The organism is Bacillus cereus group sp. BceL062, assembly GCF_051780025.1.
GTDB lineage: Bacteria > Bacillota > Bacilli > Bacillales > Bacillaceae_G > Bacillus_A > Bacillus_A toyonensis.
On sequence record NZ_JBPWGY010000011.1, the window covers coordinates 1 to 57,671 of the forward strand.

Genomic DNA, 57,671 nt, shown 5'->3' on the forward strand with positions numbered 1-57,671 from the left:
AGTTTGTCTAGCATCTAAAAATAAAAATTGACGTTTCACGTTGTTTGTTTCGTTCAGTTTTCAAAGAACTACTTGGTCGCTCATTTGCGACTTCCTTATGTTAACATCTTCGTTTTTCGATGTCAACTAAGTTTTTCAATTTCTTTTTTGTCATTTTCTGCGTTTCCGCATCAGCGACGTTTATTAATATATCACGCAGTATATATAGGGTCAATACTTTTTACAAAAAAATTTCACATCCCGTTAAGGAGTAAAAAAACCTTTGATAACCCTTATTATTTCCGTTCGTTCTTCATTCCTCCTTATTTCATATCTTATCGCTTTAACATAATCTCTAGCGAATGAAAATTCTAAATTTTGTGTTATATTATTATTATAGGAGTGTGGTGAGAATGAGCATTAAATATTCAAACAAAATCAATAAAATTCGGACCTTTGCATTAAGTTTAGTATTTATCGGCCTCTTCATTGCATACTTAGGTGTCTTTTTCCGCGACAACATTATTATTATGACAACATTTATGATGGTTGGTTTTTTAGCTGTTATCGCTAGTACTGTCGTTTACTTTTGGATTGGTATGTTATCTACAAAGACTATACAAATCATTTGTCCAAGCTGCGATAAACCAACAAAAATGCTCGGTCGTGTCGACGCATGTATGCATTGCAATCAACCTTTAACACTTGATCGAAATCTAGAAGGAAAAGAATTTGATGAGAAATATAATAAGAAGAGCTATAAATTATAGGGATATAGGGTACAGTTCTATTTACAAAGCTAAAGAAGTTTCAACTCATTAAAAAGTCGATTTCTTAACCAAGAAATCGACTTTTTAATTTTTCCTTATTAAACTGAAGTTCCCGTTAGTTTAATAAGGAAAAAGGCTATTAGAAAAACGATGCCTTTCATATCGCTTACTGTCTTCTTCTAAAATTTATTATGTCTATTTTCTCGATATTACAGTAAACATCCCCGTCATGTTGGGTGAGTAATCTTTAAAATTATATTTTTCATAGAATGACGTTTTACCTTCTGATGCAAACAAACCAACAAACGCTTTATCCGGTGCAGTCTGATTTAAGTATCCAACTAAAGCACTCATTATTTTCTTTCCAATACCACTCTTTTGATAATCTGGATGAACCACTATATCTTGAATATAGAAATAGATAGCCCCATCACCAACAATTCTCCCCATACCCACAATTCGATTATTATCATTGACTGTGACGCAGTAAATAGAATTTTGAAGTGATGTTTCCACCACTTCAAAATTCATATAATTAGTCCACCCGACAGAGTCACATAAATACTTGTATTCTTCCAATGTTGGAATGTTATTTTTAATCTCATATGTTTTCAAAGCGCATCCCCCAAGATGTTATTTTCACTACATAAAATCTATTCGACGCAGTTTTATCTAACCCTCTTACTAACTTAACTTGCTCTCATGGGCCTTTCCACTTAACGCTGAAATTCCAAATAAACATAAGATACCTTTATATAATAAAAAAAGAGGCTGACGTAACCGTCAGCCTCTTTTTTTATTATATATTACGCCTTATGACACTCTGGACAAACGCCATAAATTTCTAAGCGATGACTATTAATAACGAAGCCTGTCGTTTTCGCAGCTTCCTCTTCAAGCTGTTCCAATCCTCCATAAGGAAAATCAACAATCTTACCACATTTTTCACAAATCACATGATAATGTTGACTTGTAACATAATCAAATCTACTTGAAGCGTCTCCATAAGTTAATTCCTTTACAAGTCCAACTTCTTTAAATACACGTAAGTTATTATAAACAGTTGCAACACTCATATTTGGAAACTTACCTTCTAATGCTTTATAAATGTCATCCGCTGTTGGGTGCGTCATAGATTCCACAAGGTACTCTAAAATAGCATGACGCTGTGGAGTAATGCGTACACCCGTATTTTTCAGCATTTCTAGCGCTTCTTTTAATTCTTCTTTGACCACCGTCATGCACCCCGATTCTATACGGATTATTATTTTATAATTCTTATAAAGAGTGTACTCCTTTTCTTATAAATCGTCAATATTTCTACTATAAGTATGTGGTTTATTTTTGTATATAGCCTTATTCTTATGTATCTTTCCCCAGTTTCTATACATTTACATAGAAAAAAGTGCGACATAATCGCACTTGGAATACTATCATCTGAGGAGGTATGCCCTACACTTCCACTTTATGTAAGACGATAAAATATGTATAGACACTTGCCTTACTTCTATATATTTTATCTCCACTATAGGTTTACTTTATATAAGAAAGAACGTCCTCGGTATGCCCTTTTACTTTTACCTTACGCCACTCTTTTACAAGTTCACCGTCTTTATTAATAAGAAATGTCGAGCGTTCGATTCCCATATACTCTTTCCCGAAGTTCTTTTTCAATTTCCAAACATCGTACAATTCTGCCACTTTATGATCTTCATCTACTAAAAGTGTAAATGGAAGTTCATGCTTCTCAATGAATTTCAAATGTCTATTCGCTGAGTCAGGGCTTACACCAAGGATAACCGTATCCTTCTCTTGAAAGACTCCATACGCATCGCGAAAATCACACGCTTCAGTTGTACACCCTGGAGTCATATCTTTCGGATAAAAGTAAAGAACTACATTTTTCCCACGAAAATCAGCTAAACGAACTTGTTCTCCGTTACTTCCCTCTAGTGTAAATTCCGGTGCCATTTCTCCTACTGTAATCATTATTATCACTCCTTATTGTTTCTTTTACTATATCAAATGCGATCTTATTTTTCATTGTCTATTACAGACCTCATCACAAAAGCAAACGGTAATGTATATCCAATCAGTGCTTCTCCGATTGCAATCCATCTCCCTATTCCAATCGGAGCTATATCACCATATCCAACGGACAATAAAGTGACTGCACTAAAATATAAACAAATTTCAACAAGCTGAAAAGAATGAGCGGTCAACCTTTCACCATCTTCTTTCAAAACTGTAAAACCCATTTCCTCTAATACAACATAACTTAATCCAAATGCAATCAGTACTGTGGTATAAATTAAAAATAACGAGGCTAAATTATATAACGAAAAGAAACGTTTTGAATCTGAATACGAACTCCATAATAATTGGACACTTCTTAAAATAGCTACTGCTGCAATTAATAGAATAAATCCCCATAACATGTCCTCCACCTCATTTTATATGTATGAGATGGGCGGCTGATTTATCCCTTTGAAACGAACAAGCTTCTATAATTAATTCCCCGCACCACGATATCGTTTTACCCCTTGATTCCAGAGAGTAATTGCAATAGTAAAGCAAATGACACCAACAATTGGCGTTGCAAATGCATAGCTATTCCACTCTGTTTTTCTTAAGAAGTACGCCGCTGGGTATACTCCAACAAATGCAAATGGTAAAACAAACGTTAAAATGAAACGAATTACACGGTTATAAATATTAACAGGATAGCGGCCGTAATTACCTATGTTATACATAAGCGGCATAATGGAACTTTTCGCATCCGACCAAAAACCAAGGCTCGCAAGCGTAACAAATATCCCGCCGTACACAAGCGCTCCTCCTCCTACCATCAGTAAGAATAGGAAGAAATCATACCAGTAAAAGGATAAATTTAGTTCCACTGCTGCGTATCCCATTACAATAATTCCTGTAACCGCTCCAATTAAAGATTCAAGTTCCATTCTTTCTAATATAATTTGAAATAAGCTATGAATTGGTCTCGTCAATACACGATCCATTTCACCTTTAATAATGTAACGATCATTAAAGTCCCATATGTTAAAGAATGCTGAAAAAATGGCAAACGGTACTAAAAAGAAACCATAAATAAAGATGACTTCTTCTCGGCTCCATCCTTTTAATGCTTGTGTATGCCCAAATACTACGAGAATAAAGATTAAATTAACCGCTTGTAGTGATAAATCCGAAAGTAATCCGACGATAAAATCGCCTCGATACTCTAATTTAGTTTTTATATATTGGCTTGCGTATTGCAAAAATAATTTTATATATAGCATCCTATCATCCCCCTTGTACAATTAGACGTTTTCTCGCCGTTTTCCACATGAGTACAATTGGAATAATAAGTATAATTGCCCAAATTACTTGAAATAACAAAGCTTCATATAACTTACTTCCCTGTATACCTTCAGAGAAAATCATACTCGGAATATAACTAATTGCTTGAAATGGTAAAAACACCATTGCTTTTTGGGCCCATAATGGATAAAAACTAATCGGTAATAATAAACCAGAAAATAAATCAATCACGACACGTTTTGCATACATAATTCCACTATTATTAAATAAGAAGAATGTAAGCATTCCCGTCATTAAGTTTATTTGTGTATTAATGATAAAGCTAAATATTAACGATAAGAAGAAATATAACCACGTTTGAAAATTCGTTGTAATTTGTAATGAAAATAACAAAGTAACGATGACCATACCTGGGATTGAAAAAAATGCAAAACGAAATATCCCTTCGCCAAGACCTTGCATAACTTTCATTCCTAAATAGTTATATGGACGAATTAGTTCTACCGCCACACGCCCTTCTTGAATCTCCATCGCAATTTCTCTATCTATATTATTGAAATAAAAAGCACGTGCCATCCATGCGATCGCAATATACGTAGTCATTTGCGAAATAGATAAACTTTCAATATTCTCTTTCCCGCTATAAATCGCTTGCCATAAAAAATAATACGCACCGATATTAATCGTATAAATTAAAATCCCGCTGTAATAATTTGTACGATAAGCAAGCATCATTAAAAAGCGAATGCGAATCATTTCAATATACTTACCCATGCTTAATACCTTCTTCATAAATGTTACGAATTATTTCCTCTGTAGACACTTCGTTAATTTTTAAATCTTTAATTTGAAAAGCTTGTACTACTTTAGAAATAAGCATTGAAATAATAATTTCTTCATTCGGTATTTTTGCAACCCACGCATTTTCCTCTTTCGCTTTTGACCAAACGACTTGACTATCTGGCATAACCATCGATAACATCTGATAAGAAACTGGAGCGACAAATTGAAAATGGATTTCCTTCTCTGCTCCCCACTGTGTGCGAAGGTTATTTAAAGAACCGTCATACATAATATTTCCTTCATCCAGCATGATAACGCGCTCACATAAAGCTTCAATGTCAGTAATATCATGTGTCGTTAATAAAATTGTTGTTTTATAACGTTCATTCATCTCTTTTAAGAATTCACGTATTTTCAATTTCACAAGAACATCTAGCCCTATTGTTGGCTCATCTAAAAATAGTAACGGTGGATTATGAATTAATGCTGCTGCTAATTCACAGCGCATCCTTTGGCCAAGAGATAACTTTCGGACAGGCTTATCTAATAAAGGACCAATATCTAACGTTTCGATTACGTGCTCCATATGTTCCTTATACTGAGTGTCTGAAACACCGTACACTTTCTTCAATAAACGAAACGATTCTTGTACCGCAATATCCCACCAAAGCTGAGAGCGCTGACCAAAAACAACACCAATTGTTCTTACAAATTCTTCTCTTTGTTTATGTGGATTCATTCCGTTCACCGTGATTTGCCCTGAAGTCGGAGTCAAAATCCCTGTAAGCATTTTAATCGTCGTTGATTTACCAGCACCATTCTCACCAATATAACCAACCATTTCACCTTGCTTCACAGTAAAAGACACATCATTTACTGCCGGTACTATTTTATAATTACGATTTAATAAATCGCGAAATGCACCCTTTAATCCCGGACGACTTGAATAGGCTGTAAACTCTTTACGTAACCCTTGTACCTCAATTACCGATTTCATAATCGGACCCCCTTCCTAAATGTCACAACGAATAGTTTACCCAACTGCTCCTTCTATCACAAACAATACGTCTTTTCTAAAAACATGTTAGAATAATACATAGATTTTTGTAAGGAGATGAATTGTATTGAATTTCACGAAATCAGAAGCATTACATAAAGAAGCTTTAGAACATATCGTTGGTGGTGTTAATAGTCCTTCTCGTTCTTTCAAAGCAGTTGGAGGCGGTTCTCCCATTGCAATGGAACGTGGAAAAGGTGCTTATTTCTGGGATGTAGATGGAAATAAATATATCGATTATTTAGCAGCATACGGTCCTATTATTACTGGACATGCTCACCCCCATATAACAAAAGCAATTACAACAGCTGCTGAAAATGGTGTACTATACGGAACGCCAACAGCACTAGAAGTAAAATTTGCAAAAATGTTAAAAGAAGCAATGCCTGCATTAGATAAAGTCCGCTTCGTAAACTCTGGTACAGAATCCGTTATGACAACCATTCGTGTTGCCCGCGCTTACACTGGTCGCACAAAAATTATGAAATTTGCTGGTTGTTACCACGGTCATTCCGATTTAGTACTTGTAGCAGCTGGTTCTGGCCCTTCTACTCTTGGAACTCCTGATTCAGCTGGTGTGCCACAAAGTATTGCACAAGAGGTTATTACCGTTCCCTTTAATAATGTAGAAACTTTAAAAGAAGCGTTAGATAAATGGGGACATGAAGTAGCAGCTATCCTTGTAGAGCCAATCGTTGGAAACTTCGGTATTGTAGAGCCTAAACCTGGATTCCTTGAGAAAGTAAATGAGCTTGTCCATGAAGCTGGTGCATTAGTAATTTATGATGAAGTTATTACTGCTTTCCGCTTTATGTACGGTGGTGCTCAAGACTTACTTGGCGTAACACCAGACTTAACTGCACTTGGTAAAGTTATCGGCGGCGGACTTCCAATTGGCGCTTACGGTGGTAAGAAAGAAATTATGGAACAAGTTGCCCCGCTTGGACCTGCATATCAAGCTGGTACAATGGCAGGAAATCCTGCTTCTATGGCATCTGGTATCGCTTGTCTAGAAGTTCTTCAACAAGAAGGCGTATACGAGAAATTAGATGAACTTGGCGCAATGCTTGAAAAAGGAATTTTAGAGCAAGCTACAAAACATAATATCGATATTACAGTAAACCGCCTAAAGGGTGCATTAACTGTATACTTCACGACAAATACAATTGAAGATTACGATGCAGCCAAAAATACAGATGGTGAAATGTTCGGTAGATTCTTCAAACTTATGCTTCAAGAAGGTATTAATTTAGCACCATCTAAATATGAAGCATGGTTCTTAACGACAGAACATACACAAGAAGATATCGAATATACAATTGAAGCTGTTGGAAGAGCATTTGCTGCTTTAGCAGACAATAAATAATACTGTCATTACAAGGAAAAAAGAAAGGTTACCTTTCTTTTTTCCTTTTTTCTATTTCATAAATCCCACATTAATAGTATAATTATTCATAATTATCTGTTTTAAATTCTTTTAGATCGTTATTATCTCTGTGTACAAGGTGATTTACACCTTAAATAGTAAGATTATTCAATCTTTTACAAAAGGGGGGATTGACGGATGCTCAATAAAAAAAATACATGGACACCGTCTTTATTTCGAGATTATAAAAATGCAGAACATGATGCGTGTGGAATCGTTTCCGTTATGGAAAAAAGAAAAATTCCTACAAAAGAAAATATCGACCTTTGTATACAATCACTAATCAAAATGAACCATAGAGCTGGTTTCATCAATGGCGAAGGCGATGGTATTGGAATCCATATTGATGTACCAAAAGCACTTTGGAACGAAAAATTGAAAAGTAGCGGATATAATCCAACGATTGTGGATCATCCCCACTTTATCGTTGGACATTTTTTTCTAAACAAAAAAGAAAATATTGTTGACTTAAAAAATTACATTCGTACGCAATTAAACAATGAAAACTTTACTATTATTTTCGAAAGTGATGATGTAATAAATTCCGATGCACTTGGTCCACTTGGTAAACAGGAAGAACCTTTATTTTGGCAAGTTGCCCTTATCTCTGAAAATGAAGTTAAAAGTATTGAGCAAACATTATTTGCTGTAACGATAAAAATAGAGGAAAACGAAGCAATTCACGTTGCTTCATTAAGTCGTGATCATGTTGTATATAAAGTTCTAGGTGCTGGAGATACACTTGTTGCCTATTACAACGATTTACAACACCCACTTATCGCTTCAACTATGACACTAGGACATAATCGCTATTCTACTAATACATTATCTAATTTTTTTCGTGTACAACCATTTAGCATTCTCGGACATAATGGTGAAATTAATACAATTGCCAAATTACGTGATCAAGCCGAAATGATTCATGTACCACTAACTGCAGGGGGAAGTGACTCCCAAGATTTAAACCGCACCTTAGAGACTCTTCTTGTTCAATATAACTACAGCTTATTTGAAGCGATGGATATACTATTCCCACCAATTATTAATGAAATAAAACTATACGAAACAAACTTACAAAACTTATACACTTATATAAGAGAAGCTTGGGGACATTTCGCACAAGGACCAGCTGGCATTATTTCACGCTATAAAGATGAAGCTGTATTCAGCGTCGATTCCCTTGGCCTACGACCAGTATGGAAAGTAGAAACAGAAAGCTCTTATATTTTCTCTTCTGAACCTGGAGTTGTATCACCAACCGAATATGTAGAAGAACCGAAACCACTCGCTCCTGGAGAAAAGGTCGGATTAAAATGGAATGAACAAGATGAACTTGTTCTTTATGAATACGACAAATACCAAATTGAAGTATATAATCGTTTCCAAAAACGAATCGATGTTAACAATTATCATTTAAACTTATCTATCCCTGAAACGAAAGAAATCCAAGGATTATGTGATTCTGTTCAAGTTGAAACGAAACAGTACGTTTCTTTCGGGTGGGATCGAGAGCATATTCAGCTCCTTGAACAGATGGCAACAAAAGGAGTTGAGCCAATTCGCTCACTTGGTCATGACTCGCCACTTGCTGCACTCGATACGGATAGACGAAATATTGCTGACTTTATTAAAGAAAGTGTAGCTGTTGTTACAAACCCAGCAATTGACCGTGATCGTGAAATTGAACACTTCTCTACACGTACTGTAATTGGAGAGCGTCCAAGTTTATTAAGTAAGATGAAACAGCCATTTGTAGTTGAGATGCTTTCACCAATTATTTTAGAAGGAAGTGTTGCACAATCTATCGCAGAGGAATTGCACACAATTACGTACGAACAACTTATACAATTGTTCGTTACACATAGCTCTATCGCTACAATTTCTGCCACCTTCAGCCCGTTAGAAACTTTACAATACGCATTAAATCGAATTAGTTCCGAAGCGATAGCTGCCGTTAACAATGGTGCTTCCCTACTATTATTAGATGACGCAAAAGCTCATCAAAATGAACAGTTATGGATGGATCCACATTTAGTTACCGCTAAAGTACATCAAGTATTAAGTGAAAATAAATTACGCCGAAACTGTTCTCTCGTTATACGTTCTGGTGCTCTTCGCTCCTTACACGATATCGTCACACTATATGGATTAGGAGCAGACAGTATTAATCCATATTTATTGTTCGCGACCGTAAATGATGGATCAAAAACACCGATTATGAATCTGTATAATGCACTTAATAAAGGACTAGAGAAAGTCATTTCAACAATTGGAATTCATGAGTTACGTGGTTACGGCCGCCTCTATTCCTCTATCGGATTACATGAGGAAATCGCAAATATATTACAAATTACGAATTTCTTCGGTTCAAATGATTTAGCTTTTTCACTTGAATCACTTGCTGAAGATGCAAAAATGCGGGCAGATGATTATAACAACCCTAAAATTAGAATGCGAAAATCATTTCATATATTCCCGCGGATTTGGAAAGCAATTGGTGATGTTGCAAAAGGAAATTCTTATGATGATTACCGCGAAAAGTTAAGTGAATTAGAAGACAATAATCCGATTGCAATCAGACACCTTGTTCAAACGAAACAAACAAAGCATGTCGTTCCGGCTGAAGAAGTGTCTATTAGCATTCAAAATCATGATTTACCGTTTATTATTAGTTCCATGTCATTCGGTTCTCAAAATGAAATTGCCTTTCGTGCATATGCAGAAGCTGCCGATCAGTTAAATATGATTAGTTTGAACGGTGAAGGCGGCGAAATTAAAGATATGATTGGCAAATACCCAAGTACACGTGGACAACAAGTTGCATCTGGCCGATTTGGAGTAAACGCTGAACTACTAAATTCATCAAATTTAATTGAAATAAAAATCGGTCAAGGCGCAAAACCTGGCGAAGGCGGACATTTACCAGGTTCTAAAGTAACCGCAAAAATTGCTGAGGCACGTAACGCTACAATTGGATCAGATTTAATTTCGCCTTCTAACAACCATGATATTTATTCGATTGAAGATTTAGCTCAAATGATTACAGAAATTAAAACGGCTAATCAACTTGCAAAAGTAGCCGTAAAAGTCCCTGTCGTTCCTAACATTGGAACAATTGCTGTCGGTATCGCTAAAGCTGGCGCTGATTTTATTAACATTAGCGGATTTGACGGCGGAACAGGGGCTGCACGTATTCATGCATTACAACATGTAGGTCTTCCAGTAGAAATCGGTGTTAAAGCTGCTCACAACGCTCTACTAGAAGCTGGTATGAGACATAAAGTAGAAATTTGGGCAGATGGTGGTATTCGAAGTGTAAATGACGCCTTAAAAATCATGCTTCTTGGAGCAAACCGTATTGGGTTTGGTACATTATCAATGATTGCCATCGGCTGTACAACTTGCCGTGGTTGTCATCTAGATACTTGCCACGTTGGAATTGCAACACAAATTGAATCTGAAGCACAAGCGAAAGAACATGGATTACGCCGCTTCGTCCCGCGCGAATTAGAAAGCGCAGTTGCTGGCCTATTAAATTTATTCACCACTTTCGGTTTAGAATTAAAACGGTTAACAGGGCAACTTGGTTATACAAATTTACAAGAAATTGTCGGGCGTTCCGATTTATTAGAACAAGTTCGAGGTCAAGATTTGTTAGAGTTATGTAATTTACTACAAACGATAGAAAATTCAACTGTTACAACAAGAGTATCTGTGGAAGAAAAACAATTTGAAACAGTGCATTCTCCTCACTCAAAAGAATTAGTAGGAGTTGGCGTAGAACAACGAGTTATGGGCGGTTTAGAATCTTGTTATCGCGTTCGTAGTAAATTATATGAAGATACAAAGCTTGAACCACTTACATTAAAGTATACAAATGGCTCTGTTCCTGGAAATGGATTAGGTGCTTACAATAGTGAAAACTTATTTATACACGTAAATGGCGGCGCACAAGATGGCATTGGCAAAACTTCATTTGGCGGTGGCATTTATATAACGAAAGCAAAAGGTAAAAATGGAACATATTATAATGGGTCTGTCGGAAAAGGATTTGGATATGGTGCACAAAAAGGTGCATTATACGTGCAAGGTAACGCCGACGCTCGTGCTGGTATTCGCCTTTCTGGAGCAGACATGATAATTGGAGGGAGAATGACAAAACCACTCCGTGAAAAAGAGCAAGGAAATATAGGATCATACTCGAATATTAAAGGTTTCGCTTTTGAATATATGACAAATGGGCGGGCTCTTGTTTTAGGAGATCCTGGTCCATGGATCTGTGCTGGTATGACTGGTGGTGTTGTTTATTTACGTCATGATTCAAACTTAGGTTTAACAGAAAAAGCCTTAAAGAGAAGAATCGCAAAAGGTGCAAATGTTACATTACAATCAATTAGTAAAAATGGTGTGCAAGATGTAACTGAACTATTGCTAGATTATATTCGTGTATTAAATGAGCATGAGCAATATGAGGAAGTTGCTTTGTTAACCCCGTTACTAGATGATATGCAGCAGCAATTTTTTGAAATTATCCCGAAAAAGGAGCAGGCTGATCCATCTATCTCAACTGAGTGATATATACCCTTTTTATTTTCAATAAAAAATTGACGAAGTATACTTCTCATAGTAATCTATAGTAACAATTTGAAACCTGCTGAAATTCAGCAGGTTTTTTTACTAAAAATTAATGTTTAAAAAGAATTAGGAAAAAATTATAAAGTGAAACTTTAATCAGTGGGGGTTTTGCTCATCCCCCACTGATTATTAGCCCACACCAATCGGGCATTTACGGGCAGCCCGACTCCCACCTAACTTCTTTGCTCTAGCCGAACTTTGAGGTAGGAGTTCTACTGCCCGCAAATAGCGGGGTAAATGAATCTTAATTTCTTTTTTTATATCACTAAAATATCACTTGCTAACATATTGTAATGAATGTATAGTATCATGTTGTACATTCATTATGACAAGAGAAAGGATCTTATTAAGGGTATGAAACTTGGTGCTCGCATTTTAAAAACGGGTATTGCCATCACATTAGCTTTATTTGCTTGTATTTTACTTCACTTACCGAGTCCGGTATTTGCGGGAATCTCAGCTATATTCGCTGTTCAACCGTCTGTATATCGTTCGTATTTAACTGCACTTGAACAAATTCAAGCAAACGTAATTGGTGCTGTATTCGCTATCGTATTTGCTACTGCTTTTGGACATAATCCTTTTATTATTGGATTAACATGTATATTAGTAATTGCTCTTACATTACAATTACGATTAGAAAACACAATATCAATTGCTTTAGTAACAGTTATCGCCATTATGGAGTATCAAGGCGAAGATTTCTTTAGTTTTGCCTTGCTTCGCTTTGCGACGATTATGATCGGAATTATTGCGGCTTCAGTTGTAAATTTAGTGTTTATGCCGCCAAAATACGAAACAAAGCTTTATCATCGTATCGTTGATAATACAGAGGAAATTGTGAAATGGATTCGAATGAATAGCAGGCAAGCTTCTGACTTTACAACGTTAAAAACTGATATTGATCGTATGAAAGAAAAAATGATCAAACTAAACCATTACTATTTGCTGTATAAAGAAGAAAGAAGCTACACGAAAAAAGTACAGTTCGCAAAAATTCGTAAGCTCGTTTTATTCAGACAAATGTTAGCGACGACAAGCCGTGCTTTAAGTACGTTAAAATCATTACATCGCACTGAAAATGAACTGCGCTATATGCCAGAAGAATTTCAGGAATCTATTCAAAACGAACTTGACTCATTAACGCATTATCATGAACAAGTTTTATTAAAATTTATTGGTAAAGCAAAGAAACAACAATCCGTTGAGATGCTTGATGAAGTTGAAACAGGTAAACAAGAATTAATTGATATCTTTATGGAGTATCAAAACAAAGATGATGAGGAAGCATATAAAACATGGTTACATCTATTCCCTCTTATTTCTTCAATTATTAATTATAGTGAAGAAGTAGAGCATTTAGATTTACTTGTGGATAGCTTCTACACATACCATAAACCAGAAACAGAACTCCAAATCGACGATAAAAAAGAAGACGAATAAAAAACAGCTCCTTTTACGTTAAAGGAGCTGTTTCTGTTATATTTTGAAGTTGATATAAATTGTAATAGAATCCCCTTTTTTTCATTAACTCTTCATGAGAACCTGTTTCTTTAATTTCACCATCTTCAATGTAAATAATTGTATCAACATGCGTAATCGTTGCTAATCGATGTGCAATTATAATCGTCGTCCGATCAGCAGCTAACGTTTGAAGTGCCTCTTGAATATACCGTTCGTTTTCTAAATCTAAAGCAGAAGTTGCTTCATCTAATATAAGTAACGATGGATTCTTTAGAAATACTCGCGCAATTGCTACACGTTGCCTTTGCCCACCAGATAACTTCACACCACGTTCTCCAACAACAGTATTGTAACCATCTGGTAACTCTATAATAAAATCATGAATTTGCGCGGCTTTGGCTGCTGCAATCACTTCTGTCTCTTTAGCTTTCGGATTTCCATATAAAATATTAGCTCCGATTGTATCGCTAAATAATAAATTATCTTGCAGTACAATTCCAATATGGCTACGTAAATTTCTCATATCATACTTTCTTACATCTATCCCATCTACATAAACTGACCCTTCCGAAACATCATAGAAACGCGGAATTAAACTAGCAAGAGATGACTTTCCTCCCCCACTCGCTCCTACAAGTGCTACCTTCTCTCCTGGCCGCATAGTTAATGACAAGTTATGTAATATCTCTTTTTCATCTGCATTATAACGAAAAGACACATTATCAAATACAATTTCTCCATTTAATTTTTTCGCTTGTACCGCATTTGGCACATTAACAATATCGTACTTTTCATCTAACAGTTCAAACACTCGATCCATTGAGGCGAAAGATTGCGTTAATGTTGTAGATGAATTAACAAGGCGGCGAAGCGGACTATATAAACTATCCATATAACCAACAAAAGCAACCATAGTCCCTAGCGTTAACTGACCTTGAATTACTTCATATGCTGCAAAACCAATGACAAGTAACGGGCCTAAATCAGTTAAAGTATTTACTGCCGAAAATGTTCTCGCCGTCCAACTTGTATGCGTTAATGCTTTCGTTAAAAATTCATTATTTCTTTTTTCAAACTGCTCACCCTCATACTCTTCTAATGCAAAGCTACGCGTCACTTGCATTCCTTGAATGCGTTCATGTAAATAACCTTGCATAGTTGCTAACGCTTGTGAACGTTCTTTCGTCAATTTTCGAAGACGTCCGAAAAAATATTTCACCGCAACAACATAAATAGGTAAAATCAATAAAGCAACAAACGTTAACTTTATGTTCATAGAAAACATAACAATAATAGCAATCGCAATTGTCGCAGTATCTAACCAAACATTCATTAAACCGGTAATTACAAAATCCTTCGTTTGCTCTACATCATGGATTACACGTGAAATAAGCTCTCCTGTTTTTGTATTCGAATAATAACGCAAGCTCAATTTTTGCAAGTGACCAAAAATATGTTTCCGCAAATCATATAGTATTGTATTCGCGATACGTTGCGCGAAATATTGACGATAATATTCAATCGGTGGCCTTAATACTGCAAAAATAAAAAAGGCTATCCCAATCGCCGTTATTAATTGGGACGTTTTATCTTGAAGTGAACCCCCACCTTGGATTACATCGTCGATAATATACTTTAATAACCATGGCATAATAAGCGGGATACCGAACTTAACTAGACCGATAACAATTGTAATAGCAATAAGCCATCTATATGGTTTAACAAATTGTAAATATCTTTTTATACCTTGCACATAATCCCCCCTCTAATAGGACAAACCTGCCGGGAAATCCCCTGCAGGTTTGTTTTAATTTCTGTACATTAAATATCTCTCATACCACATATCTACGAAATCTGGTGCAAATGGACCTTTTCTTTGATGAATCCACTGCGTTAAATGTGCTACATTTCGCTTTAAAATTGTATCAATAACAGGTGGATATTGCATGATTTGACTATGCTTTTCATACTCATCTTCATCTAACAGTGTATATGTCATATCTGGATACACTTTAATATCTAAATCATAATCAATATACTTTAATGCTTCTGAATCATATGCAAAAGGAGAACTTAAATTACAATAATAATATACGCCCTCTTCTCTTAGCATCCCAATCACATTAAACCAATAGTTTGCATGAAAATAACAAATTGCAGGTTCCCGAGTAACCCATGTTCGGCCATCTGATTCTGTAACTATTGTTCGATCATTCGCTCCAATTACAAGACTCTGTGTCCCTTTTAAAATCGTTGTCTCTTCCCACATTCTATGAATGGAGCCATTATGTTTATAACTATGTATTTGTACTTTTTCTCCTTCTTTGGGAAATGCCATATATGCTCCCTTCTTTCAACTGCAAATGCCCTTCTTAAATTAACTCAACTATCCTTTGAACTGCATTCACTTTTTTTCTATTATAACTTTTTTGTCGAAATTTTAAAACTAAAGCGACAAGACTCTATTTTTTACACTGCATGTTTATTATTGAATACCATATCCCTACTGAGGCTTTTCCTGACTCATTTATAAATGAGGAAATAATAATAGAAAAAGCCCTTCCTTATTTTCATGTTAAGAAGGACTTTTCATCTGAAGGTAAGAACATATCTTATCCTAAATTTGAAATCATTTTTTCAGTTTCAAAAGATTTAATCACACTATTCGTTTGCTTTTCGAATTTTTCATGTAATAGTTTCAATGCTATTTCTGTTCTATATATTTCTTGGCGAATAAAATGTAAGTCTTTTTTATCGCACGTATCCTTTTCACTCACTTCAATTTGCTGATACTTCTCTAAGTGTGATTGCAATTTTAACAGCTCATCCATCGTTTCCAATTGCTCTCCTACCAACTTATCAAAATCCTTCATTACTTACCCCCTTTTAGATTTATTCATTAGTTATTATTCCTAATTACATACTTCTAATCTTTAACTTCCTTCTCCTTTGACTACATTTGTTGACTTATTAGAAGTTATGTCGTTCACTTTCTTTTCATTACAATGACCCGCACACAAAGAAAACACTTCTCTCGAATTGGAGAAGTGTTTTTCTTTCATTACTCGTTTGAACTAGAAGATTGTGATTGTTTTGCAGCTGATTTTGCATTTTGTTTTTTCACAGCATGCACGTCTGTTTCAGTTGCAAATTCTGTACCATAACTAGCGTTTGCACTTTGTGCACCAGAAGCTTGTGCTTTCTTTGCTTCTGATTGTGCGTTTGCTTGTTTTACTGCTTGTACATTTGTTTCAGTCGCAAACTCTGTACCATAACTAGCATTTGTACTTTGAATGCTAGCACCAGAAGTTGCCTTGTTATAACCTTGTTGTTTTTTACTCATCTTTCTCACCTCCACAACCAATAATGTAACCAATTCACTCGGAAACTATCCGTAATTTTCTGTTAAAAAATTTCCGCATATATCTCTTAATACTCATTCAAACTATAGGGTACGGAGGTGGAAATATGTATATAGGACGCGATATGACTGAACTAACGATGATTTCAAAAAATGAATGGAAAGAAGATGAATTAGCTTATTTTCATCATTCATTACAACAGATTTTGCCCTATTTAAACGCAGAAGGTCAAAGTATTTATAAAGAAATTGTAATAGAAATTGAATCAAGAGGTGGCTTACAAGAAGGTGATGCCAGTTGGACTCATGGGACAAAAATTTCTTACGATTAAAAAAGTGTTCCCAATCTAGGGAACACTTTTTTTGTTTATCCCGCTTTAATGGGCAGTAAGACCCCCACCTCAAAATGCAGCGAAAGCAAAGAATTTAGGTGGGGGATCAACTGCCCATAAAAGTCCGATTAGTTCAACTAATAATCAGTGGGGGATGAAGAAAACCCCCACTGATTAAAGTTTCACTTTATTGCATTGTAATTTTCTCAACACAACTCTCATAAATCGTACGATGCGATTTAGAGAAAGGTAACTGCTCAAATGCTTCTTTCGATACAAACTTTAATGTATCTGTTTCAACAATATCACCAGTTACTTTTCCGTAAAATACGAATATATCCCAGGTGCGATGCGTAAACGTATGTTGCACATTCATTGCGTACTCATCAATAGAAATCGAAAGCTCAAACTTTTCCTTCATATAATCTATAAGCTGTTCTTTCTGACTTCGAATCCCTTCACCAAGTTCAATATTCGGAAACTCCCACATATTAGCTAATAATCCGCTACTTGGACGTTTATTAATAACGTAACGACCATCTTCAGTTTGAAGTACTCCTGCAACAAGCGGTACCATTGTAGGAGCTTTCGCTTTACTTTTTACTGGTAGTTCTTTTTGAACACCTTCAGCATATCCCCTACAATGCTCACGTACAGGACAAAGTAAGCATGCTGGATTTTTAGGAATACAAATTAGTGCACCTAATTCCATCAAACCTTGATTAAAATAAGATGGATTTTCAGCTGAAATAATTTCGCGCACAATCTCTTCAAAAACTTTTCGAGTCTTTGGTTTTGCAATATCATCCCATACTGATAAAATACGGGATAACACGCGCATAACATTTCCGTCAACTGCTGGCTCTGGTATACCATATGCGATACTTAAAATTGCACCTTTTGTATATGGTCCCACTCCTTTTAATTTTTCAATTTTCTTTACATCACTCGGTACTATCCCGCCATATACTTCTTTTACCTCTTTTACAGCCGTGTGTAAATTTCGTGCTCTAGAATAATACCCTAAACCTTCCCATGCTTTTAATACTTCTTCATCATCAGCATTTGCTAAAGCTTCCAACGTAGGGAACTTCCCCATAAAATTTGCGTAATATGGTTTTACAGCTTCTACCCTTGTTTGCTGTAACATAATTTCCGAAACCCAAACACGGTATGGATCTTTATTTTTTCGCCACGGTAAGTCGCGTTGCTCTTTTTCAAACCAACCAATTAAATCATTTTGAAACTGCTCTATGTTAAATTTTTCTAATATTTCAAGTGTCAAACTTGATCCCCCTCATTTTTTTGCATATACGTACTATTATAAAGATTTTTAGGAAAAAATTTAAGTAAGATGACATAGGAAATAGAAGGCAAAGGACTTGAGGTATCGAATAAAAAGAGTTACATTAATAAAAAACGGAGGTGGATTTCTATGGACACAGCCACTCACCTTGTTATGGGTGTCACTTTAGGTAGTTTGGCAACATTAGACCCAGCTATAGCGCAAAGTGATATTGGACCACAAGCAGTTATGCTCGCTACAATTGCTGGTTCCAATATTCCTGACATCGATACAGTTTTAAAATTGCGTAATAACGCTAAATATATAAGAAATCATCGCGGGGTTACTCATTCCATTCCTGCAGTAATTCTTTGGTCATTCCTTATAAGCGGCATCTCTTTCGCCTTCTTTTCAGACGCTCCATATCTTCATCTACTACTTTGGTCATTTATAGCTGTCTTTCTTCACGTCTTTGTAGATATTTTCAATGCCTACGGTACACAAGCGTTACGGCCTTTCACAAAAAAATGGGTCGCACTCGGCATAATTAATACGTTTGATACTGTCATTTTCTTTATCCATATACTTGCGATTGCTTGCATGCTCGTAGGTTCCCATAAAGGATATACAGCCTTAGCTGCATATATATTAATGATTGTTTACTATATCGGACGGATTATGATGCATAGAAATATAAGAAGCGTTGTACACAAACGTTTCAAACATGTTGAGAAGATCATCATTTCTCCTTCTTATCGATTTTATCATTATCACTTAGCAGTCGTTACGACTGATTATTACTACGTTGCGAGATGGCATCGTGGTAACATTATGATATACGATAAGTTCGATCGGGTACCGTTCCCAGATAACGCTATTATGAGAGCTGCTAAACAAGATGAAAACATCTCGGCCTTCTTATCTTTCTCTCCTGTATATCGTTGGGATATTTTTGATTATGATAACTATTACGAAATTCGATTCATTGATTTGCGCTATCGAAGTAAAGATTATTATCCATTCGTTGCAATCGTTCAGCTCGATCAAAATTTAAATATTATTAATTCTTATACCGGATGGATTTTCAGCGAAGAAAAACTTCGAAAGAAACTGGAATTGCTTCCACATTAAAAAAAGCGACTTTAGTCGCTTTTTTAATGTTTTAAATGGTCTTCTTGATTAATTAAATGGCTGTATTTCGGATTATTTGTACGCATTTCATGAAGACGCGCTCCATGATTATTAATCCATGTTCTTACTACTTGCTCAGTCATTTCCTCCCCTTGATAACGACCTGATTTCGCATAAGTTGTTTGAAAATCTTCCCAAAGTAATTCAACCCACGCACGAGCTTGTCCGTAAGAAAGCTTGTCATTCTTGTCTAATAATTCTTTCGTTAATGCTTCATAAATATCATTCATGTTCTAATCTCCTTTTACCTATTTATCCCTTCATTTCTAAAGGATAGTTTCTTCTATTTTGCACATTCTATAAGTGATACTTCTTAAAGAGGTATCAACTGATGATGAGGAGGGCGTTCGCAATGGGTAAACAAGCCGAATTTTGGTCTGAGTCAAAAAACAACAGCAAAATCGACGGTCAGCCGAAAGCGAAATCACGCTTCGCTTCGAAACGACCTAACGGCACAATTAACACGCACCCACAAGAACGTATGCGTGCTGCAAATCAGCAGGAAGAGTAGTACAGGTACAGCCTAAAAAATTAACTTCCTACACGAGGTGATAAAGATGAGCTACCGTGATCGTTTAGATAGTCGTTCTGAATTATTTAACCATACGTGGACTCGTCCGAAACATGCGAAAGCGCAAGTTAACGGACAGACGCAACAAACCCAGTCTCTCATTATATTGGCCAACGAATGTAAAAAACGCCAATTTTAGAATCTCCTATCTCCTTTAACGCCTACCAAAGATGAAAACCAGAGAGATATTCGCTCTCTGGTTTTCATTTTTCTTGCAACAAGGAAATTGGTATCCCAATCTCTTCATTATCATTTTGCTTATAACCCCAAGCAAATACCCCATTGAAGTACGTAATTTTAAATAATACACCAGGTTCTTCTACTAATTCATATGTCTCACCAATATGGAATTTGTTTATATCAGTCATGTAAGCACGGGCCATGGCCATCTTTCTCATTAATACATCGAATTCATTTACAATTCCAAGTTGCTCAGCCTTTACTGCTTGCTCCTTCAAAGCGCCAATTTCTTCTCTAAGCTCATGCGGTGTCATTTCACTGTAGCGTTTTGGCATATTCATCTTATTATTCCCCTCATCCCTCTTCACGTTTCATTTGTAAAAATATTTCTATTTCATCAATAGAAAATCCTTTTCGATATAACGCTTGTTTCATCTTATTTTCGAATGTCCATCCATCATACTTCCTATATTTCTCATAATATTTATTCCCATGATAGTGTAAAGCTTCTTGTTGCTTTTCGTCATCTTTTTCGTCTTTCAATTCTTCCAAACAAATTTGAATCACGTCTCTAGAATATCCTTTACGAACAAGCATTTCATCTAACTTTAGCTTCATTTGTAAAAATGAATGCTTTTGATAAGATTTTTTCTTTTTTTCTACAAGAATCAAAGCATTTTCAATTTGCTTCTCCTTTGGATACTCTTGTAAACTATGTGTAATGATTAGATCCTGAACGCCTTTATTTAACAGCTCTCTTTTTATAACAGTTGGACCTTTTCGATTCACATTACTTTGCGTTCGCGTATATAAAATGGCATACTCTTTATCATTAATATATCGGTCATGTAATAATTTCGAAACGACTTCAGAGATGATGGCCTGTCCCACTTCTTTTTTTCGTAAAAAATCTTCTATTTCTTGTTTCGTTCTCATTTGATAGGATAAATAGGAGATTGCTTGTAAATATGCTTTTTGTACCTCTTCATTGAACAAAATATTGCCTAACTCTATTTCATCAATTTCTAAACCTTTTTGTAATCCATGTTTCATTAAGATTACTTGATCCACACTAAATCCGTACTCTTCACCTTGACCTTTATCAATATAAATATTAAATCGCTCTTTCGATCGTTTTTGCACTTCTATTTTTGTAATGACAGCCATACTCTCACCTCTCTATTATTTTAACATAGTCAAGGAACATTTTTGCTTTTCAAGAATATATATAATGAGGAGGAAATAATTATGAAAATTGCAATTTCTGGTGGTACTGGCTTTATCGGCAAATATCTATCTACTTTTTTCATTCAAAAAGGATACACAGTCTATATCCTTACCCGAAAAAATAAAATTGAAACTTCAAACCCTCACCTTCAATACGTACAATGGACACCAGATTTACCTACTTTCCCCCTCTCTTCTATTGATATAGTTATTAATCTAGCTGGAGAGTCAATCAATAGTAGATGGACAAAAAAACAAAAAGAAGCAATTTTAAACAGTAGAATTCAAGCGACAAGAGGACTTATTAAACAACTACAAACACTCAGCACAAAACCACATACATTTATTAACGCAAGTGCTATTGGATACTACGGAACTTCTGAAACAGAGTCTTTTACCGAGCAGCAAGAAACTCCCGGAAATGACTTTTTAGCAGCAACAGTATTTTTATGGGAGCAAGAAGCATGTAAAGCACGTTCTCTTGAAATCAGAACAATATACGCAAGATTCGGAGTCATATTAGGTGCAGACGGAGGTGCTCTTCCAAAGATGCTACTTCCCTATCAATTTTATATCGGAGGCACAATTGGATCTGGAAACCAATGGTTATCATGGATTCATATAGATGATGTCGTTCGCATGATTGATTTCATCATACACAAAGAAGAAATTAATGGTCCTCTTAATATTACAGCCCCGTTACCTATAAGAATGAAGGAATTTGGAGAAACCATGGCAACTATAATGAGAAAACCTCATTGGTTACCTGTCCCTTCATTTATGCTTCACGCTTTATTGGGTGAGATGAGTATACTTGTACTAAAAGGGCAACATGTATTACCTAGTAAAGCAATTGAACATGGGTACCAATACACATTTCCGACAATAGACCATGCATTACAAAATATACTTTCGCATACAATGTAGTACTTCTAAAACACAGTTTTACAAGGGGTTCCCTTTCAAAACTTTCATTTTCTAGGATTCAGAGCATTACTACACAAATAACCTTTCAGTTACTTTTTCTTCAATCACATTAATATTGTAAAGTAACAGAAATGAGGTACCTATGAAAATATTGCTCAAACAAGCCATTGTGTATCCTATTACATCTCCCAAGTTTCAAGGTGATGTACTCGTTATAGGAGAACGAATTGCTGAGGTCAAACCTTCTATTCAGCCTACTCAAGATATGACCGTTATAGATGCGCGAGCTCTTCATCTCTTACCTGGATTTATTGATGTCCATACTCACCTTGGTCTCTATGATGAAGGCACTGGTTGGGCTGGAAATGACGCTAATGAAACCTCTGAAGTTTCAACACCACATATCCGTTCTTTAGACGGAATCCATCCTTTTGATATCGCATTTCAAGACGCTGTACAAAACGGGATCACAACTGTTCACGTTATGCCTGGGAGTCAAAATATTATCGGCGGTACTACTTGTGTAATAAAAACTGCTGGAACTTGTATTGATCACATGATTATTCAAGAACCTGCTGGTTTAAAGATTGCCTTTGGAGAAAACCCTAAAAAGGTTCATAGTAATGGAACGAAAGAGTCCATAACACGCATGGGCATTATGGGGTTACTTCGGGAATCATTCTATGAAGCACAGCACTACGGGCATGAAGCTGATTTTCGAATGCTCCCTATTTTAAAAGCATTACGCCGCGAAATACCGGTACGTATCCACGCTCACCGTGCTGACGATATTAGTTCTGCTTTACGCTTTGCAACAGAATTCAATCTTGATTTACGTATTGAGCATTGTACAGAAGGACACTTTATTGTTGAAGAGCTTTCAAAACACAATTTAAAAGTTTCAGTTGGTCCCACTCTTACACGCCGGTCTAAAATCGAACTAAAAAACAAAACATGGGATACTTACCATATATTATCTAAAAATGGAGTAGAAGTTTCTATAACAACTGATCACCCTTATACACCAATTCAATATTTAAATGTTTGTGCTGCTGTCGCAGTAAGGGAAGGATTAGACGAGAAAACTGCATTGGAAGGAATCACTATATTTCCAGCGAAAAATTTGCGTTTAGAGGATAGAATTGGAAGCATTGAGGTTGGAAAAGACGCTGATCTCGTGTTATGGACACATCATCCTTTCCATTATTTAGCCAAGCCTGTACTAACTATGATTGACGGAAAAATAATTTACAAAAAAAATAAAAAAAACTAGTTTATTTTTTTGACTAGATAAAGTATTATACGATTATAAACTGAATGAAACCATAATCAATTTGTGTCGTGATTATCATTTTCAAATTGATGAATGGGGAAGGCAAATGGTGCGCCACCAGCGTTATAAACTGGTTCTAGTGGGTTCGATTCCCACCCCGAAATTTTTTAAAGATTGATATAAAAATTTCGAGGGTGGGGTGCTTTTTCGTCATGCTACCCTCGTGTGAGGAGGAGTTAGTGTGTTGAAAAAACGCGACTTACACGACAGCCACGTTCTATACGAGTTAATGGTGGATCCAGCTGTCTTCCCTTTTGTGCGTCAAAAGGCCTATTCTTATGAGGAATATTTATTTTTAACGAAACAAACCATTGAAGCCGAAGAGCGTGGAGAGTTAATTTCACGCACAATTTTAGATGAATGGGGTAACCCTATCGGAACAATTACTTTATTTGATGTGCAAGAAAAAGCTGGATTCCTTGGAACATGGCTTGGAAAACCATACCATGGAAAAGGCTATAATAAATTGGCGAAAGATTCATTTTTTAGCGAACTTTTCTATGAGTTAGATATTGAAACCATCTTTATGCGTATTCGCAAAATAAATATTCGTTCTATTAAAGCTGCCGAAAAACTACAATATGTGAATCTAGCAAATGAAACGAGAAAAGCCGTTTATGATGAAATTAACGTAAATGAAGAAGTATATAATCTATATGAAATTCCAAAAGATCAATATACACTTGCAACAATGCGTGATACAACATTCCAAGACGCCCACCACTTAAAAGAAGCGTAATCTAAATTTTTAGAAATAATAATTAATCATTAACCGTTTGGCATATATGTATATCACCCCATGTCTTTGGAAACGATAGATAGTGACTTTAGGACACGAGGTGATTTGTAATGGATAAAAAGAAACGTGACAAAGCGAAAAATACATTATCTAGTACACAAGAAGTTCTATACCAACGAGAATTTCGAAAAGCAGATCGTGCAGCGGGATATCGCTCAAAAAGTATTTAAAGTGAAAATGAATAATTAGAAGTTTTCCCCCCCTAATTATTCATTTTCATTACATAATTTTCCCGACTGACAGAAATAACCTAAAAGAGTTCCCTTATACATAAGGGAACTCTTTTGTTGTGGACAACTTTATCCACAACATCGATATGATTGTGAATATTTTTCTAAAAACTTTGATATTTTTATATATTTTCGCACATATCAACTACTGGAATTGTGGATATTTTTCTAAAAATTGTGGACAATGTGGATATAGTTGTTAATATTCCGACTTTACCGTCTAATGAAAGCGCATCCCTTTGTGGATAAAGTGAAGGCTTTTACGGGAAGCTATCTCCCGCCTAACGTCCTCGCATTCGCCCAATTTCAAGATGGGAGTCTTACTTCCCTCAAATAGCCGGATAAAGGAATCTTTACAATAAAAGGAACCCTCTTTAAACATATAAAAGAGGGTTACATATTAAGTAAATGATTCTGCAAGAGCAGGTGATTTCATAGGTATATGATTCGGCTCTGCATGATTTTCTTCCAAAATTGTATCCACGATATGACATGCCGGTTCAGGACGATAAATATTTTTCATTGCTTCTTTCATTTGGAGAAGCTTCATATCATCTTGTAATAACGCCTCTGTTTTTGCAAAAACCTCACTGTCATCACGGATTACAACTGCAGCTCCTTTTTTTTCAAAATACAACGCATTTTCATTTTCTTGTCCTGGGACAGGCTTATATAAAATGACAGGTACTTGTAATGCTGCTGCTTCGCTTAATGTAATACCACCTGGCTTCGTAATCATACAAGAAGTAACACGGAATAACTCATCAATGTTTTCAACATAACCAAATACTTTTAAAGCATCCGAATTTTGTTCCTGTAATCCTAATAAATCCTGTTTTAAAGCTTCATTTTTTCCGCAAACGACAACTACTTGTAAATTAGGTACGGCCATAAATGACTGGCATAGTTCTTTTACACTTCCTAATACCCCATGAGCACCTGCTACAATTAGTAAAATCTTTTTATTCTTACATAACTGATACTTATTATATATAATGTCTTGATTTATCTTTAGCTCAAAACTATTGCGAATTGGAATTCCAGTTTCAACAATTTGTTCCGCAGGTACACCAATATCAACCATCACCTTTTTCACGTGATCAGTTGCTACAAAATAACGATCTACTTCACGATGAATCCATATTTTATGCACACAAAAATCCGTCAACACATTATAAACAGGGATTGAAATACCTGTTTGCTTTTTCAACTCAGGTACAGCTATGATTGGAAAGGTATTAATAACGATATCCGGTTTCTCCACTTGTAAAAGTGATTTCAAACGTTTCCTTCCAAAATTTGCGTACCAAGATGCTATTTTTTTATCATAAATTTTTTCTACCCCGTAATAAAACAAACGATATAATTCTTTTCCTATTGTATAACTTTTTAAATATAAATATTTTGTAATGTCAGTTATAAATGGATGTGATTCTCCAAACAAGTCGCATACAATTACATTTTCAATTCCTTTTTGGCGAAATGTTTGTTCTAATGTTTTCGCTACTTGCACATGACCATTACCGTAATGTGCAGTTAAAATTAAAACCTTGGGGTTTTTTATCAAACAAATCCACTCCTAGCTTTTTGTTTCTCCATATTGCATATACGACAATAGGAAAAACATTTTCCTTAAACATTACATACTTGGATTCCAATATTCCCCTGTTAGCTATGTACCTGTCGTGGATATGCAAAGCATATAAGATTGACCCCTTAATCCTATCCGTGCTCATATCTTTACATTATACTTTCCTATAAGAGCTTTCGCAATAACTTACAAATGTTCTCTATTCCATGATACTCACTCTTTTACTTCTTAATTCTTTTTACTATTTTGATTTCCCTTTACAATTATGTAAATTTCTCCACTTATTCCTTACAAAAATATGGATATTCTTTTTTCAGTATACTCTTTTCTATATATATACTCTAGGTTTTATTGTAAAGAAAGCAAAAAGTCTAATCCAATATTTGGATTAGACTACTTTTAAAATATGTCTCGCTTGTTCTACATTTTTTTCCGTAGGTGGTTCTACATTTGCGAGTGGATATTTATGCCCAAGCGCCTCCCATTTATATACACCAAGCTTATGATATGGTAGCACTTCAACTTTCTGAACATTAGACAGACTTTGAATAAAGCTAGATAATTTTTGCAGATCCTCTTCATTATCAGTAACACCTGGAACTAATACATGTCGTACCCAAATCGGTTTATTCTTATCCGATAAATAACGAGCAAATTGTAAAATATGTTCATTTGGTTTCCCTGTTAATTTACGATGTTTCTTTGAATCAATATGTTTCAAATCCAATAAAACTAAATCTGTATAATCCATTAATTTATCCAACTTTTGCTGGAATTCTGGCTCTTCAGAATAACAACCTCCAGAAGAATCAATTGTTGTATGAATTCCAACTTCCTTACATTTCTTAAATAATTCAATTAAGAAATCTAACTGTAATAATGGTTCTCCACCACTAACTGTTATACCGCCTCCAGAAGCTTCAATAAATGGAAGGTAACATGTCACATCCTGCATTACTTCTTCAACTGTTATTTCTTTTCCTTTACCGATCTCCCACGTATCAGCATTATGGCAATATTGACAACGTAATAAACACCCTTGTGTAAATATGACATAACGAATCCCTGGGCCATCAACAGTACCACAAGACTCTACAGAATGTATTCTTCCTTTTACCATGTTACTTCCTCCTTTATTGAAACAGCCTCCCTCCACTACATATTAAAAGCGGAGGGATACTTTTTTCACTTACATGCTTTCATGCATTGTACGGTTAATTACATCAATTTGTTGTTCACGAGTTAATTTAATAAAGTTAACAGCGTAACCAGATACACGAATTGTTAATTGTGGATATTTTTCAGGGTGCTCCATTGCATCCATTAATGTTTCACGATTAAATACGTTAATATTTAAGTGATGTCCTTCTTTTATTGCATAACCATCAAGCATAGATACTAAGTTGCGTACTTGTACATCATCTTCTTTACCAAGTGCTTTTGGAATAATAGAGAATGTATTGGAAATACCATCTTGTGCATCTTCATATGGTAATTTAGCTACAGATAATAGTGATGCTAATGCACCTTTTGTATCACGACCATGCATTGGGTTTGCGCCCGGTGCAAATGGTTCTCCAGTACGACGGCCATCTGGAGTATTACCAGTTTTCTTACCGTATACGACGTTAGATGTAATTGTTAAGATTGACATTGTATGAACAGAATTTCTGTATGTTTTATGCTTACGAAGTTTATTCATAAATGTTTTCACAAGATTTACTGCGATTTCATCTACACGATCATCGTTGTTACCGTATTTAGGGAAATCACCTTCAATTTCAAAGTCAACTGCAATACCATTTTCATCACGAATTGGTTTTACTTTTCCGTATTTAATTGCACTCAATGAGTCTGCTACTACAGACAATCCTGCGATACCTGTCGCCATTGTACGAAGAACATTTGTATCATGAAGCGCCATTTCAATACGCTCGTAGCTATATTTATCGTGCATATAGTGGATAACGTTTAATGTATTTAAATATAGACCTGCTAACCATTCCATTGTCATATCAAACTTATGCATAACTTCTTCATAATCTAATACTTCAGAAGTAATTGGTGCGTACTCAGGACCAACTTGAGCTTTAGATTTTTCATCTTTACCGCCGTTAATCGCATATAGTAATGCTTTCGCTAAGTTTGCACGTGCGCCGAAGAACTGCATTTGTTTACCGATTCTCATTGCAGATACACAACAAGCAATACCGTAGTCATCACCGTAGTCAGCACGCATAATGTCATCATTTTCATATTGAATTGCTGATGTTTTAATAGACATTTTTGCACAGTAGTTTTTAAAGTTCTCTGGTAATTGTTTAGACCAAAGAACTGTTAAGTTTGGTTCTGGAGCTGGTCCTAAATTATCTAATGTATGCAAGAAACGGAATGAGTTCTTTGTTACTAATGGACGACCATCTAAAGCCATACCACCGATAGATTCAGTTACCCAAGTTGGGTCACCAGAGAATAATTCATTATAATCAGGTGTTCTTGCGAATTTCACAAGACGTAATTTCATAATGAAGTGATCCACGATTTCTTGTACTTCTTCTTCTGTTAAAGTACCATTTTCTAAATCTCTTTCAATGTAAATATCTAAGAATGTAGAAGTACGTCCAAGACTCATTGCAGCTCCGTTTTGCTCTTTAATCGCTGCAAGATATGCGAAGTATAACCATTGGAAAGCTTCTTGTGTATTTGTTGCTGGTTTAGAAATATCAAAACCATGAGAAGAAGCCATTTGTTTTAATTCTTGAAGTGCACGCATTTGCTCAGATAACTCTTCGCGTAAACGCATTGTCTCTTCGCTCATTACACCACCAGTTAAATTAAAATCAGCTTTTTTCGCTTCAATTAAATGATCTATACCATATAGCGCTACTCGGCGGTAATCACCGATAATACGTCCACGTCCATATGCATCTGGAAGACCAGTAATAACACCTGATTTACGAGCCGCTTTCATTTCTGGTGTATATGCATCAAATACACCTTGATTATGAGTTTTACGCCAGTCTCTGAAAATCTTACTAAGTTCTTTATCCATTTCGTATCCATAAGATTCACAAGCTTGTTCCGCCATACGAATACCACCATATGGTTGTAATGAACGTTTAAATGGCTTATCAGTTTGGAAACCGACTACTTTTTCAATATCTTTATTTAAATATCCTGGTTCATGTGATGTAATAGAAGAAACAATTTTTGTATCCATATCAAGAACGCCACCGTTTTCACGTTCTTTTGTTGTTAAATCCATTACTTGATCCCAAAGTGTTTTCGTTGCTTCAGTTGCTCCCGCTAAGAAAGATTCGTCCCCTTCGAAAACGTTTACATTATTTAAAATGAAATCGCGAACATCAATCTCTGCTTTCCATTTTTCACCTTTAAAGTTTTCCCATGCGTTTTTTACATTTTCTAATATTTGAGTCATCCTAATCTCCTCCATTTTTGATTAGTACAGGAATAAGATTTTTTATATAACAGCTTACACACTTAGAATACTACTTTTTTGCGAAAGTGAACGAAATAGTTGTGACATGTTTGTGAAATGTTGAGCAAACTACTGTATGCATAGTGTTAACTTCGCTCAAAAGTCTTTATAATTAACCCTTTCTTTAATTGTATTTTTTTGGTACCCTTATATACGAGTCCTATTTTGTAATATAAGAACAATACCCATTGTAGAGCTGTAATACTCTTATCTCCTAATCTGTTATAGTTTTTATAACGGAACAAAAAAGTGTACATATGTTGTACACTTTTTTTGTTACCTATAAAACATCTCTTTTTCTATTTCCATCATAGAATCCACCCCGACTGCCCTTTAATGCAATTAATTGCTCTAATCCTTCGATATGATCACCAATAATTCGAAGTACAGCTGGAGGATGTCCTATTTTTGCAAAATGTTCACTGGGACGAATACGGTTCATTTTATCGACCTCAACACGACTGACACATGCAATTTCGAATCCTGAAAGAACAGCTTTCACTTGCGCTACACAAGGTGACAGTAAAGATCTATATCCTATTGCTTTCAAACACGTCCTACTAAATGCATTAGGTACGGCAATAAGAGAGCCTACTCCTAAATCTTTTCTATCACAAGCTAAATTTAACGCATATTTAAATGCAGTTACGAGATGAAGTGGTACTCTTAAATCTAAATAATGATTTAGATCATTTAATGCGACATCTTGCCCATCTGCAATAGCTTTTGCAAAAGGATATAGCTCACTAGCTGGAATAACAAAATCACCGTCTATAAATAACACAATTTCTCCTTTTGCAAAATAAGTTGCAAGCGAACGCCCCACATCGTTTCCGAGTGCTTCTTTATATATAATTGTTGTTGCTCCTTTTTCTTTTGCAATTGTTGCCGTTTTATCTGACGAACCATTTACAACAACGATGATTTCAAAAGGTTCAATTTTACGAAGCTCCTCTATAACGTTTCCAATTGTTTTCTCTTCATCTTGTACAGGAATAATTACCGATAATTGCTTTCCTTTATACAAATTAGATGTAACGCCCCATCCTTGATAAAAATCTTCAAAATTTAAAGTATGATAGACACTCTCTCTTTTCCGATTTCCATCATAATATCCTCCACGCTCATCGCTGCCTATTATCCGCTCCGCTACAGCTTCTATATGGTCACCTATCATTCGTTTTTCAGCTTGTGCAAGATCCGTGCCATATGCTGCATGCTCGAGTGGCCGAAATTTATTCGGCGTAATAACGTCAATTGCACAATGACGACTAATTTTCCATTTACTTTGTGCTAAGCGTAAATGAGCTACAATAGGATTAACAAAACATTCATATCCAATACTTTGAACGACTTCTTTCGTCAACGCATGAGGTACAGATAATAAAGAATCAATTTTTAATTCTTCGCGCTCTAACATTGCATTTAATATTTGGCGCCATACTGTAACGGAATGTGGTTTTTGTTTTTTTAAAAATAATGCATCCAAATTATTTAAAACGATGTCAGCCTGATCATGTAAAATCGGATTAAGAAATAATTGCAATTTTGAAGTTTGAATAGCGAAATCTCCATCTATAAACAGTAATACATCACCTATCGCATGTTTTGCACCAACTGCGCGGCCAACGTCGTTACCAAGTGACTCTTTATTCTGAATTACTCTACATCCTAAACTCTCAGCAACCCCTTCTGTACCATCATTACAACCATTAGCTACTACAATAATCTCTACTGGATTGAATGGCTTTACCGATTGAATCACGTCTGAAATCGTATCCACTTCATTACATACGGGAATAATAACCGATAATGACTTAGCCATTGTTTTCTTCACGAAACCATTTAATAGTTTCTTTCAATCCTTGTTCCCACGTTATTGTCGCTTGAAATTGAACAAGTTCTCTTAATTTTGTTACGTCTGGTCTTCTATTTGGAATTTCCTCAAAACCATGTGGATATACTTTTTCAAAAGGAACTTGTACAATTTTTGAAGAAGAATTTGTTAGTTTTTTGATTACTTCTGCTACTTCTTTAATATTTTTTTCATTCTCAGAACCTATATTAATAATCTCACCATTTACATTCTCATCCATTGCTCGAATCGTTGCCTCTACTGCATCACTTACGTACGTAAAGCAACGTGTCTGCTTTCCATCGCCATATACGAGAATGTCTTCACCTTGCAAAGCCGCACGGATAAATCGTGGGATTACCCCTGCATACGGACCATCTTTCGCTCTTGGACCATAAATATTAAAATAACGAACAATCGTTACCGGTAAACCTTCTAATGCGTATCCTAAACATAATGTCTCTTCTAACGTTTTACAAACTGCATAACTCCAGCGTATTTTAGAAGTTGCCCCGTATAATCGATCTCCTTCTTCAGAGAAAGGTGGCTTGCCCTTACCATATACTTCTGAAGTAGACGCAAAGACTACTTTTTTCTTGCCTTTTAATGCTGCTTGTAAAATGTTTCTCGTTCCATCAAAATTTGTTTCAATGAGTTCTATACTTTTTTCCATTGTCGTTTTAACACCTAATATTGCTGCCAAATGGAATACTACATCGTGTTGATTTACTAATTCATCGATTGCCTTTTTGTCTAAAACACTGATTGGAATAACTGGAATCTCTTTCATTAACTCATTATGATATTTATTTTTCCCTTTATAGAAGTTATCCACAATTGTGACTCCATAACCTCTTTTCACCAATTCTTCAGCTAGATGTGATCCAATAAATCCTGCTCCACCTGTAATTAAACATTTCTTACTCATGCACTCACCTTCTTTATAATTCCACGTGTATCGATTACTCGCTTTATTCTTTTAAAAAGCTCCCAATCGATATTAGAGTGATCAGTTAAAATTAATATACAATCTGCTTGTTTAACCTTTTTTTCATCCAAGGAAACAGATTGATACACCCTATCTCCAATTTCCGCAGAAGAAATATATGGATCATGGTATTCTATCTCGTATCCTTCTTTTATTAGTAATTGAATAATTGGCAATGCTGGTGATTCTCTCAAATCATTTACATCTTTCTTATACGCAATCCCTACAATTAAAACCGTTGCGGGTGATTGCACCATGCCTTTTACCTTTCCGACTATTTTCTCTGGCATTTCTTCATTAATTACATGTGCCGCCTCAATTAATTGACTAATAGCCCCATTTTTCTTTATTCTCCATTGAAAATATAAAGGATCTACAGGAATACAATGTCCTCCTATTCCTGGTCCTGGCCAATACGGAGTAAATCCAAACGGTTTTGTAGATGCAGCTTCAAGCGCCTCATAAAAATTAATATTCAAACTTTCACATAGCATATTTAACTCATTTACTAACGAAATGTTAACTAAACGCTGAATATTTTCAAATAGCTTACACATCTCCGCTACTTTTGGAGAACTAACAGGAACAACTACATCGAAGATAGTGCTATACAAATCCTGTACCTTTTGTTTACATTGTTCTGTTTGTCCACTAATAACCTTTGGAATCGATTGAACTGAATATTGACTATTTGCCGGATCAATTCTCTCCGGTGAATAACCAATATAATAATCCACTCCTACCTTTTTACCAGTTTGAGAAATAATAGGAATGATAACTTCCTCAAGTGTACCTGGATATGTGGAGCTTTCAAAAATGAAGGTTTGTCCTTTTTGAAGGTTTTGTTGTATATAATGCGAAGCTGAAATGAGAGCACTTAAATCCGGTTCTCTTTGCTCATTAATTGGAGTCGGGACAGTAACAATAACATAATCACTCTTTTTGAACTCAGTAACACCTTTATCTGGTGTATTTACTAGTAAGCTTTTTTTAGTTAATAAACTTTGTAACGCTTTAGAAGAAACATCTGGAATATAACTTTCTCCTTTTATAATCGATTCTATTTTCCTAGTATCTTTATCTAGTCCAAGTACTGTATGTCCTCTTTCTGCGAAATGGACCGCTAAAGGAAGACCAACATACCCTAATCCAATAATAGCTACTTTACTACTAGCATTCATCTGTATTCTTTTCTTCCTTTCTCAATTGTTGAATAATATCTCTATCCCGTTCTCCATCTGTAAAACTCCCGCGTTCGTCTGTATATTGTAATAGATAAGCAATCGCCTCAAGTTGATCACCGAAAATACGGTCAAATGCTGGAATACGTCCATTAACAAATCCATGTTGCTCTGGGCGTACTCGATTTGTTTTTATAACATCTACAAATTGTACTGCTGTAATAGAGAATCCCTCCAAAATAGCTTTCATTTGAGCTAATGGCGGGATAATGAGAGAGTCATATCCAATTTTATCTATTACCTTCTTATGCATAGCATGTGGCACTGCCGTTAGTGAGTTATTCCATAAATCTGGTCGTTTCGCTACTAAATTTACAAAGTATTTTCCCATACTAATTGGATCCGCGGGATGAAACATATCTAATAAACATTGCAAATCATTTAATGCCATATCACTCCCATCTTCAATAGCATGCAAAAAGGGAGTTAGTTTTTTTGCTGGAATAGCAAAATCACCATCAACAAATAAACAAATATCAGCTGTAGCATGCATGGCTCCTATCGCTCGCGCTACATTATGTCCAAGCGCCTCCCCGAATTCAACAACAATAACATTCTCTAGCTGTGCCTGTTTAATAGTCTCGATATCCGCTCCATTCGCAACAACAATAATTTCATCTACTCCTGCTTTTTTCACTTCTTGTATAACAGATTTTATAGTCATCTTTTCTTCTGACACTGGTATAATCGCACTATATTTCGCTTTTTCCTTCTTTAATACAACTGGTTTATATTTCCCTATAAACTCTCTATCTCTGTTTCCCTCCGAAAAACCACCGCGTTTACCATACATTTCAATTACATATTGCAAAGCACGTAAATGATCACCCATAATACGACTAGTCGCTTTCGGATAAGGAGAACCAGGTGATGTTCCCGTATGCACAGGACGAACCTTATTTGTATGAATTACATCGACCGAAGCCATATCGACAATATCTACTCCTCTAGACATCGCCATCGCTTGAAATAATGCTGGATCTGCTAAATTCCACCACCCAAGTTTCTCAATAACTGCCCTACTCATCGCATGTGGAATTGCGATTAAAGATCCAACAACAAGCTCCTTTTTATTCAAATAGCGATTCAACATGAATTTTCCAACTGTCGTATAATGTGGTCTCATCTTTAAATAAACCGACCATGTTAAATTATTCACAACAATTTGGTGCCCCTGCCGAATCCCTTTCACGAAACTTTGTAACTCTTTACTCTCAATAACGATGTCACCATCTAAAAACAAGACAATTTCACCTTTTGCTTCTCTTGCTCCAATTGCCCGTCCCACATCATTGCCAAGAGAATGTTTATAATAAATCACATGACAATGATGTTGTATTGCTATTTCTTTCGTCCCATCTGTCGATCCATTATCTACTACGATAATTTCATACGGCTTCAGCTTCTCCGCTTCTACTAAAACTTGAGATAACGTACTTGCTTCATTATGCGCCGGAATAACAACTGATACTCTCATACTTGTATCACGCTTACCCTTCCAAGCGAACATAGGCAATAATAGGAGTACGCACAATTACATCTTCCGGTGGTCCATAGGAAGGAGAAGTACGAACACTTACTGCCCCGTCTGTCACAGATAAAAGAATGCCTGCAACAATTTCTACAGCTGTCACAACTTGCACTAACTCACCAACATGGTTACGCAGTTCATCAGTAAATAACATATATAACTCTCCTTTCTTACACTTCTTTAATTGATATAATACTTGTAAATGGTAATAAAACTTCAGTTCCTATTCCTTCTTGCAGTGTTAAGAAATCGTCGCCAACTGCTACAATAACACCTGTTAACTGCCCAACCGTCACAGTAATTTCGACGTTTTTACCTAAATATTGCTTTGCAATTTCTTTAAACGGTGATGTATTACATTCTTTTAAAATGTTACAAATAATCGATTGAAATTGACTTGATTTAATAAATTCTTCTGTAGCTTGCTTAGAATTTCTTTGAATAAATCTCGCAAAGTTTTGCGAAAATAAAAGTCGTTCCACAGCAGGCAGTAACTTGTCATCTAAAAAATAACCTAATTGTCTATTAAACAGTCGGGATAATTTATGCCAATATTTTCTGAACAGACACATACACTTCTCCTCCTATTTATTTTTAAAATATAAAAATACATTCATACATCTTAATGTATACAAAGCAGGCTTTTTATGTGATAGGTAAGACATACATTTTTCAAAGAAACAAGAATTTTTAACTAAATAAAAAAGATAGACGGTATCCCATCTATCTTTATAAGTATTTTAATTTTTAATTGTAACAATGGCAGCTGTACTGTAATAAACTGCTCGTGGTAATTCTGCCTGTTCACTGATAGAAGCTGTAACAAGAGAACCACCGCTTGCCGAAAAATACTTAACAGCTTCTAACGGAATACCATCTTCTTTCACATCAATATGCGTGCCATCTCGCCAGTCTATTTTCTGCATTGTTGCTGAAAGGTCCCCAGTCACTTTACCAAATTCTTTACCATCCACCCCTAAAAAGATCCATTCCCATTTTGTTAAACTTAGTACTTGTTTCAACTCCCCAATTTCCTTTCCATCCATATTCGAAAAAATATAGAAGTTGCGTACTCCCATATTCTTTTGAACACGCAACAATCTTTCTCCTGAGTGATTATATAAATAAAATTGTTGCTTATGTAGTCCCTTAAAAAGAAAAGAGAGTACAGCTTGCCATACACTTTGAATAACAAAATCATACTCTTCTTTTAAAAAACCTACTGTATTTCCTTCTAATCCAAAGTACGTTATTACTTGAAATATCCCTACCTCTTTCCGAACAACAAATTTTTGTTGCTCAAGTAATTCAGAAGTCTCTATATTATAATTTTCCTGTTTAAGTATTTTTGATCTTCGTTTTTCTATAAAGCTATATATTAATAATCCAATTGCTGGTAGTAAAATACCTATTAATTGCAGATTGTCTTTCTCTGAAGTGAATAGCATCCCTTTTTTATATTCCATCACTAATCCAATTGCAACGATAATCCATACAATGACAGATACAAAAAAAATACGTTTCGCATTACGTGCGTGATGCTTATGTATACTCATATCCCGTCCCCTTTTCCATTTATCCCGCTATTTGCCGGGCAGTAAGACCCACACTTCAAAATTCGGCGAAAGCAAAGAAGTTAGGTGGGTGATCGACTGCCCGTAAAAGCCCGATTGGTGAAGGCTAATAATCAGTGGGGGATGAAGAAAACCCCCACTGATTAAAGTTTCACTTTATTTCATTATCCCATTGCACATACACTTCCTCAATAAAAAAAGACTATCCAAAAAAGACAGTCTTTTACACTTCAATATTTCGTAACATCGTATAAATATCGTTATTCACTTTACCAAATGATTTAATGTTATTTTGAATGTTAGATAATAAAACAACATATACACTACCATTTTTACTAAAACCATTTAAACAATTCCAACCTGGCATTACACCGTGATTTGAATAGCTTCCTGGATCTACATACCAGCCAAATCCGTAATCTTTTTTCACAGCAGTAAACATTTGATTATAACTCTCTTTTGAAATTAATTTTCCAGAGAAGAGTGCTTCATTAAATAAATATAAATCATGTGCGCTCGTATATATATCACCACAACCATATAGTTGTGACATGCTCGGAATATTAGGTGTTGTCATATTGTTATTCACTATTTTATAACCCGTTGATGGGAATCTTGTTTGTTCCAACGCTGTACCAAAACCAGAATGTTTCATACCCGCAGTCGCAAAAATATGCTGTTTTATATATTCTTCGAGCGACTGTCCACTTACCTTCTCAGCAATGTAAGCAAGTATAGAATAGTTTGAATCAGAATACTTCCATTTCTCTCCCGGACTCCCAATACGCTTTTGCTTTCCTATTCGTTTGATCAATTCTTCATGAGAAATATCCTCTGTCCCCTGCTCATACTCTGGAATTCCTGATGTATGTGTTAATAGATGTTTTAACTGTATGCCATTACCTTGAGGAAAGTCTGGAATATACTTTGTAACTGTATCCTCTACTTGTAACTTATTTTGATCTTTTAATTGCATAATAGCAGTCGCTACAAACGCTTTTGAAATAGAACCAATATAAAAGGTCGTCTCTGAATTATTCGGCACTTGCTTCTCTTTATTAGCCATGCCGTATCCTTTATTCACAAGAACTTTCCCATTCTTCACAATAACAGCTGTTCCACTAAATCCCATGCTCTGTAAATATTGATCCAATTGAGCATTTTCATTAATTTCTTGAGGTGGTCCCTCAGCAGGCTTCTCCACAGCTTGCACTTGCTTCACTTGTTCTTCCTGCTCTTTTTGTTTTTGTGCTCCTTGCTTCTTTTTTTCTTCTTCTTTCTTTTTTAGCTCTTCTTGTTTTTTCATTTCTGCTGCCGCTTTTAAAGTTTCCTCTTTCTTATTATGCGCAACAATTTTTGTATACATGAAATATACAAGTGATAATAGTAAGACGAGAATGATTGTTCTTTTTATGTATACAATCGGCCGACGTGCTTTCCCATTCGCATTATTTTTTTCCTGATCCATGATTGCCTTTTTCCCCTTATTTACCGATAATTTACTTTTAATTTTCACCTAGATTTTGGATAATCTATTCTATAACATCACTACTTTATCACGCACTAGACATATAACCAACCTATATGTACAAAAAAGAAAAAGAAAATTTATAAAAGTAAGATTCCCGTTAAATTTTTAACATAAAAAAAGAGGATATCCTCTAAAAACTGATATTATCAGCTTTTTGGATATCCTCTTATCTAATTATTTATACGTGTTTTTTCATATCATCGGCAACAGACTCAACATTTGTACCTACGATAACTTGTACACTTGTGTTACTTAATTTCATAACACCTTTCGCACCCGCACGTTTTAATGCAGCTTCGTTTACTTGACTAGCATCTTTCACTTGTAAGCGTAGACGTGTTGCACAGTTATCAATAACTGCTAAGTTGTCTTTTCCACCTAAAGCTGCTACGTAAGTTTCACCAATTGAACCTGCAACTGGTGCATCACCCTCTTCAGCTAACTCATCTTCATCTTCACGACCAGGAGTTTTCAAGTCAAACTTCTTAATTAAGAAGTAGAATACTGCAAAGTAAATTGCTGCGTAAATTAAACCGATTCCTGCTAGCAATACTGGTTTTGTTGCAATACCAAAGTTTAAAACGTAATCGATTGCGCCGGCACTAAATGAGAAACCATCATGAATGCCAAGTGTTGTTGTAATGAATAAAGAAAGACCTGTTAATACAGCATGAATACCATATAATACTGGAGATAAGAACATGAATGAGAATTCAATCGGTTCTGTAATACCAGTTAAGAATGAAGTTAATGCTAGACCACCTAACATACCTGTAACCATTTTACGTTTTTCTGGTTTAGCGGCTGCAATCATTGCGAAACATGCTGCTGGTAAACCGAACATCATAATTGGGAAGAAACCAGTCATAAACATACCTGCTGATGGATCTTTTGCAAAGAAGCGTGCAATATCACCATGAACGATATCGCCAGCTGCGTTTGTAAAGTCACCAAGTACAAACCAGAAATATGTGTTCATTACGTGGTGTAAACCAATTGGAATTAATAAACGGTTTAATAATCCGAATAAACCAGCACCAACTGAACCTAAGTTCACGATACCGTGTGCTACTGCATCAATACCACTTTGAATTGTTGGCCAAATTTGACCGAATACTAATCCTAAAAGCAGCATTACAATTGAAGTAATGATTGGTACAAAACGTTTTCCAGCAAAGAATCCTAACCATTCTGGTAATTTAATCTTATGGAATTTGTTGTATAGTAATCCAGCAACAACCCCAGCAATAATACCACCGAGTATGGCCATATTTATTTTCGGCGTTAACGCCGCTGCTTTTGAAACTTTTGTCATTGTATCCGCTAATTTAGTTGGATCTACTGAACCGACTAAATCTTGAACACTTTTTAATTTATCATTCAGCTCTGCTGCTGAATACGCCTTACTTAGAGCATTCGTTGTATTTTGTAAAACAAGATATCCGATTGCCCCAGCAAGTCCAGCTGCTCCACTACCATCGACAGACAAACCGATTGCAACACCAATTGCAAAAATAAGTGCTAAATTATCAAAAATTGCTGCACCGGCCTGTGCCATAACAGGAATATTAAATACGTCTTCTTGTCCTAAACGAAGCAATAATCCTGCTGCTGGTAGTACGGCAATTGGAAGCATTAGCGCTTTACCAATACGTTGTAAAAACTGCAACATTTTAATTCCCCCTATCAAGTTTATGAAATCGTTATCATTATAAGTACGCCTTAGAAAACGCTTTCTATTTACATAACCATAATAACATATAGTTGTATAGATGTGTAGTTTTTATTTCCGAACTTTTTATGGATAAGTTTTCTATTTCCAAACTGTTATATAAAAGGAAAATTCTCCTTTTTCAATATAGCATAGTCGGAACGAACGACTCACTATAGAACATGTAACTTTCGTTTTATCATTCCACTTTTTCATGTTATTATTTATTTCCGAGCATATCGGGAAAAGTAAACTTAGTTAATTCGAAATAGGAGCGTTGGTACTATGCAGTGCATTGAAACAAACAACTTACAACAGTTGTTAGAACAAGTAAAACCATATACGAAAAAAGGAAAACTTGCTACTTATATCCCCGAACTAGGAAATGCAAATCCAGACGATTTAGGGATTGCCATTTTCCATAAAGAAACAGAATATATCCATGCTGGTAACTCACAGACATTATTTACTCTTCAAAGTATTTCCAAAGTAATTACACTTGCACTTGCCCTTTTAGATCGCGGTGAAGAATATGTATTTTCTAAAGTTGGAATGGAACCAACTGGTGACCCATTCAATTCTATTATTAAGTTAGAAACGACAAGTCCTTCCAAACCTCTTAATCCAATGATTAATGCGGGAGCATTAGCTATTACAAGCATGTTAGCGGGACAAGATAACGAAGAAAAAATGGAGCGCATTCTTCATTTTGTACGTGAAATAACAGATAATCCTACTATTAATTATTCTTCTAAAGTTGCCAATTCAGAATTAGAGACGGCTTACTTAAATCGTTCACTTTGTTACTATATGAAACAAAATGGAATTATCGATTGTGACATTGAGGAACTTATGGATTTATACACTCGTCAATGTGCAGTTGAAGTAAACTGTATTGATTTAGCACGTATTGGCTTAATTTTTGCAATGGACGGATATGATCCATATAAGAAAAAACAAATTATCCCTAAACATATTACGAAAATCTGTAAAACATTTATGGTTACATGCGGTATGTATAACGAATCTGGTGAATTTGCAATTCGTGTTGGTATCCCTGCAAAAAGCGGTGTAGCTGGTGGTATTTTCGGTTGCGTAAAAGGCGAGATGGGTATCGGCATTTTCGGGCCAGCTTTAGATGCAAACGGAAATAGTATCGCTGGTTTTAAAATTCTTGAACTTCTTTCTGCTCAAGAAGGTTGGAGCATTTTTTAATTGGGCGGTATCCTGCTAATATAGCAGGATTTTTTTACGGAAAATTCATTGTTACCGGCCATCAATATCCTTACAAAAACAGTACTGAAAGTTTCTCTTTATTATGCATATTTGCTCCCCCCTCCTGAATAGTATAGTACAACCTAGCGCTATATGTGGAGGTGTAAAAGATGAAACTAATATTTCAAATGGCGAAACAACCTGTTCTTGAAAAAACAATTGTTCTTTTTATATTGAGTATTGTAGAAAGCTTAAAGCTAAAAGTTGTTTCACTCGACGAAGCTCACCGATACATATTCAATTTAGAAGTACTTGAACTATTAATGGATCGAAACATCGATGATCAAGTACTAGAGCTTATACATTTCGGAATGGGACTCGAAGATATTCATCATGTACTCCCTGAAGAACTTGAGCATAGTATTGAGGAACTAAAATGGCTTTGTATCCAAGTTTTAAGTGAATATAGTATGCACGAGGAATCGGAACAATTAATTGAAGATATACGCTAAGAAGCACCTTTGTAGGTGCTTTTTATGTTTATTAAGAAATAAATATCCGATGTCGATATATGAAATTTATTCAAGTATTTCCGAGGAAATGCTCGAACACTGCCTTTCTATGTTTACAACAACTGATCTATCCCAATAAGAATTAATAATACGCCTGCAATTACCGTCGCCCATTTCCCTAAGTATTCCGCTAAAAATCGTTTTCCTATATATGAAAAGCCACTAATACAAATGAAACTAAACACCCCAGAAATACATGCCGTAAGCCACAGATTCAAATTTGTTACTCCAGCATCAAACCCACCTGCAATATTATTAATAGATAATGCCACCCCCAAAACAAGAGCCTCAGAAAAACTAATTGTTTTCGATCCATCAAAATCTGCTTTTTCTGGATCACGTAAAATCCCCAAAAGTACACTACCATCTTTAGATTCTGTGGTGTCCTTTTTACTCAAGAAAGGCTGACATAAAATAAACACTCCGATTATCCCTAAAACAATCGCTCCAATCAGGTTTGCTGTAAACTCTGAAATAAATAATGCGATCCAATTCCCCAAAAAACCAGCTAATAAAGTAAATAAAAAACCAAAAAATGCGATGATAAAATTGTTAAACCACGAAATACGAATTTTACGAATGCCATATGCAATCCCAACACCTGCATTATCTAAATTAGAAGCAATTCCGATTAAAAGAATGGAAAATATACCTGCCGTACTCATAAACAGTCACCCCTTTTTCTCACTTCTCAATGCATATTATGAAAATGTTGAGCAACTGTGCCTGTCTGTTTCATATACTTGTAATAAATGCTCAACATTTTTTCAACAATAAAAAGGGGTGCCTTCACTATGCCTAAAGAAAACCCAAACGATCGGCTTGGTAAATTAATCAAAAAGCTTTTAAAAGAACGTGCCTTATCCATGCGCCAACTAGGAATACTTACAAATATTGATCCAGCAACAATCTCAAGAATTATGAATGGTAAACAACAACCAAAACAAAAACATCTACAAAAATTTGCAGAATGTCTGCAAGTTCCGCCTCAATTGTTATTTGATGAAATGTATCCTAATTCTCCTCACATAAATAAAGAAAAGACGGATATGTATACATCTCTTGATACAATTCAGCAAACTTTACAATCCTCTAACTTATTCGACTTCGATTACACAACAACTCGCGTAAAACAAGAACTTGAAACTTATGAACGCTATGCTCAAACAACAGAAGGTGAAAAACGTATTCATGAAAGTTTTTCGAGCAAGTTAGAACAGATTGATAGTGCAGGCCCTTTCATTGAACAATTAACAGATATGTATCAACAATTTTGTAATGAAACCATTTCAAAAGAAGAACGTGCAATTCTTGGGGGTGCATTACTGTATTTCATTTTATCGACCGACATTATACCCGACTATCTCTTTCCAATTGGCTATTTAGATGATGCAATTGCTGTTGAATTAGCAAAAGAGAAATTAATTGAACTAAAACGAAAGACATAGAAAAATAAAGTAAAACTTTAATCAGTAGGGGTTTTGTTCATCCTCCACTGATTATTAGCCTTCACCAATCGGGTTTTTATGGGCCGTTGATCTCCCACCTAACTTCTTTGCTTTCCCTGAATTTTGAGATGGGGGGCTTACTGCCCGGCGAATAACGGGATAAAAAACTATTTCAGCTGTTGTTTAAGTTCAACTCTGAAATAGTTCACTAAAAAATCGTACAAGTTGCAGACCCGTACGATTTCAATATACAAATCTATTTTTTCGTATGACACCATTCATATATGAACGCCGTTATTACTCTTGTAAATTCAATTAACTGTTCAACTTCAACTTTCTCATTTACAGAATGGGCCTCTTCTAGTGTACCTGGCCCATAAATAATGGCTGGGATATGAAATTCACTAAACCACCCACCATCCGTTACTGTTGCAGACATATCTAAAATTGCATTTTTAGATAAAATAGATTCATGTACCGCACTAAGAGTTTTTACAGCTACATGTTCACTATCTACTTCTAAAGAAGGAAAAATTTCACCACGATCCACAATCATCGACTCTCCGCCCCACTTAAATTGCGGTGGATTTTCACTTAACCATGGATCAGCAGCTGCTACTTTTCTTATATACGCTTCTATTTCTTCTATTATTTGTTCATGCGTTTCGTTTGGATAGAAGTGTACTGTTATCCACAATCGGCACTCATCAGCAATAAACGCTGCATGCCGGCCACCTTCAATAACAGCTGGATTAATTGTTGTTGTTCCAGGTGGATAGCCTTCATACGTTTTCATGACTGCCCAGTGGCGCTCCAGTTCTTGTAAGCTTTGCACAATTTTCATCATTTTTTCAATTGCACTCGCTCCAAATAGACGTCCTCCGGCATGAATCATTTGTCTACGTGTTGCATCATGAAACGTTTGCGGGCTTTTCACAGTAATCCATCCAGTAATTACGCCCCCCTGTCCTTGCATATGTAAATTGCTCGTATCCACTACGACTGCAAAATCAGCATCATAACCACGTTTACAACATTGAAGTGTTCCTGCTTCTCCTACTTCTTCTCCAATTACTGATTGAAATATTAGATCACCTGGCAATTCAATTCCCGCTTCTTCTAAAAGCTGAATAGCAAATAAGGATCCAGCTAATCCACCTTTCATATCTGCCGCGCCTCTTCCAACTAACCAGTCGTCTTTTATAAACGGCTCAAACGGATTTGTTTCCCATGCCTCATCTATCGACACTTCAGCTACATCCATATGTCCATTAATAATAAGACTTTTATATGTCCCGCTTTCCGTCCCTTTTTTTACACCAACAACGTTCGGGTCATTCGGATATACATCCCATTTATCAATACTAAAATTTCGTTTTCTTAGAAAATCTGCAACAAATTCTTGTGCTTCATTTGTATTTCTCGCTGGTGGCGCTGGTGTTTCAAAACGAATTAATGTTTTTGTAAGTTCGAGCAATTCCTCTTTCCTTGAATCTATTTGTTTTAATAACTGCGAAATTTCTGGATTCATCGCTAATTCCCCTTTGCATACGTAGTATGTTTCCAGCTTTATTTTCACAAAAAAAAAGACTGTTTACAATTTTACAGTCTCTAAATGACTCACTATTATAAAGTGAAACCATAATCAGTGGGGAGGTTCATCCCCCACTGATTATTAGCCTTCACCAATCGGGCGTTTACGGGCAGTTTATCTCCAGCCGAATTTTGAAGTGGAGTTTTACTGCCCGTTAATGCGGGGTAAACTTTCTAATTCAGTTGTGTTTGTCTTTTCAATATGTTCTACGCTACTTCTCTTATTTCTGGTAGCGCGATAAAACAGTAAACAAACAATCATAAATGGAATCCCACAATATAAAGCCATTCTTTGTTCAGGAATAAAAGCCATGCCAACAATTACTGTTAAATTTAATACTAACGCAAGAAGTGGAACAAATGGATACAATGGTGTTTTAAATTTCAAATCCTTAATATCCCCGCCCTGCTTTACGTATGTCCTTCTAGCTAATAAGTTAGATAAAGCAATCGATGCCCAAACTAATATTGCTCCGAACCCTGCAATTGAAAGAAGCCATAAATAAACTGTATCTTCCGCATAAATACCTGATAATAATGAGAGGCATCCTACAATCGTGCTTACAATCAACGCATAAATAGGAACACCGTTTTTAGATAACTTACCAAAAATCGGGCTAATCATTCCTTGATTAGACATAGACCATAGCATACGGGAAGTTGCATATAATCCTGAATTCGCAACCGATAATACCGCTGTAATAATAACAAAATTTATAATATCAGCCGCATAAGGAATACCAATTTTATCAAATACGACTACAAATGGACTTTCTATTACGCCTGCTTGCTGCCAAGGAAATAGTCCTGCAAGAATAAAAATAGATAGTACAAAGAAAACGAGTATGCGCCAAACTGTATTATTAATTGCCTTCGGGATCGTTTTCTCTGGATTTTCACTCTCACCAGCTGCAATTCCAACTAGTTCTGTTCCTTGGAAAGCAAAATTAACTGCAATCATTGTAATTAAAATTGCTGATAATCCATTTGGAAACAACCCTCCATAATCAGTAAAACTAGAAAACATCGGTGCTGGTTCATTTCCTTTCATATCTAGAAAACCGAACATCGCCGCCCCGCCCAAAATAATAAATGCAATGATTGTAATTACTTTAATACTTGCAAACCAAAATTCAACTTCCGCAAAACTTCTTGAAGATAACGCATTAATAGCAAAGAGCAGTACTGCGAACACTACACACCAAATCCATGACGGTACATCGGGACACCAGCGTTTCATCAAAATACTAACTGCAATTAATTCAATGCCTATCGTAGCAGACCAGTTTAGCCACGACATCCAGCCGACTACATAACCCGCTGCAGGCGAAATGTGCTTTGTTGCATACGTTTGATAAGATCCTGCATCAGGCATTGCAACCGCTAACTCTCCTAGACAGAGCATCGTTAAATACATAACAAACCCGCCAACAAGATACGCTACAATCGCTCCTCCAGGTCCAGCTTCATGAATTGTATAACCAGATCCTAAAAAAAGACCCGTACCAATAACCCCTCCGAGTGCAATCATAAATATGTGCCGACTTTTCAATTCCCTTTTTAATCCTTGGCTTTGATCCATCACATAAATCCCCCCTTTTCATTTTTTAAAACCCATTAATTGTAAGCGCTTTTAAAATTCTTCATTGTAAAATTAATTATTAAAAAGTGCAAAATACATATCACTTATATTAATCACTACCTGTTATTAAAAGGTCATCCCTTACTGTTATTAATAGTTTTTGATCAGCGATAGCTTGTCCTTCTACCACTTCTAAAGATTCGATATAACCACTGATGCCTACCTTAATTTCTACTTTCTGTTTATCTATCGTTTCAATTAACGCTAATTTCTCCCACTCATATACGTAAGAACTTTCAGTAACAAATAATTTCTCTACTTTCCCGTAACAAGGACTATACACGCCTTCTATAACCGTCTTCACTTAATAAATTCCTCCTCTTAATTAATTTGCACTGAAATGTCGCATACCCTATGAAAAGTTCTAATTCATCCACTCCTTCCGTTTAAAGATTTCAATTATTATTTATGCAAGATACGTACCAACCTCAATATCTATATAAAAATTAAGATTTCGTACAAAAAAATCTACATAACCGCAAAATTTTTCTATCATTTAAAAAGTTTTGAAAGAAAATAGCAAAAAAATTTTGCGATTTTATGAGAATTTTAATAAAATTATAAAAAGTCAGTCTTCATAGGGTGAAACGAGGAGAAGATGATACATGCATACAGAAGAAATTAATTTTAAACAAATTATTGAAATGAATGCGCTATATGAAGCTTTACTCAATGAACTCGATATCGGGATTCATATTATTAATGAGGAAAGTAAAACGATTATCTATAACCGCAAAATGATGGAAATTGAATCAATGGACCGCTTAGATGTGCTATATAAAAGTCCCTTAGAGGTATTTGCATTTGAAGAAAATAAAAATAGTACTCTTATAGAGGCATTAAAATTTGGAAAAACAAAAAAAAATATAAAACAAACGTATTTTAACAATAAAGGACAAGAAATTACGACGATTAACGATACTTTCCCTATAATAGAAAATGGAAAAATTAAAGGCGCTATTGAAATTTCAAAAGAGATTAGTCACTTAAAGCAACCAATAAAAATGAGCCCTTCTCGAAAACAAAATACTAAATTCACCTTTGACCACATAATTGGTGATTCTAGAGCCATTCAATCAATCATTGCAGAAGGAAAGAGGGTAATTCGTACATCCTCATCTATACTTCTTGTAGGAGAAACAGGGACTGGCAAAGAACTATTTGCACAAAGTATACATAATGAAAGTCAGCGTTCAACAAAACCGTTTATTTCACAAAATTGTGCAGCTATACCTGATACCCTAATGGAAAGCTTATTATTTGGTACGAATCGAGGTGCCTTTACAGGAGCAATAGATAAATCTGGTTTATTTGAAGAAGCAAATGGCGGGACTTTGTTGTTAGATGAAATCAACTCATTAAGCCCAACGCTTCAAGCTAAGTTACTACGGGCTATACAAGAAAAAACAATACGAAGAATCGGAGGTGCACAAGAAAAAGAAATTGATGTTCGTATTATAGCAACTATTAATGAAGATCCTCTTGAAGCTATTGCACACAATCGGTTAAGAGAAGATTTATATTACCGATTAAGCGTCGTTACTTTATGTCTTCCACCTTTACGGGAACGAAAAGAAGATATTCCAGCTCTTGTTCAACACTTTATCGAAAAGTACAATATTCAATTCGGGCTCGGCGTAACGGATGTAGATGTACATGTAAGAGAATTCTTTTATGTATACGATTGGCCCGGAAACGTACGAGAATTGGAACATATAATTGAAGGTTCAATGAACTTAATAGAAGATGAAAATATCATTACAGTGTTTCATATACCCACTCGCTTTCGCGAACGAATAAAAAAAGAATTCAATATGCAACCTTCACTAACTAATTACAATACTGATACACCTAAAACTTTAAAGCACACGATAGAAGAAATAGAAAAGAACTACATCACTCAAATTCTTAAAAAGAATAATGGTAATATCTCACAAGCAGCAAAATTTTTAGGATTGAGTAGACAAAACTTACAATATCGAATTAAAAAACTTCATTTACAAATATGAAATGAACCTTTCTCCAATTGCGGAAAAATTGGTAAAATATGTTACACTAAACATATAACATGCTAGAAAGGGGCGATATATATGAGTAATGATAAAAAATTAAAGTTAATACAATACTTATACTTTTTCCCTACTATACTCTGTATGATGTTATTCATTAATGCCGATGTAAGCAGCTCTCCTTATGCAAAGCTATTAGGAACAATTTTCGGCTCCTTTGCAGCTATTATGCTTGCTGCTTTTTGGAATTTGAAAATACGTATGAAGAAAGAGAAATCTTCTTAACAGCAAAACATAAAAAAATCGAGCCTACACAGCTCGATTTTTTACTGATTATTAAAACTCAACACTCTCCAAATACAAACCACTTGCCTCAGCAAGACAATTAATTTGATTGCGCTGCTTTTCTTCTAAAACATTTGGAATTGCGTCAGCATCTAGTTGTCCTAATCCAACTTCAATTAATGCTCCAACAATTTTTCGCACCATATTATGAAGGAAGCCGTTACCACTTACTCTAATTTGTACAAATCCTGCCTCTTCAGAAACCTCAAGCATATATACTTCTCGAACCATAGACTTTTTCTTAGACTTTGCATTTGAAAAAGCAGTAAAATCATGTGAACCAACTAAATGTTTCGCAGCTTTTTTCATGCTTTCCACATTTAATTTTTTATTCACGTGCATGCTGTGTTTACGCATAAATGGGTTCGTATGCTCTTCATTCCAAATTTTATAAAGATATGTTTTCGCCTTAGAGTTGTAACGAGCATGGAAACGATCTGGCACTTCTTCTACATTTGTAATACTAATATCATTTGGTAAATATTGATTTAAATACTTTTTCACTTTATGTTCCACTAACTTCTCATCACTCTTAAAGTTAGCCACTTGATTCAAAGCGTGTACACCAGCATCCGTTCTACTACAGCCGATAATTTCAATTTCTTTCCCGACCATTTCAGATATGACACTCTCAATTTTCCCTTGAATCGTATTATCATTATTACCGAGACGTTGCCACCCTTTATAACGCGCACCGTCATACTGAATCGTTAATTTATAATTGTGCATAGTATTCTCCTTCATAGAAAATATTCCCTCATATCGTGAGGGAATATGAATAAACTTTATTTTTTAACAAGTCTTACTACATTTTCTACATGAGCTGTATGCGGGAACATATCAACTGGCTGCACATATTCCACTTCATAACTCTTCATTAATGCATTCACATCACGTGCTAACGATGAAGGATTACAAGATACGTACACAACTCGTTTCGGCTGTACTTTTAAAATTGTTTCCAATAATTTATCATCGCAACCTGTACGTGGTGGATCGACAACAATTACATCTGGGCGCCATCCTTCTTTTACCCACTTTGGTAACCATTGTTCAGCTTTACCTGCTTCATACTTCGTGTTTGTAAATCCGTGACGTTTCGCATTTTTTCTTGCGTCTGCAATCGCTTCTGGAATTACATCCATACCACGTACTTCCGCTGCATCATTCGCAAGCCAAAGACCAATTGTACCAACACCACAGTACGCATCTACAATTTTCTCATTCCCTGTTAAAGCAGCTGCTTTTTTCGCTTCATCATATAAAACAACCGTTTGCTCTGGATTCAGTTGGAAGAATGCACGTGCTGATAATTCAAATGATAAATCACCAAGTGTTTCTTGAATTACTTCTTTTCCAGCTAATTTAAATGTTTTGTCGCCAAAAATAACAGATGTTTTACGCCAGTTTACGTTTTGCATAATTGATTTAACAGCTGGCATCTGTTTTTGTACTTCTGCAATAAATTGTTCTTTATTTGGCAGTTCTTCTTTTGTTGTAATAAGTGTAACTTGTACTTCCCCTGTTTGAACTGCAGTACGTGTTACAATTGTGCGTACTAAACCTTTTTGTTTTTTCTCATTGTAAATAGAAACATTTAATTTTTCTAATATACGTCTTACAACTTTTGTCGCTTCATTCGTTGCTTTATGTTGAATCATACAATGGGCAATATCAATTAACTGATGTGAGTTTTGCTTATATAACCCTGTAATAACCTTCTCATCTTTGCGCCCCACTTGTAATTGACTCTTATTACGATAATGCCATGGATTTTCCATGCCAAGCGTCGGACGAATTTTCTCTTCCAAAGTGTTATTCATGTACTTCTCAAATGCTTGTACAACGATATCACGTTTTTGATTTAATTGTTCTTTATAATCTAAATGTTGTAGCTGACAGCCACCGCACTCCTCATATACTGGACATGGCGCTTTCACACGATGTGGTGAAGCTTTACGAACCTTTTTCACTTTCGCTTCAGCGAAGCCACGCTGAATTTTCGTTGTCTCAGCAACGACTTCTTCTCCTGGTAATGCCCCTGGAATGAAAACAACTTGTCTCTTAAAATAACCAACGCCTTCTCCGTTAATCCCAAGACGTTTAATTGTCACAGGAAACGTTTGACCAACTTCCAACTTACTCTCATGTTGCTTTTGTATCATGATTACACCTCTACTCTATACTTTTCCATAAATATAACGCTGCATAACTGCAGTATGGTTCACACTCTTGTTTCACGTTTTCTAAAAATGCATCATCAGGTTTATCATCCAATTGAAATACACCTTGCACTGCACGCTGAATCCCAATGTCCGCTTTCGGAAACATATTTTTCCGCCCAAGCCCAAACATTAAAAAGTTTTGCACTGTCCATGCACCAATCCCCCTAATTGGTAACAATTGTGCTGAAACCTCTTCTTCCGTCTTGGTTTCTATACTCGCTAAATCTAATGTACCATGGGCAATACGTTCTGCTAATCCTACTATATATTCAGCCTTCCGCTGACTAAACTTCTGCTCTCTCAATTCTTCTATTGAAATATTTGCTACTATTTCCGGAGTGGGGAAAAAGAATACACCGTTCTTCTCTGTTCCATACCGTTTCACAAATTGTTCTGTTAGCACAGTAGCAAATTTCAAGTTTATTTGTTGATGAATGATACAGCGAAGAAGACACGCGAAATAATCGAATTCTAAAATAATTGGAGTATAAGCATATATCTCAAATAGTGGACGTAATGATGTGCTTAAAAAATGATTTTGTATATCTTGAAACGGATCATCCCAATGAAAAATGGCCCTCATTCGTTTCATTACCTTCTCCGGATTCCCTGTCTGACTAGAAATCCAAAACTGTGGATTTTGAACAGTACCAATCCCTTGCAAGCGAACAACAACCTGTTCCTCGTCTATACAAAGCGGGACATAAATGACTTTCTCATCTAATTGAATGACGTTGAGAGGATCAAAAGATAAACGTTTTAATACTTCTTCAAAATGATACGGATACTCTAACGTAACATGTTCGCTCCACATACGTTTCCCCGTCCTTTTTACACATCATTATAGCATGAGAAAACCGCAAGCATACATGCTTACGGTTGATTGCTTTTCACTAAGTCATCTAGACTTTTAAAATGATACCCTTTCTCGCGCAAATCATCAATGATTTTCGCAAGTGCTTCTGCATTATCTTTTGATATTGCATGAAGTAATAAAACAGATCCTGGATGAATCATCGTCATTACATTGTTATGCGCATATTGCCATCCTCTTTGCTGATCCACCTTCCAATCCAAAAATGCAAGTGACCAAAATACATTATAGTAGCCCATTTCTTTCGTAAGAGCTAATGTTCTTTCACTAAATACGCCGCGCGGAGGACGTACATATTTCACTTCTTTTTGTCCTGTTACTTTTTTTATTTCCTCTGTTACACTCGTTAACTCTTCACGAAGTTTTGCATCGTTTACTGCTGTAAAATCAGGATGACTCCAAGAATGATTCCCAATAATATGCCCTTCATTTTTCATTCGTAACAACAAATCTTTTTGAGTTTTAATATAATGCCCTGTTACAAAGAAAGTGGCTGGTACCTTCTTCTCTTTTAATACATCTAAAATCTGGCCTGTATAACCATTTTCATATCCATTATCAAATGTTAAATAAATATCTTTTTTCTTCGTATCCCCTAAATAAAATCCGCCATTTTTTTGTAGCAATTCTGTATAAAGTTTCCCTGCATCTGGTACTATTTCATTTTTAGGACGCGGAATTCCCCAGTTATGTGGAGTGTTTGTATAAGCCAATGTTGAAACTGGAACAAGTGCCATCATAATTGAAAAAATGAGACCTATATATAACCATTTATATTTCATAAATAGTCTCCTTTCCATATATAATCGTACCTGTAGTTTCTGTTTCCCTGCTTTCTTTCATGCTGAACATGTTTTTCTATATATACCAAAAAAATGCACCTCGAATCATTCGAGGTGCATTTTTGTTTACTTAAATACTGGCTCTTTAAAGCTCGCTAATTTTTCAAGCGATGTTTTATCAACATCAGCATGTAAACTATTACCATGAGAGTCCATCGTTACAACTGCTTTAAAACCTTCAATGCGTAAATGCCACATTGCTTCTGGAATACCAAATTGTAAGAAATCAACATCTTTCACTTCTTTAATACATTCCGCATAATATTGCGCCGCACCACCAATTGCGTTTAAGTACACGCCGCCGTGTTCTTCTAATGCTGCTAATGTTTTTGCACCCATGCCGCCTTTACCAATTACAGCACGAATACCAAATTTCTTCATAATATCCCCTTGGTATGGCTCTTCACGAATACTTGTCGTTGGTCCTGCTGCTTTAATTTGCCAATTGTCATTCTCGTCTTTCACTACAACTGGACCACAGTGATAAATAACTTGTCCATTTAAGTCTACTGGACAATCGTTATCCATTAAATGTTTATGGATTGCATCACGACCTGTATACATCATGCCATTAATTGTTACAACATCACCAACGCGAAGTTCACGAATTTGCTCTTCTGTAATTGGTGCTTGCAATATAATTTCACGTTGCTCTGTTTTTTCTTGCACTTCATGCTCCAGTGTATCGTCACCTTCTTGATATAGCCAATCCATAATTTCTCCTGTTTCAGGATGGATTTTTACACCAAGGCGGCGATATGCCCAACAATTATACGCAACAGATACGTAGAAGCTAGCTGGCAGGCGATTATATACGCCAATTTTACAACCAAGTAAAGTTGTTTCTCCGCCGAATCCCATCGTACCAATGCCAAGCTTATTCGCATTTTCTAATACGTATTCTTCAAGTTTTTGTAACTCTGGTACAGGATTGATGTCATCTAATGTACGGAATAATTGATTTTTCGCTAATTCGTAACCCGATGTTCGGTCTCCCCCGATACCAACACCAATTACACCTGCACTACATCCTTGACCTTGTGCTTGATATACAGCATGAAGAAGGCATTTACGAATTCCTTCTAAATCACGGCCTGCGCGTCCAAGTCCTTCTAATTCACACGGTAAGCTATATTGAATATTTTTATTCTCACAACCGCCGCCCTTTAAAATTAAACGTGCATCAATATAATCTTTTTCCCATTGCTCAAACTTAATAACTGGTGTACCTGGTCCTAAATTGTTTCCACTATTGTCTCCAAAAAGAGAATCAACAGAGTTGGGACGAAGTTTACCATCTTTTGTCGCCCGCTCAAGCGCACTATAGATAGCTTCCTTCAGCTTTAATTGATTCACACCAACTGGTGTATAAATTTTAAAAGTTGGCATCCCTGTATCTTGGCAAATCGGCGAGATGTTATCATCTGCCATTTTAATGTTATTCGTAATTGTGCCAAGTGCCATCGCTGAACGAGTCCCTGCGTTTTCTCGCTCTTTCGCTTGTTGAATCGCACGACGAACATCTTTCGGTAAGTTCGTTGACGTTTCAACAACTAGTTGATACATGCTTTCTTGAAGCTTTTCCATTGTTACTTCCCCCTCAATTGTGAACGCTACCAAAACGTTACGAGATGAAAATTCCATCGTTATACTCTTCAGCCTTTTATTTATCCCGCATGAACGGGCAGTAAGACTCCCACCTCGAAATTTGACTAGAGCAAAGAAGTTAGGTTGGAGCCCTGCTGCCCGTAAACGCCCGATTGGTGAAGGCTAATAATCAGTGGGGAATAAACTTCCCCACTGATTAAAGTTTCACTTTATTTCATGCTATTAAAGTATAAATGAGATTTTTCACAACTTGATTATACCTTTTTTTCTATATTCCTTCTATTATCCGTACAGAAAAAGGCTACCAATTTTGTATTGGCAGCCTTTTTAATATATTATTCGTCTTTTTTAAATTGCTCACATTTTAATTCTAATTCATCTAACATCGCAAGAAGACGATCTACATCTTCTAACTCTACTTCTTCAGGTTCAATTGTATCAATTACTTCAATGAACATATTTAAACGCTCTTTTAAATATACTAATTGTGTATCTTTATCTTGAATTGCTTTTCCCATGAAGGCACTCTCCTTTTAATTCGAGTTGCTTTTATTATACCGCAAAAATGATTGCTATGGGCATGAAATTTCATCAATTTTGTCACGATTATCCGCTATAATGTAAGCCCTCTCTCTTTTTCCGCTAAAAAGTTTCACTTTATAAAAAGTACATATTCTTCTATTATAGAGAATGGACAAATTGTTATTTCAATAGTCAAAGGAGTATTTCATATGACGATATCACAAAAAATGAAGCCGATTACTCCTTCTTACGATCCATGGGAAGCGTATATGGACCTTGAAGAGTACGGCAAACTACTATTAACAAACGTTGAGTTTACAACGACAACGTTATGCAATATGCGTTGCGAGCATTGTGCTGTTGGTTACACATTACAGCCGAAAGATCCAAATCCGCTTCCGATGGAGCTTTTATTAAAACGATTAGATGAGATTCCTCATTTACGTTCTTTAAGTATTACTGGCGGAGAACCTATGCTTTCAAAGAAATCCGTCGACAACTATGTAACACCACTCTTAAAATACGCTCATGAACGAGGCGTTCGCACTCAAATCAACTCAAACTTAACTATAGATTTAGCACGTTACGAACAAATTATTCCTTATTTAGATGTGCTGCATATTTCTCATAACTGGGGAACAATTGATGACTTCGTTGAAGGCGGATTTGCAATGATGGAGCGTAAACCTACTTATGAACAACGTGCAAAATTATTCGAACGAATGATTACCAATAGTAAAGCTCTATCCGATGCAGGTGTACTCGTATCAGCCGAAACGATGTTAAACAAAAGAACTCTACCACATATTGAACATATTCATCGTCAAATCGTTGAGGAAATGGGTTGTAAACGTCATGAAGTGCACCCGATGTATCCAAGTGACTTCGCTAGCACACTTGAAATTTTAACAAAAGACGAAATTCGAAAAGCTATTGAACATTTATTAGAAATTCGTGACGAAAATGTATGGATGTTATTTGGAACATTACCTTTCTATGCATGTAGTGATGATGAACGCGATTTAGCTACATTTAAGAAATTACATGAAAGTAAAAATGTAACTGTACGTAATGATCCAGATGGCCGTTCTCGTTTAAATGTAAACATTTTCGATGGAAATATTATTGTGACGGACTTTGGTGATGTTCCGCTTCTAGGAAACATACAAACAAATACATTACAAGAAGCATATGAGAAATGGAGCGCTTCAAAAACAGCAAAATCATTAAGCTGTCATTGCCCTGCGGTGAAATGTCTTGGACCGAATGTTCTTGTAAAGAACAGCTACTATCCAACAGAAGATTTCTTATCAAAAAAATCAAACCTTATGTTATAAATAAAAACGTCAGCTTATATGGGCTGACGTTTTTTTATTTCATTGCGCATGCGACGAGGAAATAAATTTAAAAAACAAATGATCATGAATTGGAATAGCTGCTCCAATTCCTTGAGAGGTAACATTTTTTACAACAAGTCTTTTTTGATTTCCTTTTAAAACAAGGTACACTTCTCCAAACGTTACTTTTCCTTTTTCATTTACTGCTGGCGTATAAGCATATAAATATCCAAGTTGACTCGGACTAATATTATACACACGCTCATGTCCTGTACCATAACCAATGGTCGTTTTAAATGAAAGTGGCAACTGTACTTTTTCAAGCGCTTTTAGCAGCATCATTTTTTTCACATCTGTAGCATCTTTCATATCTGCTGTTAAATCGCCTTCAATCGTCTTTTGAGTTTCTTGCTTATAACGAAGTGGATATAAGCGATCTCCTCCTCGATTATCGTACACATTACGATTCACTTGTTTATATTCCCAATTAATCGATGTATCTACCGATTCATAATTTAAAGCCCATTGACCTAAATAAATTTTTGCGCGGTACCCTACTGCAAGCGGTGCATTTGAAATTGTCGTTTCATTAAACATCCGAATTAAGTCCGGATTTTCAATTTTAATATTTGCTGTTTTCAATAGTTCTTGAGCAAATTTACTAGGCTGTAAGCGCGGCAAATCTTGCGCATCGTTTGGAAACGTATTGTCTTTTGAAATATTTAAAACAGATGAAGGCATTTTTGTTTCTACCGTTGTCTTTGCAAAACTACTGTTAGGAAATAATAAAATAAACGAGACCATGGTTGAAAGACATATGCTGTATACTCGTTTCACCTGTCTGGCTCCTTCCTACATAAAGGTATATATACTACTTTGTTTATTGTTTTCTCTGGACACAATTGTTATGCCTATTTTTCATAATAAATAAAAACCAATTCCCATAATGACGTACGCAGCTAATAAAGTGCCTCCTTCAAACCAGTTTGTATCCCCATCATTGGAGATTGCAATCGTTAAGAAAACAGCTGTAATCATGGACACAAGTTC

The 57,671-nt window shown here is 35.6% G+C and carries 57 protein-coding genes and 1 pseudogene (1 of these 58 running past the window's edge); 18 read left to right on the forward strand and 40 right to left on the reverse strand.

Features of this window, described 5'->3' with window-relative positions; genetic code table 11:
* Positions 1–392 precede the first annotated feature (392 nt).
* Positions 393–749 carry a YgzB family protein gene (locus ACS2MN_RS22795; protein ID WP_000025051.1) on the forward strand — a complete coding sequence of 119 codons (357 nt, stop codon included), beginning with the start codon at positions 393–395 and terminating at the stop codon, positions 747–749.
* A gap of 195 nt (positions 750–944) precedes the next feature.
* On the opposite strand, the gene ACS2MN_RS22800 is transcribed toward ACS2MN_RS22795, so the two are convergent.
* The 7 genes from ACS2MN_RS22800 to ACS2MN_RS22830 all read right to left on the reverse strand — a co-directional run bounded on the left by ACS2MN_RS22800 (position 945) and on the right by ACS2MN_RS22830 (position 5,847).
* The gene (locus ACS2MN_RS22800) at positions 945–1,364 is read right to left on the reverse strand and encodes a GNAT family N-acetyltransferase (RefSeq protein WP_000860627.1); all 420 of its coding nucleotides are present in this window, start codon (positions 1,362–1,364) and stop codon (positions 945–947) included.
* Positions 1,365–1,555: 191 nt separating this feature from the next.
* Positions 1,556–1,984: a peroxide-responsive transcriptional repressor PerR gene (perR, locus tag ACS2MN_RS22805; protein WP_000237831.1), complete on the reverse strand. Its 429-nt coding sequence runs from the start codon at positions 1,982–1,984 to the stop codon at positions 1,556–1,558.
* Between the two features lie 298 nt (positions 1,985–2,282).
* Positions 2,283–2,738, reverse strand: a complete 456-nt coding sequence (gene bcp, locus ACS2MN_RS22810; protein WP_087948858.1) for a thioredoxin-dependent thiol peroxidase — start codon at positions 2,736–2,738, stop codon at positions 2,283–2,285.
* 44 nt (positions 2,739–2,782) lie between these two features.
* Positions 2,783–3,187, reverse strand: a complete 405-nt coding sequence (locus ACS2MN_RS22815; RefSeq protein WP_000964354.1) for a potassium channel family protein — start codon at positions 3,185–3,187, stop codon at positions 2,783–2,785.
* 72 nt (positions 3,188–3,259) lie between these two features.
* Positions 3,260–4,045, reverse strand: a complete 786-nt coding sequence (locus ACS2MN_RS22820) for an ABC transporter permease (RefSeq protein ID WP_000965746.1) — start codon at positions 4,043–4,045, stop codon at positions 3,260–3,262.
* Between the two features lie 4 nt (positions 4,046–4,049).
* The gene (locus ACS2MN_RS22825; RefSeq protein WP_000521522.1) at positions 4,050–4,841 is read right to left on the reverse strand and encodes an ABC transporter permease; all 792 of its coding nucleotides are present in this window, start codon (positions 4,839–4,841) and stop codon (positions 4,050–4,052) included.
* Positions 4,834–5,847 carry an ABC transporter ATP-binding protein gene (locus ACS2MN_RS22830; RefSeq protein ID WP_000843664.1) on the reverse strand — a complete coding sequence of 338 codons (1,014 nt, stop codon included), beginning with the start codon at positions 5,845–5,847 and terminating at the stop codon, positions 4,834–4,836. Before ACS2MN_RS22830 ends, ACS2MN_RS22825 begins: the two co-directional genes overlap by 8 nt.
* Before the next feature lie 127 nt (positions 5,848–5,974).
* Between ACS2MN_RS22830 and hemL the strand changes: the two genes are divergently transcribed.
* From hemL to ACS2MN_RS22845, 3 genes are all read left to right on the forward strand, one after another.
* On the forward strand, positions 5,975–7,273 hold the full coding sequence (gene hemL / locus ACS2MN_RS22835) for a glutamate-1-semialdehyde-2,1-aminomutase (protein WP_140154021.1): 1,299 nt from the start codon (positions 5,975–5,977) through the stop codon (positions 7,271–7,273).
* 198 nt (positions 7,274–7,471) lie between these two features.
* Positions 7,472–11,908 (forward strand): glutamate synthase-related protein, encoded by a 4,437-nt coding sequence (locus ACS2MN_RS22840; RefSeq protein ID WP_346995003.1) that lies wholly within the window; start codon positions 7,472–7,474, stop codon positions 11,906–11,908.
* A 414-nt stretch (positions 11,909–12,322) separates the two neighbouring features.
* A complete protein-coding gene (locus tag ACS2MN_RS22845) occupies positions 12,323–13,411 on the forward strand; it encodes an aromatic acid exporter family protein (protein ID WP_000765783.1) in 1,089 nt (362 codons plus the stop codon).
* 13 nt (positions 13,412–13,424) lie between these two features.
* Here the strand turns inward: ACS2MN_RS22845 and ACS2MN_RS22850 are convergent, their stop codons facing one another.
* From ACS2MN_RS22850 to ACS2MN_RS22865, 4 genes are all read right to left on the reverse strand, one after another.
* Positions 13,425–15,185, reverse strand: a complete 1,761-nt coding sequence (locus ACS2MN_RS22850) for an ABC transporter ATP-binding protein (RefSeq protein ID WP_001161635.1) — start codon at positions 15,183–15,185, stop codon at positions 13,425–13,427.
* Positions 15,186–15,239: 54 nt separating this feature from the next.
* Positions 15,240–15,770 carry a nucleoside tri-diphosphate phosphatase gene (gene ntdP / locus ACS2MN_RS22855; protein ID WP_000885402.1) on the reverse strand — a complete coding sequence of 177 codons (531 nt, stop codon included), beginning with the start codon at positions 15,768–15,770 and terminating at the stop codon, positions 15,240–15,242.
* A gap of 274 nt (positions 15,771–16,044) precedes the next feature.
* Positions 16,045–16,305 (reverse strand): YgaB family protein, encoded by a 261-nt coding sequence (locus ACS2MN_RS22860; RefSeq protein ID WP_000651154.1) that lies wholly within the window; start codon positions 16,303–16,305, stop codon positions 16,045–16,047.
* Positions 16,306–16,493: 188 nt separating this feature from the next.
* Positions 16,494–16,775, reverse strand: a complete 282-nt coding sequence (locus ACS2MN_RS22865) for a gamma-type small acid-soluble spore protein (protein ID WP_000039034.1) — start codon at positions 16,773–16,775, stop codon at positions 16,494–16,496.
* Positions 16,776–16,900: 125 nt separating this feature from the next.
* Between ACS2MN_RS22865 and ACS2MN_RS22870 the strand changes: the two genes are divergently transcribed.
* A complete protein-coding gene (locus ACS2MN_RS22870) occupies positions 16,901–17,125 on the forward strand; it encodes a hypothetical protein (RefSeq protein ID WP_000275431.1) in 225 nt (74 codons plus the stop codon).
* Between the two features lie 187 nt (positions 17,126–17,312).
* Here the strand turns inward: ACS2MN_RS22870 and mutY are convergent, their stop codons facing one another.
* Positions 17,313–18,410: an A/G-specific adenine glycosylase gene (gene mutY / locus ACS2MN_RS22875; RefSeq protein WP_000171373.1), complete on the reverse strand. Its 1,098-nt coding sequence runs from the start codon at positions 18,408–18,410 to the stop codon at positions 17,313–17,315.
* A gap of 150 nt (positions 18,411–18,560) precedes the next feature.
* Between mutY and ACS2MN_RS22880 the strand changes: the two genes are divergently transcribed.
* Positions 18,561–19,541: a metal-dependent hydrolase gene (locus tag ACS2MN_RS22880; RefSeq protein ID WP_000379139.1), complete on the forward strand. Its 981-nt coding sequence runs from the start codon at positions 18,561–18,563 to the stop codon at positions 19,539–19,541.
* Between the two features lie 23 nt (positions 19,542–19,564).
* Here ACS2MN_RS22880 and ACS2MN_RS22885 read toward each other — a convergent pair whose 3' ends face one another.
* A complete protein-coding gene (locus tag ACS2MN_RS22885; RefSeq protein ID WP_000998161.1) occupies positions 19,565–19,831 on the reverse strand; it encodes a YfhJ family protein in 267 nt (88 codons plus the stop codon).
* 122 nt (positions 19,832–19,953) lie between these two features.
* Here ACS2MN_RS22885 and ACS2MN_RS22890 point away from each other — a divergent pair, with 122 nt between their 5' ends.
* A complete protein-coding gene (locus tag ACS2MN_RS22890) occupies positions 19,954–20,112 on the forward strand; it encodes a small, acid-soluble spore protein K (RefSeq protein ID WP_000517891.1) in 159 nt (52 codons plus the stop codon).
* A 46-nt stretch (positions 20,113–20,158) separates the two neighbouring features.
* Complete coding sequence (locus ACS2MN_RS22895) at positions 20,159–20,311, forward strand: YpzG family protein (protein ID WP_000122093.1); 153 nt, start codon at positions 20,159–20,161, stop codon at positions 20,309–20,311.
* Between the two features lie 64 nt (positions 20,312–20,375).
* On the opposite strand, the gene ACS2MN_RS22900 is transcribed toward ACS2MN_RS22895, so the two are convergent.
* On the reverse strand, positions 20,376–20,693 hold the full coding sequence (locus ACS2MN_RS22900; RefSeq protein ID WP_001057020.1) for a YfhH family protein: 318 nt from the start codon (positions 20,691–20,693) through the stop codon (positions 20,376–20,378).
* A 13-nt stretch (positions 20,694–20,706) separates the two neighbouring features.
* Complete coding sequence (gene recX / locus ACS2MN_RS22905; RefSeq protein ID WP_000268510.1) at positions 20,707–21,519, reverse strand: recombination regulator RecX; 813 nt, start codon at positions 21,517–21,519, stop codon at positions 20,707–20,709.
* 81 nt (positions 21,520–21,600) lie between these two features.
* Here recX and ACS2MN_RS22910 point away from each other — a divergent pair, with 81 nt between their 5' ends.
* The 4 genes from ACS2MN_RS22910 (at position 21,601) to ACS2MN_RS22925 (ending at position 24,808) form a co-directional block, all read left to right on the forward strand.
* Complete coding sequence (locus ACS2MN_RS22910; protein WP_346995002.1) at positions 21,601–22,506, forward strand: TIGR01777 family oxidoreductase; 906 nt, start codon at positions 21,601–21,603, stop codon at positions 22,504–22,506.
* A gap of 142 nt (positions 22,507–22,648) precedes the next feature.
* Complete coding sequence (locus ACS2MN_RS22915) at positions 22,649–23,779, forward strand: amidohydrolase (RefSeq protein ID WP_000698288.1); 1,131 nt, start codon at positions 22,649–22,651, stop codon at positions 23,777–23,779.
* A 241-nt stretch (positions 23,780–24,020) separates the two neighbouring features.
* A complete protein-coding gene (locus ACS2MN_RS22920; RefSeq protein ID WP_000914740.1) occupies positions 24,021–24,578 on the forward strand; it encodes a GNAT family N-acetyltransferase in 558 nt (185 codons plus the stop codon).
* 110 nt (positions 24,579–24,688) lie between these two features.
* Positions 24,689–24,808, forward strand: coding sequence for a YfhE family protein (locus ACS2MN_RS22925; protein ID WP_000358484.1), 120 nt, complete (start codon positions 24,689–24,691; stop codon positions 24,806–24,808).
* A gap of 460 nt (positions 24,809–25,268) precedes the next feature.
* Here ACS2MN_RS22925 and ACS2MN_RS22930 read toward each other — a convergent pair whose 3' ends face one another.
* The 13 genes and pseudogenes from ACS2MN_RS22930 to nagE all read right to left on the reverse strand — a co-directional run bounded on the left by ACS2MN_RS22930 (position 25,269) and on the right by nagE (position 40,350).
* Positions 25,269–26,435, reverse strand: coding sequence for a diglucosyl diacylglycerol synthase (locus tag ACS2MN_RS22930; protein WP_000594698.1), 1,167 nt, complete (start codon positions 26,433–26,435; stop codon positions 25,269–25,271).
* 412 nt (positions 26,436–26,847) lie between these two features.
* Entirely contained in the window at positions 26,848–27,579 is a 732-nt protein-coding gene (pflA, locus tag ACS2MN_RS22935) for a pyruvate formate-lyase-activating protein (protein ID WP_000238485.1), read from the reverse strand.
* Between the two features lie 69 nt (positions 27,580–27,648).
* Positions 27,649–29,898 carry a formate C-acetyltransferase gene (pflB, locus tag ACS2MN_RS22940; RefSeq protein ID WP_000192129.1) on the reverse strand — a complete coding sequence of 750 codons (2,250 nt, stop codon included), beginning with the start codon at positions 29,896–29,898 and terminating at the stop codon, positions 27,649–27,651.
* 146 nt (positions 29,899–30,044) lie between these two features.
* Positions 30,045–30,270 (reverse strand): annotated as a pseudogene (locus ACS2MN_RS22945) (hypothetical protein).
* Positions 30,239–31,783 (reverse strand): glycosyltransferase family 2 protein, encoded by a 1,545-nt coding sequence (locus tag ACS2MN_RS22950; RefSeq protein WP_001130015.1) that lies wholly within the window; start codon positions 31,781–31,783, stop codon positions 30,239–30,241. The pseudogene ACS2MN_RS22945 and the gene ACS2MN_RS22950 overlap by 32 nt, the downstream one beginning before the upstream one ends.
* The gene (locus ACS2MN_RS22955; protein WP_000037046.1) at positions 31,776–32,741 is read right to left on the reverse strand and encodes an NAD-dependent epimerase/dehydratase family protein; all 966 of its coding nucleotides are present in this window, start codon (positions 32,739–32,741) and stop codon (positions 31,776–31,778) included. The genes ACS2MN_RS22950 and ACS2MN_RS22955 overlap by 8 nt, the downstream gene beginning before the upstream one ends.
* Positions 32,738–33,982, reverse strand: coding sequence for a nucleotide sugar dehydrogenase (locus ACS2MN_RS22960; RefSeq protein ID WP_346995001.1), 1,245 nt, complete (start codon positions 33,980–33,982; stop codon positions 32,738–32,740). Before ACS2MN_RS22960 ends, ACS2MN_RS22955 begins: the two co-directional genes overlap by 4 nt.
* Positions 33,972–35,519: a glycosyltransferase family 2 protein gene (locus ACS2MN_RS22965; RefSeq protein WP_087948859.1), complete on the reverse strand. Its 1,548-nt coding sequence runs from the start codon at positions 35,517–35,519 to the stop codon at positions 33,972–33,974. The genes ACS2MN_RS22960 and ACS2MN_RS22965 overlap by 11 nt, the downstream gene beginning before the upstream one ends.
* 13 nt (positions 35,520–35,532) lie before the next feature.
* A complete protein-coding gene (locus ACS2MN_RS22970; RefSeq protein ID WP_000899471.1) occupies positions 35,533–35,727 on the reverse strand; it encodes a hypothetical protein in 195 nt (64 codons plus the stop codon).
* Between the two features lie 16 nt (positions 35,728–35,743).
* Complete coding sequence (locus tag ACS2MN_RS22975) at positions 35,744–36,145, reverse strand: hypothetical protein (RefSeq protein WP_000335538.1); 402 nt, start codon at positions 36,143–36,145, stop codon at positions 35,744–35,746.
* Positions 36,146–36,313: 168 nt separating this feature from the next.
* On the reverse strand, positions 36,314–37,129 hold the full coding sequence (locus ACS2MN_RS22980) for a sugar ABC transporter ATP-binding protein (protein WP_087948848.1): 816 nt from the start codon (positions 37,127–37,129) through the stop codon (positions 36,314–36,316).
* A gap of 241 nt (positions 37,130–37,370) precedes the next feature.
* Complete coding sequence (locus ACS2MN_RS22985) at positions 37,371–38,615, reverse strand: serine hydrolase domain-containing protein (protein WP_087948847.1); 1,245 nt, start codon at positions 38,613–38,615, stop codon at positions 37,371–37,373.
* Between the two features lie 241 nt (positions 38,616–38,856).
* Positions 38,857–40,350, reverse strand: coding sequence for an N-acetylglucosamine-specific PTS transporter subunit IIBC (gene nagE, locus ACS2MN_RS22990; RefSeq protein ID WP_000938878.1), 1,494 nt, complete (start codon positions 40,348–40,350; stop codon positions 38,857–38,859).
* A gap of 324 nt (positions 40,351–40,674) precedes the next feature.
* Here nagE and glsA point away from each other — a divergent pair, with 324 nt between their 5' ends.
* Together glsA and ACS2MN_RS23000 are read left to right on the forward strand one after the other, a co-directional pair.
* Entirely contained in the window at positions 40,675–41,604 is a 930-nt protein-coding gene (gene glsA / locus ACS2MN_RS22995; protein ID WP_001149858.1) for a glutaminase A, read from the forward strand.
* A gap of 170 nt (positions 41,605–41,774) precedes the next feature.
* Entirely contained in the window at positions 41,775–42,116 is a 342-nt protein-coding gene (locus ACS2MN_RS23000) for a DUF3969 family protein (RefSeq protein ID WP_000766598.1), read from the forward strand.
* A gap of 113 nt (positions 42,117–42,229) precedes the next feature.
* Here the strand turns inward: ACS2MN_RS23000 and ytaF are convergent, their stop codons facing one another.
* Positions 42,230–42,841, reverse strand: coding sequence for a sporulation membrane protein YtaF (ytaF, locus tag ACS2MN_RS23005; protein ID WP_346995000.1), 612 nt, complete (start codon positions 42,839–42,841; stop codon positions 42,230–42,232).
* A 129-nt stretch (positions 42,842–42,970) separates the two neighbouring features.
* Here ytaF and ACS2MN_RS23010 point away from each other — a divergent pair, with 129 nt between their 5' ends.
* Positions 42,971–43,624 carry a DUF1232 domain-containing protein gene (locus ACS2MN_RS23010; RefSeq protein ID WP_001123713.1) on the forward strand — a complete coding sequence of 218 codons (654 nt, stop codon included), beginning with the start codon at positions 42,971–42,973 and terminating at the stop codon, positions 43,622–43,624.
* Positions 43,625–43,880: 256 nt separating this feature from the next.
* Here ACS2MN_RS23010 and ACS2MN_RS23015 read toward each other — a convergent pair whose 3' ends face one another.
* From ACS2MN_RS23015 to ACS2MN_RS23025, 3 genes are all read right to left on the reverse strand, one after another.
* On the reverse strand, positions 43,881–45,203 hold the full coding sequence (locus ACS2MN_RS23015; RefSeq protein ID WP_346994999.1) for an acetylornithine deacetylase: 1,323 nt from the start codon (positions 45,201–45,203) through the stop codon (positions 43,881–43,883).
* Between the two features lie 159 nt (positions 45,204–45,362).
* Complete coding sequence (locus ACS2MN_RS23020) at positions 45,363–46,802, reverse strand: amino acid permease (RefSeq protein WP_438894775.1); 1,440 nt, start codon at positions 46,800–46,802, stop codon at positions 45,363–45,365.
* Positions 46,803–46,908: 106 nt separating this feature from the next.
* The gene (locus tag ACS2MN_RS23025) at positions 46,909–47,163 is read right to left on the reverse strand and encodes a biotin/lipoyl-containing protein (protein ID WP_000859494.1); all 255 of its coding nucleotides are present in this window, start codon (positions 47,161–47,163) and stop codon (positions 46,909–46,911) included.
* Between the two features lie 301 nt (positions 47,164–47,464).
* Here ACS2MN_RS23025 and ACS2MN_RS23030 point away from each other — a divergent pair, with 301 nt between their 5' ends.
* Positions 47,465–48,868, forward strand: a complete 1,404-nt coding sequence (locus ACS2MN_RS23030) for a sigma-54 interaction domain-containing protein (protein ID WP_087948844.1) — start codon at positions 47,465–47,467, stop codon at positions 48,866–48,868.
* Positions 48,869–48,949: 81 nt separating this feature from the next.
* Positions 48,950–49,153 carry a hypothetical protein gene (locus ACS2MN_RS23035; protein WP_000063850.1) on the forward strand — a complete coding sequence of 68 codons (204 nt, stop codon included), beginning with the start codon at positions 48,950–48,952 and terminating at the stop codon, positions 49,151–49,153.
* A gap of 51 nt (positions 49,154–49,204) precedes the next feature.
* On the opposite strand, the gene truA is transcribed toward ACS2MN_RS23035, so the two are convergent.
* The 6 genes from truA to ACS2MN_RS23065 all read right to left on the reverse strand — a co-directional run bounded on the left by truA (position 49,205) and on the right by ACS2MN_RS23065 (position 55,280).
* Positions 49,205–49,942, reverse strand: a complete 738-nt coding sequence (gene truA / locus ACS2MN_RS23040; RefSeq protein WP_088055814.1) for a tRNA pseudouridine(38-40) synthase TruA — start codon at positions 49,940–49,942, stop codon at positions 49,205–49,207.
* 56 nt (positions 49,943–49,998) lie between these two features.
* Positions 49,999–51,378, reverse strand: a complete 1,380-nt coding sequence (gene rlmD / locus ACS2MN_RS23045) for a 23S rRNA (uracil(1939)-C(5))-methyltransferase RlmD (RefSeq protein WP_000615220.1) — start codon at positions 51,376–51,378, stop codon at positions 49,999–50,001.
* A gap of 10 nt (positions 51,379–51,388) precedes the next feature.
* Positions 51,389–52,252 (reverse strand): DNA-3-methyladenine glycosylase family protein, encoded by an 864-nt coding sequence (locus ACS2MN_RS23050; protein ID WP_346994998.1) that lies wholly within the window; start codon positions 52,250–52,252, stop codon positions 51,389–51,391.
* A 59-nt stretch (positions 52,253–52,311) separates the two neighbouring features.
* A complete protein-coding gene (pdaA, locus tag ACS2MN_RS23055; protein WP_000875966.1) occupies positions 52,312–53,094 on the reverse strand; it encodes a delta-lactam-biosynthetic de-N-acetylase in 783 nt (260 codons plus the stop codon).
* A gap of 126 nt (positions 53,095–53,220) precedes the next feature.
* Positions 53,221–54,741: a class I fumarate hydratase gene (fumA, locus tag ACS2MN_RS23060; RefSeq protein ID WP_000413537.1), complete on the reverse strand. Its 1,521-nt coding sequence runs from the start codon at positions 54,739–54,741 to the stop codon at positions 53,221–53,223.
* A gap of 356 nt (positions 54,742–55,097) precedes the next feature.
* Positions 55,098–55,280, reverse strand: a complete 183-nt coding sequence (locus ACS2MN_RS23065) for an SE1561 family protein (RefSeq protein WP_000513558.1) — start codon at positions 55,278–55,280, stop codon at positions 55,098–55,100.
* A gap of 213 nt (positions 55,281–55,493) precedes the next feature.
* Between ACS2MN_RS23065 and yfkAB the strand changes: the two genes are divergently transcribed.
* Positions 55,494–56,621 (forward strand): radical SAM/CxCxxxxC motif protein YfkAB, encoded by a 1,128-nt coding sequence (gene yfkAB / locus ACS2MN_RS23070; protein WP_000156031.1) that lies wholly within the window; start codon positions 55,494–55,496, stop codon positions 56,619–56,621.
* 39 nt (positions 56,622–56,660) lie between these two features.
* On the opposite strand, the gene ACS2MN_RS23075 is transcribed toward yfkAB, so the two are convergent.
* Both ACS2MN_RS23075 and cax read right to left on the reverse strand, forming a co-directional pair.
* Positions 56,661–57,458 (reverse strand): YfkD famly protein, encoded by a 798-nt coding sequence (locus tag ACS2MN_RS23075; protein WP_002175969.1) that lies wholly within the window; start codon positions 57,456–57,458, stop codon positions 56,661–56,663.
* Between the two features lie 81 nt (positions 57,459–57,539).
* Positions 57,540–57,671, reverse strand: partial view of a calcium/proton exchanger gene (gene cax, locus ACS2MN_RS23080; protein WP_033661220.1) — the end only. It continues 924 nt past the right edge of the window; 132 of the gene's 1,056 nt are visible here — the last part of the coding sequence; its start codon lies off the right edge, out of view; its stop codon occupies positions 57,540–57,542.

What these genes read in the sequence shown, in the direction of transcription:
- pdaA (WP_000875966.1), bottom strand. Translation starts at nt 53,094, where the DNA reads ATGAAATATAAATGGTTATATATAGGTCTCATTTTTTCAATTATGATG.
- ACS2MN_RS22845 (WP_000765783.1), top strand. Translation starts at nt 12,323, where the DNA reads ATGAAACTTGGTGCTCGCATTTTAAAAACGGGTATTGCCATCACATTA.
- nagE (WP_000938878.1), bottom strand. Translation starts at nt 40,350, where the DNA reads ATGTTGCAGTTTTTACAACGTATTGGTAAAGCGCTAATGCTTCCAATT.
- ACS2MN_RS22830 (WP_000843664.1), bottom strand. Translation starts at nt 5,847, where the DNA reads ATGAAATCGGTAATTGAGGTACAAGGGTTACGTAAAGAGTTTACAGCC.
- ACS2MN_RS22955 (WP_000037046.1), bottom strand. Translation starts at nt 32,741, where the DNA reads ATGAGTAAGAAATGTTTAATTACAGGTGGAGCAGGATTTATTGGATCA.
- ACS2MN_RS22965 (WP_087948859.1), bottom strand. Translation starts at nt 35,519, where the DNA reads ATGAGAGTATCAGTTGTTATTCCGGCGCATAATGAAGCAAGTACGTTA.
- glsA (WP_001149858.1), top strand. Translation starts at nt 40,675, where the DNA reads ATGCAGTGCATTGAAACAAACAACTTACAACAGTTGTTAGAACAAGTA.
- ACS2MN_RS23035 (WP_000063850.1), top strand. Translation starts at nt 48,950, where the DNA reads ATGAGTAATGATAAAAAATTAAAGTTAATACAATACTTATACTTTTTC.
- ACS2MN_RS22950 (WP_001130015.1), bottom strand. Translation starts at nt 31,783, where the DNA reads ATGGCTAAGTCATTATCGGTTATTATTCCCGTATGTAATGAAGTGGAT.
- ACS2MN_RS22870 (WP_000275431.1), top strand. Translation starts at nt 16,901, where the DNA reads ATGTATATAGGACGCGATATGACTGAACTAACGATGATTTCAAAAAAT.
- pflB (WP_000192129.1), bottom strand. Translation starts at nt 29,898, where the DNA reads ATGACTCAAATATTAGAAAATGTAAAAAACGCATGGGAAAACTTTAAA.
- ACS2MN_RS23010 (WP_001123713.1), top strand. Translation starts at nt 42,971, where the DNA reads ATGCCTAAAGAAAACCCAAACGATCGGCTTGGTAAATTAATCAAAAAG.
- ACS2MN_RS22860 (WP_000651154.1), bottom strand. Translation starts at nt 16,305, where the DNA reads ATGAAGGATTTTGATAAGTTGGTAGGAGAGCAATTGGAAACGATGGAT.
- ACS2MN_RS22840 (WP_346995003.1), top strand. Translation starts at nt 7,472, where the DNA reads ATGCTCAATAAAAAAAATACATGGACACCGTCTTTATTTCGAGATTAT.
- recX (WP_000268510.1), bottom strand. Translation starts at nt 21,519, where the DNA reads ATGGCTGTCATTACAAAAATAGAAGTGCAAAAACGATCGAAAGAGCGA.
- ACS2MN_RS22865 (WP_000039034.1), bottom strand. Translation starts at nt 16,775, where the DNA reads ATGAGTAAAAAACAACAAGGTTATAACAAGGCAACTTCTGGTGCTAGC.
- ACS2MN_RS22895 (WP_000122093.1), top strand. Translation starts at nt 20,159, where the DNA reads ATGAGCTACCGTGATCGTTTAGATAGTCGTTCTGAATTATTTAACCAT.
- ytaF (WP_346995000.1), bottom strand. Translation starts at nt 42,841, where the DNA reads ATGAGTACGGCAGGTATATTTTCCATTCTTTTAATCGGAATTGCTTCT.
- ACS2MN_RS22980 (WP_087948848.1), bottom strand. Translation starts at nt 37,129, where the DNA reads ATGAGTATACATAAGCATCACGCACGTAATGCGAAACGTATTTTTTTT.
- ACS2MN_RS22960 (WP_346995001.1), bottom strand. Translation starts at nt 33,982, where the DNA reads ATGAATGCTAGTAGTAAAGTAGCTATTATTGGATTAGGGTATGTTGGT.
- ACS2MN_RS22825 (WP_000521522.1), bottom strand. Translation starts at nt 4,841, where the DNA reads ATGGGTAAGTATATTGAAATGATTCGCATTCGCTTTTTAATGATGCTT.
- rlmD (WP_000615220.1), bottom strand. Translation starts at nt 51,378, where the DNA reads ATGATACAAAAGCAACATGAGAGTAAGTTGGAAGTTGGTCAAACGTTT.
- ACS2MN_RS22985 (WP_087948847.1), bottom strand. Translation starts at nt 38,615, where the DNA reads ATGGATCAGGAAAAAAATAATGCGAATGGGAAAGCACGTCGGCCGATT.
- ntdP (WP_000885402.1), bottom strand. Translation starts at nt 15,770, where the DNA reads ATGGCATTTCCCAAAGAAGGAGAAAAAGTACAAATACATAGTTATAAA.
- fumA (WP_000413537.1), bottom strand. Translation starts at nt 54,741, where the DNA reads ATGGAAAAGCTTCAAGAAAGCATGTATCAACTAGTTGTTGAAACGTCA.
- ACS2MN_RS23050 (WP_346994998.1), bottom strand. Translation starts at nt 52,252, where the DNA reads ATGTGGAGCGAACATGTTACGTTAGAGTATCCGTATCATTTTGAAGAA.
- ACS2MN_RS23000 (WP_000766598.1), top strand. Translation starts at nt 41,775, where the DNA reads ATGAAACTAATATTTCAAATGGCGAAACAACCTGTTCTTGAAAAAACA.
- ACS2MN_RS22880 (WP_000379139.1), top strand. Translation starts at nt 18,561, where the DNA reads ATGGACACAGCCACTCACCTTGTTATGGGTGTCACTTTAGGTAGTTTG.
- ACS2MN_RS22795 (WP_000025051.1), top strand. Translation starts at nt 393, where the DNA reads ATGAGCATTAAATATTCAAACAAAATCAATAAAATTCGGACCTTTGCA.
- ACS2MN_RS23030 (WP_087948844.1), top strand. Translation starts at nt 47,465, where the DNA reads ATGCATACAGAAGAAATTAATTTTAAACAAATTATTGAAATGAATGCG.
- bcp (WP_087948858.1), bottom strand. Translation starts at nt 2,738, where the DNA reads ATGATTACAGTAGGAGAAATGGCACCGGAATTTACACTAGAGGGAAGT.
- ACS2MN_RS22925 (WP_000358484.1), top strand. Translation starts at nt 24,689, where the DNA reads ATGGATAAAAAGAAACGTGACAAAGCGAAAAATACATTATCTAGTACA.
- ACS2MN_RS22820 (WP_000965746.1), bottom strand. Translation starts at nt 4,045, where the DNA reads ATGCTATATATAAAATTATTTTTGCAATACGCAAGCCAATATATAAAA.
- ACS2MN_RS22890 (WP_000517891.1), top strand. Translation starts at nt 19,954, where the DNA reads ATGGGTAAACAAGCCGAATTTTGGTCTGAGTCAAAAAACAACAGCAAA.
- ACS2MN_RS22815 (WP_000964354.1), bottom strand. Translation starts at nt 3,187, where the DNA reads ATGTTATGGGGATTTATTCTATTAATTGCAGCAGTAGCTATTTTAAGA.
- yfkAB (WP_000156031.1), top strand. Translation starts at nt 55,494, where the DNA reads ATGACGATATCACAAAAAATGAAGCCGATTACTCCTTCTTACGATCCA.
- ACS2MN_RS22900 (WP_001057020.1), bottom strand. Translation starts at nt 20,693, where the DNA reads ATGAATATGCCAAAACGCTACAGTGAAATGACACCGCATGAGCTTAGA.
- ACS2MN_RS23065 (WP_000513558.1), bottom strand. Translation starts at nt 55,280, where the DNA reads ATGGGAAAAGCAATTCAAGATAAAGATACACAATTAGTATATTTAAAA.
- ACS2MN_RS22915 (WP_000698288.1), top strand. Translation starts at nt 22,649, where the DNA reads ATGAAAATATTGCTCAAACAAGCCATTGTGTATCCTATTACATCTCCC.
- ACS2MN_RS22970 (WP_000899471.1), bottom strand. Translation starts at nt 35,727, where the DNA reads ATGTTATTTACTGATGAACTGCGTAACCATGTTGGTGAGTTAGTGCAA.
- ACS2MN_RS22885 (WP_000998161.1), bottom strand. Translation starts at nt 19,831, where the DNA reads ATGAATGATATTTATGAAGCATTAACGAAAGAATTATTAGACAAGAAT.
- pflA (WP_000238485.1), bottom strand. Translation starts at nt 27,579, where the DNA reads ATGGTAAAAGGAAGAATACATTCTGTAGAGTCTTGTGGTACTGTTGAT.
- ACS2MN_RS22910 (WP_346995002.1), top strand. Translation starts at nt 21,601, where the DNA reads ATGAAAATTGCAATTTCTGGTGGTACTGGCTTTATCGGCAAATATCTA.
- truA (WP_088055814.1), bottom strand. Translation starts at nt 49,942, where the DNA reads ATGCACAATTATAAATTAACGATTCAGTATGACGGTGCGCGTTATAAA.
- ACS2MN_RS22975 (WP_000335538.1), bottom strand. Translation starts at nt 36,145, where the DNA reads ATGTGTCTGTTCAGAAAATATTGGCATAAATTATCCCGACTGTTTAAT.